The 57671-nt window shown below is 49.9% G+C and carries 41 protein-coding genes and 3 pseudogenes (2 of these 44 cut by a window edge); 14 read left to right on the top strand and 30 right to left on the bottom strand.

What is annotated here, in order from left to right; translation table 11 throughout:
* Positions 1-717 carry the 3' portion of a TRAP transporter large permease gene (locus KKH3_RS03165; protein WP_039355672.1) on the top strand. The gene continues 567 nt to the left of window position 1, outside the view, so the window shows 717 of its 1284 coding nt (coding positions 568-1284); its start codon lies off the left edge, out of view; its stop codon occupies positions 715-717.
* A 359-nt stretch (positions 718-1076) separates the two neighbouring features.
* Positions 1077-1763: a GntR family transcriptional regulator gene (locus tag KKH3_RS03170; protein WP_039362069.1), complete on the top strand. Its 687-nt coding sequence runs from the start codon at positions 1077-1079 to the stop codon at positions 1761-1763.
* Positions 1764-1832: 69 nt separating this feature from the next.
* Here the strand turns inward: KKH3_RS03170 and KKH3_RS03175 are convergent, their stop codons facing one another.
* From KKH3_RS03175 to KKH3_RS03210, 8 genes are all read right to left on the bottom strand, one after another.
* Positions 1833-4064 (bottom strand): LamG-like jellyroll fold domain-containing protein, encoded by a 2232-nt coding sequence (locus KKH3_RS03175; RefSeq protein WP_052201282.1) that lies wholly within the window; start codon positions 4062-4064, stop codon positions 1833-1835.
* 395 nt (positions 4065-4459) lie between these two features.
* Positions 4460-5821, bottom strand: a complete 1362-nt coding sequence (locus tag KKH3_RS03180) for an esterase-like activity of phytase family protein (protein WP_039355676.1) — start codon at positions 5819-5821, stop codon at positions 4460-4462.
* Positions 5822-5854: 33 nt separating this feature from the next.
* Positions 5855-7189, bottom strand: coding sequence for a phospholipase D-like domain-containing protein (locus KKH3_RS03185; RefSeq protein WP_039355678.1), 1335 nt, complete (start codon positions 7187-7189; stop codon positions 5855-5857).
* Positions 7182-7865, bottom strand: coding sequence for a MotA/TolQ/ExbB proton channel family protein (locus KKH3_RS03190; protein WP_039355681.1), 684 nt, complete (start codon positions 7863-7865; stop codon positions 7182-7184). The genes KKH3_RS03185 and KKH3_RS03190 overlap by 8 nt, the downstream gene beginning before the upstream one ends.
* 195 nt (positions 7866-8060) lie before the next feature.
* The gene (locus KKH3_RS03195; RefSeq protein WP_039355683.1) at positions 8061-10301 is read right to left on the bottom strand and encodes a TonB-dependent receptor family protein; all 2241 of its coding nucleotides are present in this window, start codon (positions 10299-10301) and stop codon (positions 8061-8063) included.
* Positions 10302-10378: 77 nt separating this feature from the next.
* A complete protein-coding gene (locus tag KKH3_RS03200; protein WP_039355685.1) occupies positions 10379-11119 on the bottom strand; it encodes an energy transducer TonB family protein in 741 nt (246 codons plus the stop codon).
* Between the two features lies 1 nt (position 11120).
* Positions 11121-11525, bottom strand: a complete 405-nt coding sequence (locus tag KKH3_RS03205) for an ExbD/TolR family protein (protein WP_039355687.1) — start codon at positions 11523-11525, stop codon at positions 11121-11123.
* Between the two features lie 300 nt (positions 11526-11825).
* Positions 11826-13019, bottom strand: a complete 1194-nt coding sequence (locus tag KKH3_RS03210) for a multidrug efflux MFS transporter (protein ID WP_039355690.1) — start codon at positions 13017-13019, stop codon at positions 11826-11828.
* 390 nt (positions 13020-13409) lie between these two features.
* Here KKH3_RS03210 and azuC point away from each other — a divergent pair, with 390 nt between their 5' ends.
* Positions 13410-13487: a stress response protein AzuC gene (gene azuC, locus KKH3_RS22585; RefSeq protein WP_014914323.1), complete on the top strand. Its 78-nt coding sequence runs from the start codon at positions 13410-13412 to the stop codon at positions 13485-13487.
* Between the two features lie 105 nt (positions 13488-13592).
* Here azuC and KKH3_RS03215 read toward each other — a convergent pair whose 3' ends face one another.
* The 5 genes and pseudogenes from KKH3_RS03215 to KKH3_RS03235 form a co-directional block, all read right to left on the bottom strand.
* Positions 13593-15458 carry an Svx/AvrXca family virulence/avirulence protein gene (locus tag KKH3_RS03215; protein WP_039355693.1) on the bottom strand — a complete coding sequence of 622 codons (1866 nt, stop codon included), beginning with the start codon at positions 15456-15458 and terminating at the stop codon, positions 13593-13595.
* Between the two features lie 252 nt (positions 15459-15710).
* Positions 15711-17021, bottom strand: coding sequence for a purine-cytosine permease family protein (locus tag KKH3_RS03220; protein ID WP_052201283.1), 1311 nt, complete (start codon positions 17019-17021; stop codon positions 15711-15713).
* Between the two features lie 14 nt (positions 17022-17035).
* Complete coding sequence (locus KKH3_RS03225) at positions 17036-17725, bottom strand: helix-turn-helix transcriptional regulator (protein WP_039355696.1); 690 nt, start codon at positions 17723-17725, stop codon at positions 17036-17038.
* 29 nt (positions 17726-17754) lie between these two features.
* Positions 17755-18168 (bottom strand): GNAT family N-acetyltransferase, encoded by a 414-nt coding sequence (locus KKH3_RS03230; RefSeq protein WP_039355699.1) that lies wholly within the window; start codon positions 18166-18168, stop codon positions 17755-17757.
* A 583-nt stretch (positions 18169-18751) separates the two neighbouring features.
* Positions 18752-19026: pseudogene (locus KKH3_RS03235) on the bottom strand (bacteriocin immunity protein).
* Between KKH3_RS03235 and KKH3_RS03240 the strand changes: the two are divergent.
* Together KKH3_RS03240 and fhuE are read left to right on the top strand one after the other, a co-directional pair.
* Positions 19027-19230 (top strand): AEC family transporter, encoded by a 204-nt coding sequence (locus KKH3_RS03240; protein WP_039355701.1) that lies wholly within the window; start codon positions 19027-19029, stop codon positions 19228-19230. It begins immediately after the preceding pseudogene.
* Positions 19231-19438: 208 nt separating this feature from the next.
* On the top strand, positions 19439-21646 hold the full coding sequence (gene fhuE, locus KKH3_RS03245; protein ID WP_039355703.1) for a ferric-rhodotorulic acid/ferric-coprogen receptor FhuE: 2208 nt from the start codon (positions 19439-19441) through the stop codon (positions 21644-21646).
* An 86-nt stretch (positions 21647-21732) separates the two neighbouring features.
* On the opposite strand, the gene KKH3_RS03250 is transcribed toward fhuE, so the two are convergent.
* Complete coding sequence (locus KKH3_RS03250; protein ID WP_039355707.1) at positions 21733-23082, bottom strand: enolase C-terminal domain-like protein; 1350 nt, start codon at positions 23080-23082, stop codon at positions 21733-21735.
* Positions 23075-24421, bottom strand: a complete 1347-nt coding sequence (locus tag KKH3_RS03255; RefSeq protein WP_039355710.1) for an MFS transporter — start codon at positions 24419-24421, stop codon at positions 23075-23077. Before KKH3_RS03255 ends, KKH3_RS03250 begins: the two co-directional genes overlap by 8 nt.
* 282 nt (positions 24422-24703) lie before the next feature.
* On the opposite strand from KKH3_RS03255, the gene KKH3_RS03260 reads away from it, so the two are divergent.
* The 3 genes from KKH3_RS03260 (at position 24704) to KKH3_RS03270 (ending at position 26999) form a co-directional block, all read left to right on the top strand.
* Positions 24704-25453, top strand: a complete 750-nt coding sequence (locus KKH3_RS03260) for an AAA family ATPase (protein ID WP_039355712.1) — start codon at positions 24704-24706, stop codon at positions 25451-25453.
* Positions 25454-25547: 94 nt separating this feature from the next.
* Positions 25548-26039, top strand: a complete 492-nt coding sequence (locus tag KKH3_RS03265) for a DUF2569 domain-containing protein (protein WP_039355714.1) — start codon at positions 25548-25550, stop codon at positions 26037-26039.
* 63 nt (positions 26040-26102) lie between these two features.
* On the top strand, positions 26103-26999 hold the full coding sequence (locus KKH3_RS03270) for a LysR family transcriptional regulator (protein WP_039355718.1): 897 nt from the start codon (positions 26103-26105) through the stop codon (positions 26997-26999).
* A gap of 53 nt (positions 27000-27052) precedes the next feature.
* Here KKH3_RS03270 and KKH3_RS03275 read toward each other — a convergent pair whose 3' ends face one another.
* The 7 genes from KKH3_RS03275 to KKH3_RS03305 form a co-directional block, all read right to left on the bottom strand.
* Positions 27053-28402 carry an MFS transporter gene (locus KKH3_RS03275; protein ID WP_039355721.1) on the bottom strand — a complete coding sequence of 450 codons (1350 nt, stop codon included), beginning with the start codon at positions 28400-28402 and terminating at the stop codon, positions 27053-27055.
* A gap of 122 nt (positions 28403-28524) precedes the next feature.
* Positions 28525-29181: an RraA family protein gene (locus tag KKH3_RS03280; RefSeq protein ID WP_052201285.1), complete on the bottom strand. Its 657-nt coding sequence runs from the start codon at positions 29179-29181 to the stop codon at positions 28525-28527.
* Positions 29182-29752: 571 nt separating this feature from the next.
* Positions 29753-30322, bottom strand: coding sequence for a fimbrial protein (locus tag KKH3_RS03285; RefSeq protein ID WP_039355723.1), 570 nt, complete (start codon positions 30320-30322; stop codon positions 29753-29755).
* Positions 30323-30349: 27 nt separating this feature from the next.
* The gene (locus tag KKH3_RS03290; RefSeq protein ID WP_039355725.1) at positions 30350-31384 is read right to left on the bottom strand and encodes a hypothetical protein; all 1035 of its coding nucleotides are present in this window, start codon (positions 31382-31384) and stop codon (positions 30350-30352) included.
* A gap of 17 nt (positions 31385-31401) precedes the next feature.
* The gene (locus tag KKH3_RS03295; protein WP_039355728.1) at positions 31402-32151 is read right to left on the bottom strand and encodes a fimbrial biogenesis chaperone; all 750 of its coding nucleotides are present in this window, start codon (positions 32149-32151) and stop codon (positions 31402-31404) included.
* Positions 32152-32188: 37 nt separating this feature from the next.
* The gene (locus tag KKH3_RS03300) at positions 32189-34672 is read right to left on the bottom strand and encodes a fimbria/pilus outer membrane usher protein (protein WP_234991548.1); all 2484 of its coding nucleotides are present in this window, start codon (positions 34670-34672) and stop codon (positions 32189-32191) included.
* A gap of 164 nt (positions 34673-34836) precedes the next feature.
* Positions 34837-35385, bottom strand: coding sequence for a fimbrial protein (locus KKH3_RS03305; RefSeq protein WP_039355734.1), 549 nt, complete (start codon positions 35383-35385; stop codon positions 34837-34839).
* Between the two features lie 683 nt (positions 35386-36068).
* Between KKH3_RS03305 and KKH3_RS03310 the strand changes: the two genes are divergently transcribed.
* Both KKH3_RS03310 and KKH3_RS03315 read left to right on the top strand, forming a co-directional pair.
* Complete coding sequence (locus tag KKH3_RS03310; protein WP_039355736.1) at positions 36069-36842, top strand: winged helix-turn-helix domain-containing protein; 774 nt, start codon at positions 36069-36071, stop codon at positions 36840-36842.
* Entirely contained in the window at positions 36829-37299 is a 471-nt protein-coding gene (locus KKH3_RS03315) for a hypothetical protein (protein ID WP_039355740.1), read from the top strand. Before KKH3_RS03310 ends, KKH3_RS03315 begins: the two co-directional genes overlap by 14 nt.
* Positions 37300-37434: 135 nt before the next feature.
* On the opposite strand, the gene cueP is transcribed toward KKH3_RS03315, so the two are convergent.
* Positions 37435-37989 carry a copper-binding periplasmic metallochaperone CueP gene (gene cueP, locus KKH3_RS03320; RefSeq protein WP_039355743.1) on the bottom strand — a complete coding sequence of 185 codons (555 nt, stop codon included), beginning with the start codon at positions 37987-37989 and terminating at the stop codon, positions 37435-37437.
* Positions 37990-38261: 272 nt separating this feature from the next.
* A pseudogene (locus KKH3_RS21485) lies at positions 38262-38384 on the bottom strand (TetR family transcriptional regulator); the annotation flags it as partial.
* Between KKH3_RS21485 and KKH3_RS22420 the strand changes: the two are divergent.
* Positions 38383-38475 (top strand): annotated as a pseudogene (locus KKH3_RS22420) (flavodoxin family protein); the annotation flags it as partial. The pseudogenes KKH3_RS21485 and KKH3_RS22420 overlap by 2 nt on opposite strands.
* A gap of 284 nt (positions 38476-38759) precedes the next feature.
* Positions 38760-39797, top strand: a complete 1038-nt coding sequence (locus KKH3_RS03325) for a methyltransferase (protein ID WP_039355747.1) — start codon at positions 38760-38762, stop codon at positions 39795-39797.
* A gap of 793 nt (positions 39798-40590) precedes the next feature.
* Here KKH3_RS03325 and KKH3_RS03330 read toward each other — a convergent pair.
* Positions 40591-41778, bottom strand: a complete 1188-nt coding sequence (locus KKH3_RS03330; RefSeq protein ID WP_039362077.1) for an MFS transporter — start codon at positions 41776-41778, stop codon at positions 40591-40593.
* Between the two features lie 115 nt (positions 41779-41893).
* Here KKH3_RS03330 and KKH3_RS03335 point away from each other — a divergent pair, with 115 nt between their 5' ends.
* Positions 41894-42850 (top strand): AraC family transcriptional regulator, encoded by a 957-nt coding sequence (locus KKH3_RS03335; RefSeq protein ID WP_039355750.1) that lies wholly within the window; start codon positions 41894-41896, stop codon positions 42848-42850.
* A gap of 387 nt (positions 42851-43237) precedes the next feature.
* On the opposite strand, the gene KKH3_RS21320 is transcribed toward KKH3_RS03335, so the two are convergent.
* The gene (locus tag KKH3_RS21320) at positions 43238-43672 is read right to left on the bottom strand and encodes a DUF5071 domain-containing protein (RefSeq protein WP_139338663.1); all 435 of its coding nucleotides are present in this window, start codon (positions 43670-43672) and stop codon (positions 43238-43240) included.
* A gap of 250 nt (positions 43673-43922) precedes the next feature.
* Between KKH3_RS21320 and KKH3_RS03345 the strand changes: the two genes are divergently transcribed.
* On the top strand, positions 43923-44567 hold the full coding sequence (locus KKH3_RS03345) for a hypothetical protein (protein ID WP_234991549.1): 645 nt from the start codon (positions 43923-43925) through the stop codon (positions 44565-44567).
* A 596-nt stretch (positions 44568-45163) separates the two neighbouring features.
* Here KKH3_RS03345 and ccrA read toward each other — a convergent pair.
* From ccrA to KKH3_RS03365, 4 genes are all read right to left on the bottom strand, one after another.
* On the bottom strand, positions 45164-46477 hold the full coding sequence (ccrA, locus tag KKH3_RS03350; RefSeq protein WP_234991550.1) for a crotonyl-CoA carboxylase/reductase: 1314 nt from the start codon (positions 46475-46477) through the stop codon (positions 45164-45166).
* A gap of 82 nt (positions 46478-46559) precedes the next feature.
* Positions 46560-46991 (bottom strand): PaaI family thioesterase, encoded by a 432-nt coding sequence (locus KKH3_RS03355; protein WP_039355753.1) that lies wholly within the window; start codon positions 46989-46991, stop codon positions 46560-46562.
* 64 nt (positions 46992-47055) lie between these two features.
* A complete protein-coding gene (locus KKH3_RS03360) occupies positions 47056-53442 on the bottom strand; it encodes a type I polyketide synthase (RefSeq protein WP_039355757.1) in 6387 nt (2128 codons plus the stop codon).
* Positions 53439-57671, bottom strand: partial view of a type I polyketide synthase gene (locus KKH3_RS03365; RefSeq protein WP_039355760.1) — the 3' portion only. The gene runs 3900 nt beyond the window's last position; 4233 of the gene's 8133 nt are visible here — the last part of the coding sequence; its start codon lies beyond the right edge, outside the window — the gene reads right to left on this strand; its stop codon occupies positions 53439-53441. The genes KKH3_RS03360 and KKH3_RS03365 overlap by 4 nt, the downstream gene beginning before the upstream one ends.

The following is a 57671-nucleotide window of genomic DNA, read 5'->3' on the forward strand; positions in this document are numbered from 1 at the left end:
ATCATGGCGCGTCGTATGAAAATCCAACCAGAAACGTTGTCAAAGCCGACGTTCAAAGAGGTTATGGTGAGCTTTCGCCGCGGCTTTTGGGCGCTGATGTTCCCCGTAATTCTCATTGTAGTGATTCGTTTAGGACTGTTTACTACTTCAGAAGCTGGGGCATTTATTGTTCTCTACGCCATTATTATTGGTGGTCTGGTTTATAAGGAACTTACCTGGCAAGGGATGCTTGATACGCTGACTGAAACGCTAAGCGATCTTGGTATCGTAATGCTCTTGGTTATGGCTGCCTTTATTCTGGGACATATCAGCGTGTTGGATCAATTGCCTCAGGCAATGACTGAGTTCATTACTGAGTTTACGGAAAGCCCGACAGGAATCATGCTGCTTATTTTTGCTTTGGTACTCGTCGTTGGTATGGTTTTAGATGCCAGCCCGCTGGTCCTGCTGCTGACGCCAATATTATTGCCTATTGTGACCGAAATAGGTTACGACCCTATTCATTTCGGAATTATGTTCATTACGTTAACGTTATTAGGAGCGAATACACCGCCAGTGGGGATTTGTATGTATACGGTCTGTGGGATTTTAAAATGTGATACCGTACATTTTATGAAAGCTTCAGTGCCCTACTTATTGGCGTTTATCATTTTCGTTGCGGTATTATTTTTCTTCCCGCAAACGGTCATGTTCTTGCCCAATTTGCTCATGCCGTAGTTGACTCATGTCAGCGTGTGATTGGCGTCTAATGGTGTCTTTTTAAATGGAGGGGATGCGCTTAAGCCCGTCGAGTGCAGGTCGCCGTTGAACGAGACACGCTTAGTGAAAGACTGACTCCTGGCGAGAGATATCCTGTTTCGCATTATCCTCCCACTGACTGGTGTGGGTGGGGGGATAAGAGACGTTGGCGAATGTGCAGTTTGGCGTATATACCCTAAATAATTCGAGTTGCGTAAGGGAGGCCAACGCGCAGGCAGCTTGAAGTATGACGGGTATAGCAGGCAGTAAGTATGGCGAGTATAGTCCCAAATTAACATGTATCATAAACGGTAAATTTCTTGGGTAAACACAGCGGCATGGATACGTCTTTTCAAATTAACAACAACGAACCAGTCAATCAGCAAATTTATCGCGTACTGCGTAAAGACATTGTGGAATGCAATATTCCACCGGGTAAACTGCTGTCTGAAAAAGAAATTTCTGTGCGTTTTGATGTATCACGCCAGCCGGTCAGAGAGGCTTTTATCAAGCTGGCAGAGGCAGGACTGGTCCAGATCCTGCCGCAGCGCGGCACGTTTGTGATGAAGATCTCCGAGCAGCGTGTGGCAGATGCCCGCTTTATTCGTCAGGCGCTGGAGTGCGCGATTGTGCGCCGGGCGGCAGAAATGGTGACGGAAGAACAACTGTTGACGCTGGAGCACAACTTACGCCGTCAGGAACTGGCCGCGCAGAATGAGCAGGTGCGTGAATTTCTCAGCCTTGACGACAGCTTCCATCAGCTTCTGACGCAGATTGCCAACTGTCCGCTGGCGTGGGAAACCATCGAATCGATTAAAGCGACGATGGACCGCGTACGTTTTCTCAGCTTAAGTCAGGTTTCACCACCGCTCAGCCTGATTCAGCAGCACTACGTGATTTTCAGCGCCCTGAAAGCGCGCGATCCCGATGCCGCAGAAAAAGCGATTCGTGAGCATTTGCAGGAAATGATCTATTCGATCACGCCGATTGCGCAACAGAATAGCGACTGGTTCGAGCACGCCTGATCCTGGTTTATTGGCCGCTATCACCACATGAGGTTCGATGTACTCATGCGGTGAAGGTTTACCTGTTCTTTAACGGGATAGTGCCGCAATTTCAGTGCTGCTCAAAGCACCATCGTAAATTTTGAAATAGTCATAGCGTCCCTTCATATAAGGGTCGGTCGGATACTGCGAACGGCCAAGGTAGGCGGCACTCAATTCACCGAGTTGGTAAGGTGCCAGTGTTAGCGCTTCACTCCGCACGACTGCTTTTCCGTCAAGATACATAATCCCGATATTACCAGACAGGGTCAGCGCGACAGTGACCCAACGACCAACAGGGAATGTCTCGGTAGTGGGTTCAAACGCTTCCATCATGTAGCCGTGCAAACTGGATATTCTGAACGAGGGTTTACCCTGATTGCTGTACGGTAATAGGGCGATCCAGCGGCGGGTGCCCGATCCCATGTCGAAAATGCGTGCCCAGGTTCGTTTGTCATCCGCGCAGAAGCGGGTAACGACGGTGAAGTCACCTACATTCTCCATCACTTTTCCGGGTAGGCTGACATGGCCATCGACGCCATCTAAAACCAGTGCAATCCCCGAGCCATCTGGCCCCGTTCCCCAACTGGCGCCACCGTGCAAGGTGCTGGCTTCCCATTTTCCCGCGCTGTCAGCCAGCGTGGTGCCTGAACCTTCATTGAACGCCAGATGGAAAATTTCTTCCGCCTTAATCGCAACGCTCACTACATCAGAAGCCTGTGTTTCCCCACCATTAACCACGGCCTTAACACGATAGTAGTAGCGGGTTGCGCGGGTAGCGATGTCTCGATCGGTATAGGTCAGTAGATCGGCAATATCGTAAGCGAGGGTGCTGAATGCGCCATTCGTCGAGGTTGAGCGCTCAAGCGTATAGCGGGTGGCGCCGACAACGCCCCACCAGGAAAGCTCAATGCTTTCGCCACGGCGATAAGCGGTTAAACCAGTTGGTTTCAGTGTTGAACTCTCGACGGCCAGATCGCGAGTGTACAATAACGTGCCGTAACCCGTACCATCACCCCCGCCGCCATTCTCCGGTGTGATCTTCTGTACATACTTATAAACGTAGGGCGTCGAAATTCCCTTACGTTTAGCGTAATGATTGTAGATGGTTTCCCAGCACGGACGGTTATTTCCCTGACTGACGGTGCCAAGCCCTTCCATCAGGCCATGGCGATTACGATAATTTTTCCACGGTACTGAATAATAGGCACCACTTTCGTCTGTCAGGTTGGATTTAGCCACATATTCGGCACCGGCGAGGAAGCGGTTATTGGCATAGCCGTAGATATCATCACCCTGATTCCAGGCCATTTCGCAGAATGCGACCCCCAGACTCATGCCTAACGTCGTGTGTCCCTGATCGCGACCACTTTCCTGCCATTGCCCCAGATAGCCAGGATGTACATGTGCGACTGCCAACATCCCCGCACCATTTCCCTGACCATATTTATAATAACCAATGGCTTCCTGATAGATTTCAGGACGGTCGCATAGTACGCCGATCGCCAAAATATTGGCAATCGCACATTGATCCCAATTCGCCCAATAGTTCGTAATCTCTGCACCGTTGTGGACGTCCAAAAAGTGCCGCGACATTGGGTAGAAGATCGTCAGCATCATGTTTTGGAAACGCTCAAAATCGGTGCGCGCCCAACCGGGGTAAGTACGCATAATCTCTGCGACGTTAGCGAATTGGTAGCCATAGATACCGGCCGCCAACCATCGGTCTGCGTTACCCGTGATAGTTTTCAGAGTAGAAGACCAGGCGTTGAGATACCGCAGGGCTTCATCCGCATAGGCTTTATCCTGCGTAATCTTCCAGCGTACCGCCAGACGGTAGGAACGCTGTACATCGATATATAAAACCGGGAAGTTTTGTCCCTCACCGCCGCGCACGAGGTTTTCTGTCGCGCGAGGATTTGCCCCTAACTGTGAGTAACCATCCTGTATGAAAGGGGTCCAGGCATTTGTCCAGGGTTGTTCTTTTCTGGCAATTTTATCTCGGATGCGAGAAAAATCCTCTTCGGTATGTAATAGGCCGGGATGTGTGAAGGTACGATCTTCGGCATAAATTGAGGGAGCAATAGTGCCTGTTACGACTGCGGCGATGGCTCGGGTGAGGACATTCCCTTTGAATTGGCCTAACAATCCACTGAAAGCCACACCAACCCCAGCTTGTAGAAAGCGGCGGCGAGGTAACGACGCGGGTCTTGCTGCTTCCGTGTGCGAGCCCGTGGATGTGTTTGCATGATCGTTGTTGGTCTGTGGTGATATTTTTTTCATGGTGTTTTTACTTCCCTGTCTGTGCGTATTCAATCATTTCACCGATGATCAACACCGCGCCGGTTTTTCCATAACCTGTCGATGATCAGGCCACGAAAAAAAGCTGTGCGATTTCATCGTTGCTCTGTGCCCGTGTTTTTGGGCTGTATTGCCAACTTCATGCCGAAAGTAAGGCTTTCTTTATTGATGTGTCGAGGTAAATCGTGCTGGATGAGTTTTGCACTGATTGGTGGGTGGTATGGAAGTAGCTCATTGATTTTTTTTTATTAAAAATCAATGAGCATAAAACGTTATTTCTGCCTGTTTTTTGGGATTGGTGAGTTTTTAGCGCTGAGCTTTGGTGGGGAGCAGGTACTAAAAACTGTCTTTTTGAAAGTAAGGTCTTATTGAAAGAACTACTTCAATGGCTGTGCCAGATGAATCACCCACAGTTCATTATCGACTTCTGGTTTCTCCAACGGTTTGATGGCTAACGTTGTCTCGACCGCTTTGCCATCTCGCGTCAGTTTTCCATCGGCAGTAACCTGATAGTCGTCCGCCTTATCTTTTGCTTTCACGGGAGAGTGCAGTACGGATTGCAGACCAAAGTCGTTGTCGTTAATGACGGCCAGCGTTTGCTTATCGACCAGTGCCAGACCTTCCACTTTCTCCTGCTGCCAGCCAAGTTTACGCAGATCCACCAACTCCTGCTTGTGTGCCAGCGTAATGCCGCGTTTTTCCAACTGGGCGGGATCGTCAAATTCCGGTGATTTGCCGTCGGTATCGAATGGCGTCAGATCGCTCGCCTTGCTGAGATCGACCAGATAGATGCGGTTCTGCATCTGCTTGTCTTTATCCGCACCTTGCTCGACCAGCAGAATACGCTGATTATCCAACGCGACGATATCGCCGATTTTGGCATCCTTCGCTTTCTTATAGCTGTCGATATTGATGGGGTAGCCCACCATGCGGCTGGTTTTGGTTTCCGGATTAAACATCACCAGACGCGTAAACTGCGCTTTGTTTTTACTTTTGCCGTCGATATCCAGCGTGCTTTGCACGGCCATAACGATCGTGCCATTCGGTAAGCGGGTCAACCCTTCAAAACCCCGATTCGGCTGACGCCATTTGATGATATTCGGTAAGCCACTGGCAACCGAATGCTCATTGCCCGCAGGCGTCGGCCCGAATTTTTGCAGGATCTTCCCGCTAGCATCAACGTGGATCAGGAATGGGCCGTATTCGTCACACAGCCAGAAGCCACCTTTGCCATCCGGCGTAACGCCTTCGGTGTCCAGCCCACGCTGGCTGGTACTGAGCGGTTGTAGGGCGTCGTTCAGCGCGACTTCATTGGTGGTGCCAATAACGTCTGCTGGCAGCGGCAGGCCGGTGATATTGCCCTCGGCATCGTGTAGCGGGCGGGCGTTGATCGCCTCGGCGGCTTTCGCGCTGACCCGAATATCCATCATCAGCGGCGCGTAGTCAGGGCTGGCAAAGATCTTGGCCTCTTTCTCGCCGACCAGCGGCGCATCGGCATTCGGGCCGCGATCGGTGACGGTGGTGAACATCAGGTCGTCACCCTGTTTGCCAGTAAAATAGAGGCCGGAGCCAATGCCGACAGGCAAGCCGTTGGGGAAGTTCTTGGCGAATTTTCCCTGATACGCAACATGATCGCTGGCTGGGAAGGTAACGACGTAGCGTGTTACTTTTTCTCCTTCGGCCTGCGCGCTGAACGGCAGAAATCCGGCAACCAGCAGTGCTAACAACGTGTGTTTCATGCTATTCCCCATCAAATGTCATTCGGGTAGTGGCTACGGTGCGGTGACCGTGCCGCCTGTCGTGGATGAAGCGGTGTTTTCCTGTGCTTTCTCTTTCATGCCGCCCGGATTGGGCCGAGGGTAATCATAATCAATGCGCAAAGGATGCGCGTACTCGCTGTTCCAAAGCTGTGTAAAGAGCATGTCTACCCGCTGCGCCATCGCGGGGTTCTGAATCACCATTTCCAGATTACGCGAGTTATCCAGATAGCCGCCGCTCCAGTTGCTGGTACCGATCCAGGCTTTCTTTCCGTCGATGGTCATGATTTTACTGTGGATCACGCGAGCAAAAGGGATGAAGCCGCTGCTGGCTTGCGGTATCGATACCGTTTTTATCTGGATGTTGGGTAGCAATGCCAGGCTTTTCAGATAGGCGATATTCGGCATTTTGGTGCTCCATTCGGACACCATCAGCTCGATCTGTACGCCGCGTGCGGCGGCAGCGCGAATGGCGTTATCGATAACCGCATAGTACGGGCGCGTTTTATCCGAGCCGTAGGAGAGCGGGACGTAATCCATCACCTGAATGCGAACCAACTGCTGGGCTTCGGCCAGCAAGCGAGGCAGTTCTTCTTCGGAATCTATCACGCCAGCGGGATTAAACGCTTTGGGGCTGGCAACCAGATAGTTGCCTGAACGGTCAGCGGGTTGCGTGGCGGTGGGCAGCGGCGGAACGGTTTCGCCGTTGAGCAGCCGCGCCTGAGCCTGCCAGTCTTGTTCAAAAATAGCGCTAAGCTGAGTAACCACATGCGGATCGTCGATCAATAATCCTGTTTCGTGAATGTGTTCCAGCGCTCGCCAGTCAAGATTTTGGCTACCCATGTAAGCCTGTTTGCCATCAACCAGCAGATATTTAGCATGCACAATACCGCCGCTCAGGCGTTCAAAGGGAATCACGCGTAGCTCCAGATTCGGAATTGTTTTGAGCCGTTCCAGCGTGTCCTGGGTGGAAATTTTTAGTCCTTTTTCTTCGAGCAGCAGGCGGATTCTCACACCACGCTCTCCGGCGGCGCGCAGATGCTGCAAGACGCGATCGAAGCGTGTTCCCGCCTGATTGGCGACATAGAATTGGCCCAGTTCAATGGTGTGTTGTGCGTTATCAAACAGCGATATCCACACCGCGTCGCTGGGGCGTAAATCGGAGGCGGTCAGCGTGGTTTCCATCGGGGCGTCATACACTAATTCATAGCCGGGAATGCGATACCCACTTGCGCTGGCGTCGGCTTGGGCTGACGCACTTACAATAAACAATACACCTCCTGTCAGCAGTGTGTTGATGCAATGCTTCCAGCGCTGCCCCAGATTAGTGAAACCACAACGATTACGCATAGCGCTTCTCCGCTATCGCTTTGTCTGTCACGGCACGGTCTGTAATCGAATTGTGCGTCACAGCAGGGCCCGCTTTCTGTTGGCGAGTATGCGGCATTCCTGCGCGGATCAGCAGAACTTTCAGCATTTCGTTGATGTGTTCCATTCGGTTTTGCAGGAAATTATTCCCCAGCAGGCAAACCAGCGCGATAGCAATCCCCAGTCCGGTGGCGTACAGCGCGGTTCCCATTCCAGCAGAAACCTGACTTGGATCGGAAATTCCTGCTGCGGAGAGGGCTTTGAAGGTTTCGATAATCCCCATGATGGTGCCGAGTAAACCCAGTAACGGTGCCGCGGTGACGACGGTTTCCAGAACCCACAGTCCGCGCGACAGCTGTGGTTTACTTTGCAGATATTGTGCGTCGATCAGATCGTTAAGCGCATCGCGGTCTTCTGCCTGATGTGACTGCGCGAGCACGGGCGTGACAACGGCGATGGGCAGGCTGGGGCGCTGGGTCAGCGCATCTGGCAAATCGTGAACGTGGCGGATATCCGCTGTCAGCGCACGTTCCAGCCGTTTGGCCTGCCGACGCGTATAGGAAAAATAGAGACTGCGCTCGATGATGATCATCAGGGCGATCACCAGTGAGGCGTACATGATGTAGAAAATAATCTCGTGCAGCATATCGGCGTTCATGGCCTGATCCTTCTGTTGCCTTGTTGGGCGTTGTTTGTGATTGATGACGACATGCGTCGGGCGGGTGTAATGGGTAGATCGTAAAGACGCTGCAAGTACATCCTTGTAAGCTCGAGCCGCGCCATCCCTGGCGCGGACGCTTTACTCTTCTATCCCATTACCCCCGTTTTGCTCTGTATTTAGACTATTAACAGATTAGAACGTGGCTTCCAGTGAGGCGCTGAAGGTGCGTTCTTCCCCGACGTTGTAAAACGGTGTGCCTGCCGATACGCCGTTATACGATTTTGAGTTGAAGCTCACTGAGCGCGCGGAGTCGAGGTACTCTTTGTCGAACAAGTTGTTGACGCCAACGCGTAAGGTGGCGCTTTTCACGATCTTCTTATCCACTGGCAGATAGACTCCGGCGCTGAGATCGAAAACGGTGCGTCCGCCGATCTTCTCGTCATTAGTCATATCGCCGTAGAACGAACCGACATAGCGGCTATTTACGCCGGCGTAATAGAGTCCGTCGTCATAGCCCAGCCCGAGGTTGAGCATATTTTTCGGCGCGTTGGCGACCTGTTTGCCCGTGGTGGGGAGCTGGCTACCGCCGGTGGCGAGATTGTTTTTCTGCTCGGTGTCGGTGTAGGTGTAAGCCGCGAAGTAGTTGAAGTTGTGAGGCAGTTTGCCGCTCCATTCCAGCTCTAGCCCTTTGTTTTCCACTTTCCCGGCGTTGATCATTTCGTAATCGCCATCAGCATTACGGCTGGAGATCTGGCGATCGGTGAAGCGGATAAAGAACAGCGAGGCGCTCAGCAGCATGTCTTCATCCTGGAAGCGCCAGCCGAGTTCCTGGTTCCAGCTCAGCTCAGGTTTGGTATTGATGGAATCGCCAACGTTGTACAAGACGTAGTTGGGCGGGGTACGCATGTTGCGCGTGATGTTATAGAACACCTGATTTTCGGTATTGATGCGGTAAGCCGCGTTAAAGCTGGGCAGGAATTCATGGTATTTCTTGTTCTTTTTCTCTGCGACGTTATACAGGCTGCCGAGGTTAGTCCCGTCACGCTCTACGTGCTGATAGGCCAGACCACCGGTGAACGTCCATTCCGGTGAAAAGAACCAGGTGTCCTGCACCCAGATTTTATGGGCTGGCGTGACGGTAAACTGGTTACGGCCTTGAACCACTTTCCCGTTTGCGTCAGTAACCTGATTTGCATCGCCGGGTTTGCCGGAAATGCTAACTGGATTACCGTCGCTCTGGATCGGAATAAACGGCTGCGTTTGGCGCTGGCGGGCACGTTCGAACCAGTAGCCGATATCCAGGCTATGCTCGTCGCTAATGTCCCACTTCAGCTTGGTGGTGATACCCGGCCGCCAGGTTTCCGTCCACGACGGGCGATAGTAGGTGTTGGAGGTCAGGTTGCTGAGATCGTAGTTACCCGCGCGGTCCGACGTCGCGGATAACACGCTGGCGTTTCCGCTGCCGAAGCTGCCGCCGTTTGTTGAAAAATAGTAAGGCTGTAGCGTCAGCGCCAGATTATCGCGCAGCTGCAATTTCTGGGTGAACGTGACATTCAGCGTTTCAAAATTATTTCGGTTAAGTTTGTAGTATTGGGAAATCTGTCCACGGCTGTTGTAAACCGGCGTCGTGGCGTAATCCATCTTGCGCCCATTCTGCTCGAACTGCCGTTTGCTCAGCGTCGAGTAGTTGATGGTATCTTGCTGATTGTATTTCACAATCAGGCTGCTACTGTGGCCGTTTTCATGTTCATACAGGCCGTTCCACTCGACTTTATCGGCACGGGAATACCCTGCACCGCGCCATTTGTCGGAATCGGTATACGAGTAGGATAGCCAGCTGCTGAAGCCGTTGTGTTGACCGGTTTCCAGACGTGCGAAGGTCTTGCTGAGGTTGTTGCTGCCGAAGGTTTGCTTAACGAAACCGCCAAAATCTTTCGCCGGACGGTGGGAAACCAGCCCGATATTACCGCCGCTGGCACCGATGTGTGGGCCGTCCATTTCTGATGATCCCTGGGTGACAAAGATCTGTTCCAGGTTTTCAGGGTCGCCCATGCCGTTCGGGTACACGGCGTAGTCGCCGGAGTCATTGACGGGGATGCCGTCTGATGACAGGCCGACCTGATCCGCGCTCATGCCACGCATGGTATAGCTGACACCGCTTAGGCCGCTGGCGTCGTTACTACTGACGTTCAGACCCGCGGTGTATTTCAGTTTATCAATGGCGTTGCCTGCTGCGGGCATCTTATCTAGCGCGTCTTTTGTCACGGTCGAGCGCGATTTAGCGCTGTCTTCCTGAACCATTAATCCTGCGCCGAGCGGCTGCCCTTGTACGTTGATGGTGCCGACATCTGTCGCTTCCTCCGCCAGCGCGGAACCTGCCAGTAATGCGCCGACGACGGACAAACATACCCCAGAAAGTTTGAACGGTTTCATTTAATAATCCTAGTATTATCAGTAATATATTGTTGACGTTATTTTGCTGATTCACTCTCTTACTCAGGCACGAAACGCTACTGCGCCTGATAATCGAACGTGGCTAAAAAGCGTTTTGTGCTTTGTCCTGCAAAGGCGTCGGCAGGGAAAGCCCGAACCTGTTTGATGTTCTGCAAGCTGGCTTGCGCTGCCCGGTTCAGCAGCATGCTGCGTGCTTTGCTGCTGATTCCGGAATCGATGACTCGCCCAGTACGATCAACTTCCAGCCAGACTTCAACACGACCTTCAGGACGTTCGAGCGAGGCCTGCCGCCCGGTCGGGTAGCGTTTGGTTTGTTCAAGCTGCGCACGCAGCGCCTGCGCATAGCCATTTTCCAGCGCAGCGACATTCACCGCCGGCGCGGAGGGCGCTGCTGGTGCAGGGCGTTTGGCCGGGACTTCCGGGCGTGTCGTAGTCGGTTTGGCTGGCGTGGACATCGGTTTAGGTTTGGTTTCCGCTCTGGGCTTAACCTCTGGTTTAGGTTTCGGCTTCACTTCGGGTTTCGGCGGCGTAACCGGTGGCGCTTCTATGATCGGATCCGGCTCATTCACCGGCATCGGCTCAGGCTCGGGTTCCGGTTGGGGCACCGGTTCTGGCTCCGGGATCGGTTCTGGCTGGGGAGTCGCTTCCGGTTCAGCCAGTGTGAGCGCCATCACCGTTTCGTCATAGTGCTGCTGAACTTTTAGCGGCGGCTGTTGGCTGGCGAAGAACAGACAGGTGGCAAAGACCGGCAACGGTAACCAACTGATGGCGTGGCGTGAGCGATAGAGCTGATACATGTCACGATTTCCGGGTAGCGATAGAAATGGACGAGAACCCGCCTTGACGCAGGGTATCCATGACGGCGACCAGACGCTCAACCTCGACGCTTCTATCACTGTTGATAATGATGGTGGTTTGCTGGTCTTGCTGCTGCTGTTGCAGCGTCGTAACAAGATCGCTTAGCGCCATCGGCTGTCCGTCCAGCTCAAGGTGATCCTGTGCGCCAAGCGTGATGATGGCATTTTTCTGCGGCTTGAGTTGTTGCGCGCTGCCAGCGGCGGGGAGCTGTGTTTTCAGGCCTAGCGCTGGAATTACGTTCATGCTGATCAGCACAAAAAAGACCAGCAGGAACATCATCACATCGATCATGGGAACCAAATCGATGTGGGCTTTTTGCTTCTTTGGTTCGTTCCAGTTTCTCATTACTCACTTCCTACAGGCGCGAATGTCTGAACAGGGCAATTCGCGTGGTGCCGAAACAAAGCAGCCAATATAGGTAGGGTTTGTTTAAGTTTTTTTACATTTATGTGATTAATTTTTCATGTTGATGCAATTTGATGGTGATTTTTTGTCAAAAAATAAGTTTTTTGATGCTTTTGCATCATATTAAGCCGCGGTGAGTGGCTCCCCAGAAAAAGGGAAAGCGCAATTGGTGGGGGCAAACAGCAAGAAATGAATGGCCAGCAGAGCTGCTGGCCGGAGAATTGTCTTTTAGCTGGATCGTTATCCTTTTCCGCGCGGTTTCCTGAAGGCGAAAAAGAGTTGTATGGTGTTGCACAGCACCAGAAAAGCGGTGATGACGAACACCCAGCGGAAGCCCATCAGAGCGGAAACGCCGGAACCCACCAACGGCCCGAGGACGTTGCCCAGATACATGAATGACTGGTTATAGCCGAAGATGCGGCCTGTGACCTGCTGACTACTGTATTTGACCAACAGCGCTTGCACGGTTGGCATCAGGGCGCCATCGGCAAAGCCCAGCAGAAAGCGCAGTATGCCGAGCTGTGTCGGGCTTTGTACCATCGCCATGACCAGGAACAGCAGCACGCTGATCGCCAGTGCGGCGATCAGAACGCGATGTGCGCCGATTCGGTCGCCTAAACGGCCAAGGCGTGGTGCGGATAGCAGGGCAGACACGCCGGGAATGGCCGCAATCACGCCGCTGATAAAGGCAATGTTGTCCGTACCGGGAGCCAGATCGCGGATGAACAGCGTCAGGATAGGGCTGATGGAGCCGTTCGCCATCTGGATCATCATCGTCGTAATGAACAGACAGATGATGAGCGCCGGATACGGCAGCGAGGCGAAGACGGCTTTCCCGCTGAGTCGGTTCTCTTTGGTAACTTTCACCACGCTCTCTTTGATCGCGAAAAGCGTAATCAGGAAGCTGGTAAACAGCATACCGCCAGTGATGAAAAAGACGATGCGTAGCCCGATGTAGTCGGCCATAAAGCCGCCGAATAGGGGGCCGAGAATGACGCCAGCGATCTGCCCCGTCGATAACATCCCCAGCGCCCAGCCGCTTTTTTCACGCGGAACCTGTGAGGCAATCAGCGCCATCGCGTTGGGAATGTACCCGGAGGTCAGCCCCATGAGCGTGCGTAGGATGAACAGGTGCCATACGTTGGTTGCCAATCCTTGTAATGACATCACGATTGCCATGCCGAGTGCGGCGCGCAGCAGCATAAGCTTACGGCCTTTACGGTCGGCGAGGCTTCCCCACAGTGGTGCAACGGCGGCTGAGACAAGGAAAGATGAACTGAAGATCAAACCAGACCACAGACTCAGCGACTCGTGCGAGTGAACGCCAAGCTGCTCAATGTACAGCGGCAGGAAGGGTAATATCTGGCTCATGGCCAGCCCGGTGAAAAAGCATCCCAGCCAGGCAGAGAAGAGGTTAAGTTTCCAGGTTTCCATGGGGGTCGGAACGAGCCTTCATCAGCGAATAACCAATGGCGAAACCGTGGTGACTGTGCGTGAAAAAGTGTGCTAACCGACAGTGAATGGCGCTCAGTTAATAACGGACAGTGACTAAAATTTCGTCTTTCATCATGAGCATAGCATAGCCAGCGACGTATTGGTCACTGAGGGTAATGATTCGCAACAAAAGAAAATCAGCGTAGGGAAATGGTGGGCTGAGTGAAAATTGCAGTGAATTTAATTGTGTGATGTGCGTCACAAAAAATTAGCTTTTGAACAACAGAGGTTGTACAATTCACCACCATAAGGCAGTCCACTGCCACGTAAGGCAAGAGCAACTCCATCGCGTTATCAGAATAACGAGCTAAGTAAAACAAGGTGAAAAAAGTGCGTAACTTCTTTAAAAAAATGCTGGCGGCTTACCTGAATACTTATAAAGACGTACCGCCCGGCGCACTGTTCTAAGAATCTGTGCTATGCATGAAGCAGGCCGCCATCATGGCGGCCTGTGTATTTATGGGGATCCGAGAACCGCTATAACGTGGTTCTCGGATCTTTTTTGTGGTGAGATTACTTCGTGCTGTAGACCGGAACGGCCGTCACTTCTGGCACGGCATCGGTCAGGTAAGCACCGGCTTCGCTGCTTCTGACTTCATTTTCATCAATAAAGCCATAGAACACGCCCTGCGACGCGGAAGCACCGCGGATTTCTGCATCTCCACGCATTTGCGCATTGCCGGACAGCACAATACCGCGCTCAAACGCCCCCGGTCCCATGAAGACCGTATGCAGTCGCGCATTATCGCGTACCACGGTATTACCCTGTAGCACCGTCAGGCCGCCGACAACGGCGCGACCTTCCACTGTTCCGCTCAGAATCGTCGCACGATCTTCAATTCTGGCGTTATCTCTTACCGTCCCGCCGATGACGCGAGCATAAGGCCCGACATACGCGGTAGGGGCAACATTTGCTGAGTTGGATACCCAGCCGCCGCCATTTGCGTGACGAGAACCGTTAGCGGTTGGATTCGGGGCACCAGGCTGGCTGCCTTCCGGCCAAACACCGGTGAAATCAGCCATCCACGGGTAGCGGTAAAGGGAGTAGTAAGCCTGATCCCACTTGATCTTTTGCATTTGCGACGGCGTGCCCATCACCACCATGTAAATGCCGAGATCGTCCTGACGGATAGTGAAATTCTTCACCGTGGCTGATGCGCCGCGCTGCAATTCACTGTAGCGAGAAACGCCGTCCGAACCGATGGCAACAATACCCCAGCGCCAGTCGGAATTCGGTTGCGGCATGGTTGCCGGATCGTTTTTCAGCCCAGGTAAGCGGGTAATGGCCGATTTACTTTGCACCATGCCACGGAATTTAACGGTGATTTTCGTCGCACCGCTTTCTGGGATAAGTTTGACAATGTTGTAGCCTAACTGCTGCGGAGCCTGATCGAACGGTACGGAGAAGCGGCGAAGGCTGGCGCTGGCACCGACAACGGGTTCAAGCGCGGTGGTTCTCAGCAAACGGTCGGCGTTATTCTGGTTGGGTTGAACCGCACCATAGCTGCCGTAGGTTGAGCGGTAAAAACGGCCACGGTCGAAACCGTCTGGATCGACGTAATCCCAGTTGACGTTGTGCATCGCCCAGTCGCCGAAGACATCGTTGAATTCAGATTGGCTCCAGCCCATGTTGGTGCGCAGAATAGATAGCGGATCGGCGGTAGACTGACCACTTTCGCCCCATTTCGGCGCTTTTGCCCACATATCGTTGATGGCACTGTAGCCAAAGCGGTTTTTCAGGTATTCCATAAACTGCCAGTTGCAGTAACGGTTACGTGTTGAACCCAGATAAATATGCGAATAGTTGACCTGCATTTCCGAACAGTGTGCCGACGTACCGCGGAATTCATCCATCTGGTGCGTCATCCAGTTCGCGTGGGATTCCCAAATCCAGCCAACGTAGTTATCGCCCGTACTCTGGAAGCCGCCGGTTTGCCCTTGCAGCGCATGGGTAAATTCGTGTGCCAGTCCCCAGTTATCTTTGAGTGACGCAGGGCCGATCCACATACCCATGCTGCCACCACCCGCAATCCCCCCGCTAAGCCCAAAGGTCGGGTCGATGTGAATATTGGCTTTATATTTCACGCTCTGTTTGCAATAAGGCTCGGGGAACTGAATTTGGTTAATAAATTTATCCCAAATTTGTTCCAGTTTCTGCCCTGCGGCAACCGCATCATTACGGTTAACGTCGTTATTATTCCAGCGGAAAGCAAAGTGCTCAGTCTGGTATTTCACGGAAGGCATATCGGTGATGGAATTATCCACCTGCCAGTTGCCCGCGGTACAAGCCTCAGCAGCGTTTGCCGTATTGACCATCAATGCGCCACTTAAAACGAGTAGACAGTTTAGCGGCGTGAGAAGTGTTTTTATTTTTGGCATAAATCCTTTTCCTAGCATGAATATTGCTAATCAGCCTTATTATTTCACGAGAGGAAATTCCTCATGGATATATAAGACCCATCCCAAGGCCATCATGGCCTATATCCGTCATCATTCAATCTGCGTGTGTTGCTGCCTACATGCAAAATGAATTGCTCAGGAGCTATTTTGCTTAAGTGAAAAATATATCGGCCTCTGTAAGAAGAGGCCGATTGGATTATAGATTAATTTTTACTTGTTACCTATTTCATTTTAAATTTTGGTTATGTTCGAGTTTCCTAAAATACCCGTGGTATTGGTGTAATGTTTTATTATCCAATAAAGCAGGCTGGCTGCCAGTAACGAATTAAATGCTGGCACGCCCCACTCAAAGGCTAATCCGATGATGGCACCGACAATGCTGGCAATAATAGCCGACCAGCCAATCAGCGGTGTTTGGGCGCTATCGGGTAATTGGCCTTCGGCACGGCTGCTCTCGAGCAATGTCTTGTGGGTACGTAAAATATAATAATCAACCAGCATCACGCCTATAATCGGTGGGAACAGCACGCCTAATAGCGTCAGGAAATCAATAAAGCGATCCAGAATACCCGCTACCGAAAGCGCTGTGCCGATGAGGCCAATGACCAGCGTGATCGAGACATAGCGTAATTTCTTCCCTGTGACGCCCTCTATCGCATTGGCGATTCCCAAAGAGGAGGAATAAAGATTGATGTCGTTCACTCTCAGTGTCGAAAATATCACGGCAATCAGCCCGATGCCGCCAGCAGCCTGAGACATGATCGTCACCACGTCTGCGGTATTGAGCGCGCGGGCAATGATGATGGCGAGACCATTCACCATAAACTCTCCGACGATAATCGACAGCATGGTCATCCAGAAAACGTGTTTGCCTTTTTGGGAATAGCGCGTCATATCGGGAGTGATCAAACTCGCGACGATACAGCCGCCTACGACCATCGTCGCACCAGCACTAATGGAAATGGCTTCACCGTTAGGTGCAGAAGCGATCAGTTCAGCAATATTGTGGCCGGAGAGCGTCATGATCGAGATATAGCCGACGACGATGACAAACATTGGCACGGCAATTTTGGCTGTGAAGCGTAACGCTCTGAAACCAAAGGCAACCAGTAGCGTTAGCGCAATGCCGGACAGGGCAGCAGACCAGCCAAAACCGAGCTTATCCTCCATCGCAAAGTTAAGCGCTTTGGCGAATACGGCATTCTGAACCCCGAACCAGCCGATGAGGCTAACGGCGATCACCAGCCCAATCAGGACGGAGCCAATACGGCCAAAACCGCACCAGCGTGCGAGCAGGCTACCCGACATGCCTTCTTTCATTCCCGCATAGCCCAGCCCCAGGGTCACCACGCCAAAAATGACGCTGCCAATAAAGATGGCGAGAAATGCCTGGCTCAGCGTCATCGAATGGCCGAGCACCGCGCCTAACATAAACTGGTCTAGCGCAGTTAGCATGCCGATGTGCACTAATGCCACATTTAAAAAAGGCAGCCGGACACTCAGTGGAACGCGGCTAACCGGGTAGTCATCTATTTTTTCCATGTAGATAGGTTCTCTTATATAAATTGAATGCCTTTCTCGATGAGAGAGTTAGGAATATAGCCATCGATCCCAAGATGGCGACAAAATTCTTCAAATTGAGGTAAAGAATGCGCTTCTGCCTTTTGATACATATTATATATTCTGTTCTCTATTGTTTTAGGTGCTACGTTCATTTTTCTGGCTATTTCTTTATTTGATAAGCGCTGTAGTATCAAGAAGATAATATCCAGTTCTGATTGGGTGAAAATACTGGTTGTTAACTCGGTTTGTAATGTGGTCGGCTTCTTTTGGTCTATATAGATGAGTGGAGACCGCGTATCCAGAGGTCTGGCATTCCACATCGTACCAATGCAAAGCTTATTTTCATCAAAGATGGGGATCTTCTCACTGACGAAGGGCGTCAGTGTTTTCTTTCCATACCAATAATGTGTTTCGATAACCGTGACTCTTTGCTCACTATTTTCTGTTAGTCTGTCGTGTTCTTTTAAATCGTCAGAAAGCTCCGCCCAACTGGCAGGGAATTCATCATCTAGTCGTCCTTCAATATCAAAACGCATTGGCGTATTGGTATAAAGGTAAGCGGCTTTATTCATATAAACATGGCGTGATGATAAATCTTTAATACCCCATGGTTCATTTAAACATTCCATCATAATAATCAAATTACGAATATAATCAGTTATGTTTGCTTGTGATGATGGCATCCTGCCCTCCTTAATAGGCCGGAATTAATTCAGCGGATCAATTTAGCTAAGTAATGTCGAGTATGCTTGTGCGCATATCCCGGTAGGTTTCCATATTCTTTGTAGCCCAATTTTTCGTAAAACCCCTTGGCCTGAAATCCGAATGTATCCACGTAAGCCAGATGGCAACCACGCTTTAATGCTTCTTTTTCAGCAACTTGCATAAGTTGACGCCCAAGCCCACTTTTACGATATTTCTCACTCACCCAAAGATATTGAACTTCTAATGCGCCCCACCAGGTTCTGGAGATTAACCCTGCGATAATATTGTTTTCATCGTCTTTGAAATTTAAAAAGAGAGGAGAAATATCAACAGCTTCGTACTGTTCATTGTGTTTCCAAAGGCTTGCTATTACAAACTCTTCCTCATCTGAATCTGGTGTGTTAGTAATATTTAGATTCATTACAATAAAACCTCATTATTAGCACGCTAAATTATACTTCCAATGTGAATGTTTCTTTATCATATAAAACATATTTAGGCAAGAGTGAATTTCACTCGTTCTTGGGTTGCTATATTGTTCTATGATAAGAAACATAATCTGATATGTATTGATTGTGTATCTTTATGATAATCAACAAGTAAGCACGTATTTGCCTCACCAGGGAAAATACCGGATTATTTATAATAAAAATGGATGTTATATCAAAGATTTTTTTATGAGTGAGTTAATTTTTTTATAATTTTCTTGAAACCTAATGCCGACTAAACACCGGGAAAGGTTATGATCAATCTGGCTTGAGCCTGAGTTGGCTGTTTCAGACATTCACCTCACCACTTAATACCTCGCCTTTTTCTATTACGCTAACGGATTTATCCTGCGCTGATTGTCCATAACTCTAAAGATTATGATAACTTCCGCTGTCGTGAGTGCCGGTGCCTTGTGGGCTAATAGCAATTTCGTATTAAATTTCAGGAAGATTTTAAGATCTAATGTATCGATCAGTCTATAACCCTTTTACCATGGGTATGACAAAATAAAAAGATCACTCAGAGTCTTTAAATAATGGAAGACCTTGAGATTTTCGCCAACATTTTATTTCGTTAAGAATACCTTTTAGTGAATTATCTCTTCCATCAGATAGATAAAAAAACCATTACCTTCAGGATGAAGTACGATCCTGTCAAAATGCTCAACCAAATTATCTAAATATATTTCTGGTCCCGTTGCTTTAATCCCCATTGGATTATCAAAAAAACCTGACAAGTAAGAAATAAATGCTTCTTCAGTATAATCCTCAAGCTTTTCTTTTAAATTCATATGTTCACCATTATTGGTCTATCTGGTCCAGCGGCGATTGCGGCGTTGCTGTTTCAGGCGCTGCCGACGGCATCATCTTCTTACATCATGGCTCGTCAGCTTGGCGGTGATGCGCCATTGATGGCGGGCATCATTGCGGTTCAAACTTTAGTGGCGGGAGTTGCGTTGCCGTTTGCCGTTCTTGGACTCACTGGGCTGCTATAAATTTATCGTATGTTCTTTTTGTAACAATGCCTTGTTGATTGCATGGTGATTTATTCTTTTTTATCTATTTGTATTTTAAGTCAATTAATCCATTAATTGAAATGGTAATAATAACGCGTATAGTTATCATTTACTTTTCTGTGCAAATGTTGACAAAAGTTGCCTCAGCATCTCGCCAAAATCACCATCAGTTAACCGAGGATATACCATGTCTTTTAGAGTTACTCGCGCCGAAAAAACGCGCGTTTGTGATTCTTCGCTGGCCGGAGTAAAACCATTCGGCGTCTCTCTTCTCGCCCTGTTGATCTCAGCCTCTTTTTTGCCTGCTCAGGCCGCTGCCGAAGAAAGCCCTGCTTCAGGTGATACGCTTGTCGTTAGCGCTAATACCAACGCAGAAGCCAGCGATCCACAGGATTACAGCGTGAAAGTGACTAACGCCGGAACGAAGATGACGCTGACGCCGCGTGATATCCCGCAGTCGGTGAGTGTCATCAGCCAGCAGCGTATCGAAGATCAGAATCTGCAAACGATTGGCGAGGTGATGGCGAACACGACGGGTGTGTCTTCTAAAATTATCGACTCCGAACGTGTGACGTATTTTGCTCGTGGCTTCCGCATCAATAATTATCTGTTCGACGGGATTCCGACGGTTGTTAACGAAATCTGGGATTTTGGTGATTCAGGCTCAGACACGGCGATTTACGATCGTATCGAGGTGGTGCGCGGGGCGACTGGGCTCATGACCGGAACGGGCAACCCTGCTGCTGCTGTGAATATGGTGCGCAAGCATGCGGACAGTCGTGAATTCAAAGGCTCGGTATCCGGGAGTTACGGCTCGTGGGATAAACAACGGATGGTGGCCGATCTGTCTGCGCCACTGACGGAGTCTGGTAATGTGCGTGGGCGTGTGATTGCAGGCTATCAGGATAATGATACCTGGCTTGACCGTTACCACAGCCGCAAAAAATTCCTCTACGGCGTGATTGATGCCGATGTCACAGATTCTACGACGTTGTCGCTTGGCTATGATTACCAGGAACACAACACAGATAGCCCAACCTGGGGCGGCTTGCCAACATGGTTTACCGATGGCAGCCCGACTAATTTTGGGCATAAATTTAACCCCGCACCGAACTGGAGCTACTCCGATAAAACGTCGAGAAAAGTCTTTGCCGATCTGACTCAGCGTTTTGATAACGGCTGGCAGGTGCGTATGAACGGGACGCATGGCGAAACCAACTTCGATTCCAAACTGATGTATGCCAATGGTTTCCCGGATAAAGATACCGGAATACTGGTTGATCCGTATGGCTACAATATCGGTGCTTACGGTGGATGGAATAAAGGAACCCGTAAGGTTGATGCGGTGGATACCTATGCTTCCGGCCCGTTTGAGCTACTGGGACGCCAACATGAGTTGGTGATAGGTGGCAGCTACAATCGACAACGTAGCCAGTTCTATAACTCGCAATCGACGATCAGCTCGGCAGACATGGGGAATTACTATAACTGGAATGGCAATATTGCCGAACCAGTCTGGGGTGCTTGGGCTGATTATGAACACTCAACCACGCGCCAAAAATCGCTCTATACCTCGGCGCGTTTCTCTCTGGCCGATCCGCTACATCTGATAGCAGGCGCACGTTACACCGACTGGAGCATCATTGGTTCGACGGGTGACACCAGCAATAATCGCGTCACGCCTTATGTGGGTCTGGTGTATGACATCAACGATACCTGGTCAACGTATGCCAGCTATACCGATATCTTCCAGCCGCAAACGTATAAAGATATGAATAAAAAATATCTGTCACCGACTACGGGCAAAAACTACGAAACCGGTGTTAAAGGGGACTGGTATAACAGTCGTCTGACTGCCTCAGTGTCCATTTTCCGTATCGAACAGGATAATGTAGGGCAATCAACGGGAATCGCGATCCCCGGCGGCGGTGGCGAGTTTGCCTATCGTTCAGTTGATGGTGTCGTCAGCAAAGGGATCGAATTTGAAGTCAACGGTGCGGTGACGGACAACCTGCAAATGACGTTTGGTGGTTCGCGCTATGTTGTTGACGATCAGGATGGTCAGTCGGTTAACCCAGAACAGCCGCGCACGTCGTTCAAGCTGTTTACCCGCTACCAGTTGCCAATGGTGCCGGATTTAACCGTTGGCGGTGGTGTGAACTGGCAAAATGGTATCTGGCAGGAAGGCTCTGGCCCGCAAAACACCACGCTGCGTGCCGAGCAGGGCAGCTACGCGCTGGTTAATCTATTTGGCCGCTATCAGGTAACCAAACAGCTGGCGGTACAGGCCAATATCAACAATCTGTTCGATAAAGAGTACTACGACTACCTTGCACCTTATGCCGTGTATGGTACGCCGCGCAGCGTCTCGATGACCGTCAACTATGCTTTCTGACGAGCAACGCTTTCGGACGCTCGATAATGTCGTCTAAGACTTAAGTAAAACACTATCCCCGCCGACAGCATCGGCGGGGAATTCTCTCAACGAACCAGCGATGGCCGTTTGGCGTTAAACGACCAGTTGGGGATTAAAAACTGCATACCGAGCGCGTCGTTACGGTTTTTATCTGGGAGTGACTGATAAAGCCGATGCGCCTCCTCGACTCGTTTCCTGTTCAGCGTAATTCCTAATCCCGGCCCTTCCGGCAAATGCAAATGACCTTTTTCAATCCGCGGGGCTTCATGGGTAAGTTGCTGCCCATCCTGCCATATCCAGTGGGTATCAAATGGCGTGATGCGTTCGCCCGGCGCGGCGGCACCCAGATGAGCAACCATGGCGAGCGAGATATCGAAATGGTTATTGGAATGGCAGCCCGTGGTTAACCCCCATTCGTAGCAGAGCTGCGCTACGGTATTGGCATAGCGCATGGTCCAAAAGTGCGGATCGGCCAGCGGAATATCGATGGCGTTCAACTGGAGTGCGTGATTAAGCTGGCGCCAGTCGTTAGCAATCATATTGGTTGCTACGGGAATGTTGGTGGCGCGTCGGAATTCGGCGAGGGTTTCCCGACCGGAATAGCCGTTCTCTGCGCCGCACGGATCTTCCAGATACGGTATTTTCCCCTGTAGCTCCCGCCCTAAGCGTATTGATTCATCCAGAGACCAGTTGGCGTTGGGATCCACAGTAACCCGCGAACCAGGGAAGTGACGCAGCAACGCTTTTACCGTCTCAACCTCTTTTTCGCCGTGATGTACGCCGCCCTTGAGTTTGAAATCGTTAAAACCGTAAAGATCGCTGGCGGCTTCCGCCAGACGGATCACGCCGTCGTCGTCCATGGCTGCCTGATGGCGCAGATAAAACCAGTCGTGTTTTCCGGTTTCGCCGGGCAGGTAATTCATGTCGGTTTTCGTGCGATCGGCAATGTAAAAGAGGTATCCCAGAATCGGAATCGAATCGCGCTGCTTGCCGCTGGCCAGCAGTTCTGCAACCTGAAGATTTAAGAACTGCCCGGTCAGATCCAGCAGCGCGGCTTCCGTCGCGGCTACCGCATTATAAAATTTCTCCGGGTTCATCTGCGGAATGTGGATCGCGGTGTTGTCGCTTTGTCCGCTACTCAGATTGCGCTTATCGCTTTTAAACAGCGTGCTCAGCGTGGTGTTCAGCTTGAGTAGCGATGTTCCCTCCACCTGCGGGATGAAATCGTTGAGTATCGCGAGCGTGCTGGAATGGCAGGGACATTCCCCTACGCCGGTATTGCCCGCACTGTCCGTCAGCGTCACCAGAATCCGAGTGAAGTAGCAGTTGTGTGCACCGCCAATATTCAAAAGCATGCTGTCATATCCGGCGACCGGAATGACCTCCATTTTTTTAATGATAGGGCTGTCAGACATTTCGATGCTCCATAGGTTTGAATGAACTGGGCGGCGTGGCGTGTGTGCTACGCAGCAATAAGAACAGACCGGTCACGACGGAAACTGCGGTCAGCGAATAGAGCCCGCCCGTTGTGCTGCCGGTTTTTGATTCCAGATAGCCAAAGACGGTAGGTGCGACGAAGCCCCCGAGATTGCCAATGGAATTGATCAGGGCGATCCCCGGTGCGACGATGGATGCAGGCAGGTTGCCCTGCGGCATGGGCCAGAAGAAGGTGGCGCTGACCTTTGAGCCAATGCAGGCAACGATCATGGCGAGGAAGCCGAACCACGGCGATCCGATCGTCGCCATAAACGTGCCGCAGGCGGCGATAAGCATAGCGACGCCCAGCGCTTTAGGTAAATGCTGGCGATGTTTGTCGCTAAATTTGCCGACAAGGTTGATGGCGATAATGGCGCACAGCCAAGGGATGGCGGTAAGCAGTCCGATACCGAAACTGCTGAACCCCTGAATACGTTGGATAATCTGTGGGAGCCAGAACACCAGCGTGTAACCCGTCATGGTCATGGTAAAGAAGATGGCGCAGTAGAACAGCGTTCTGCGATCCGTCAGTAAGCGAAGTTTTCCGGTATTTTCCTGCTGTGCGTCGCGCTCTATTTCTTCCTGCTTTAGCTGTTGCTCTAAAGCCTGCTTTTCTTCTGCACTGAGCCAGCGGGCTTTATCGGGGCTGGAGACCAGTACGAAAGCCGCCAGTATCCCGACGAGAATCGACCCTGCGCCTTCTAAAAACATCACCCATTTCCAGCCTGCGATGCCGAGGAAATCATGCATCATCAGGATGCCTCCCGTAATCGGGCCGGAGAAGAGAAATGCCCCTGCGCTGGCACTGAGGATCAGCGCCGTTGCCCGACCACGCCAGGCATTAGGCACCCAGAGCCGGAAGTAATACAGTACGCCGGGAAAGAAACCCGCTTCGGCTACGCCGAGTAAAAAGCGCAGGACATAAAACTGGATAGGATTGGTGACAAAGCCCGTCGCGACCACGACGGCTCCCCAGGTGATCATGATGCGAGTCAACCACACTCGCGCCCCGTATTTCTTCATCATCAGGTTACTGGGGACTTCAAACAGCGCATAGCCGATAAAGAAAAGCCCTGCGCCAAGACCAAATGCCGCCGCGCTGATGCCGGCATCGGTCTGAAGCTCTGCTTTTATAAATCCGATGTTTGACCTATCTATTTGATTAATAATCAACATAATGGCCAGCATTGGGATAATACGTTTGAAGAATTTGGCAATGGCTGAGGCGAGATGTGCCTCTCTGGTGTGGGCAGATGATACGGTTGTTGTCGTTGTCATTTTTTACACCTTGCGTAGGTAGGTTACGAAAGTGTTATAGGAAATGAGTGAAAGGAATAACCATGTGCAGATGCCCAGCATGCGTTGTGCTACTCCACAGTGGCGGCGAAAATGAAGGCGGCCAGCGCAATTAGGAAAAAGTGAGGAAATATCACGTCTGCGACGGCGATCACAGCCTGACGGGGGATGAATATCAGGCATTGACGCTTTTTATTCGTTTGCTAAGGTAATGGAAAAAACACACAACTCACTCATCATCATTACCCGTCAGGAAGACAGAAAATGATCTCAACGCAATACATCAGCCGAATCGCGCTGACACAGGAAAAGGTTGATTCATTCGAGGTGTATCCGTTTTCTATTCCGTCGATTCGCTCACTGGATAAGCTGGAACTGCACCCGAAAGTCACTTTTTTTATCGGCGAAAATGGTGCGGGAAAATCCACGCTGTTAGAAGCTATTGCCGTTTCGATGGGGTTCAACCCGGAAGGGGGAACCCGTAATTTCAACTTCGGCACCCGTACGTCGCATTCCAGACTGTCGAGTTTCTTGCGGGTGGCGAAAGGTATCAAGAAACCTAAAAACGGTTTTTTCTTACGTGCTGAAAGCTTTTTCAATGTCGCGACGGAAATTGAGCGGCTGGATAGCGAACCGGGTTTTGATCCACCCGTGATCGATTCCTATGGTGGGCATTCGCTGCATGAACAATCCCACGGTGAATCCTTCATGGCGCTGTTGCTCAATCGGTTTGGTAAAGAGGGCATTTATCTGCTCGACGAACCAGAAGCCGCGCTGTCGCCCAGCAGGCAATTGGCTGCGATCGCCCGTATGCACGATCTCATCCGTGAAGGATCGCAGTTTATTATCGCGACCCACTCTCCGATTCTGATGGCGTATCCGGATGCCACGATCTTTCAGTTCGGTGAAGACGGAATACAGCAGGTCGCGTATGAGGACACGGAACATTATCAGATCACGCGTGCTTTCCTGAACAACCCTGAGCGCATGCTGCGCGAGTTGATGGCGGAGTAGGGGTTAACATTGTTTCGGGAATAGGCGACAATTCGTGTGATATCAGACGGGAAACCGTCTTTTTCGTTGGAACAGAGTTACAGGGAGTTAAGAAATGAAGTGCCTACACTGCGATAACAATGCGCGTAAAGAGTCTGGCTTGTGTTCTGAGTGTGAAGCGCAAGAACAGCAGAAGATTAACGGTATTCTCTACCTTCCGGCGTTGGGAATTATCCTCTCTTTGATTATCGCACCGTTCTCACTGTATGAAATTATCAATGCGATGGTGATTCACTTTAAGAATACCGGATTTCTCGGCTATTACGCTTTAGCGCTGGTGTTTTTCCTGATTGCCATGTTCGCACTGGAAATATTCGCCGCAATCAGCTTCTTCCAACGCAAAAAACGCACGCGAAACGTCATGGTTGCCTACTACCTTTTTAGCGCACTGCTGGTGGGGTATATGACATTGCTACCTGCTTACTTGTTTAACGTTAAGCTCGACATTGGTGATATTCGTGCCATTGCTTCTTCGGTTTTCGGCATTGTCGTCTGGATCCCTTATTTCCTGTTATCGAAAAGGGTTCCGCTGGTATTTAGCCGCTAAAAGGAAACCACTATCCACGTTATGCTGATAACATACTAAACAATCGGTAGAGGATAGCGAACCATGAATATCAAACAATTGCGTTATTTCTGTAAAGTGGTTGAAGCGGGAGGGATAAGCCAGGCTGCGAAGGCTTTTTCTCTTGCTCCCGCGGCAATCAGCCTGCAAATCACGTCGCTGGAAAAGGAATTGAACGGTGAGTTATTTTACCGCACTTCTCGGCCGATTACGCTGACAAAGCTGGGGGAGTTTCTTTTTAATAAAGCGCATGAAGTGATATTCAGCTTTGACAAACTCGAAAGGGATGCATTGCAGTATGTTAGTACGGCATCCGTTAACCTCAATTTAGGGTTTGTCCGGTCGGTGATGTTCAATCTTATTCCTGAAACGATCAAACTTTTTTCAGAAAAGCATGGCCATATTAGTATCACCCTAAAGGAGGTGCTTTCTGAATATCAGTCCGATCTGCTATCAACGCAATCTATTGATATTGGCTTCACCCGTGAAATGGGTATCAGCGAGCCGACTGACGGACAGGAACTGTCGCGCGAACTGATCTTGATTGATCCACTCGTGGCGGCGATCCCGATTAACCATTATCTGAGCCGGAAGAATTTCATTACGCTGCGAGACTTTTGTAATTCACCCTTTATTATTTTTCCGAGCGATCCCAAAAGCAGTTATGCCATGCGAATTCAGGATAAATTTATCGAGTATGGCGTTCAGCCAGCGGTTGCTCATCGCACGGTTGAAATACATACGGCATTAGCATTGGTCGGGGCTGGATTAGGCGTCACGCTTGTTGGACGATCCACGATTCCTAATAACCGCCAGGATGTTCTTTTTCTGCCAATCGAAGATTTTAACTGCCTGAGTTATATCTACGCTGTTTATAACGCGAAGAATCCGAACCCCAATATTATGAATTTCATTGAAACGATGAAGACTATCTCGGGGTAAGTGCGGTTGGCTTTGGTTGAAAGACACATCCTTGTGCCTTAAAAGTAGGATGACTAGGCTGCTTTCTGACCTATTTGATCGTCAGAGAGCGGTTCAGAAATGGTGAAGAGAACAAGCAGGCATAAGAAAGAGCCTAACGCCATGAATCCGAAGACATGTCCCCAAGTGTAATGATCGAGCAAATATCCTGCGATTAAAGGACATACTGCACCACCTAGCTGACCCCCGGTATTAATTAACGCACCCGCAACCGGAAAGACATCCTTGGTCGTCAGTGACATGGGATAGACCATGTAGGCTGAGAAACCGAGATTAAAAAGAATCCCAGTCAGTAACAGCAATGGACCAAGGATCATCGCGTTGTCTGGTGCATTGATGAGAATCACCATCATGATCACCGTTGCAATCGCTGATAGCATCATCAACGGTTTACGGCGTTTATTGAGAATACGATCCGAGCACCAGCCGCCAATAATATTGCCAATGACTGCGCCGATCCATGGTGCGGAGGCCAGCATCCCCATTTTGATAATGGAAAAGCCTTTTTCATTCATTAAATAGGTGGGGATCCAGGCAAGAAGCACATTCACTATCCCCATCATGAAGAAATAGCCTAACGTGCTACCAAGAATATTCCAGGATCTGAAAATACCTTTGGAATTATCAATCAGTGTCACCTTTTTGGCACGAATCAACTTGTCCAGTAATGTAAAACGTCGAGCAGGGACGGCTTTCTTCTGTGCGGCTGTATTCACTGATGAAGTGGCTGTGTTATCTCGTTCTTCAATCAGCGCGATCTCATTTTCGGAGCAAAAGCGGCTTTCCTGTGGCGTATTGGGAACGAGTAAGTACCATATAACGCTAAGAAAAATGCCGGGAATCGCGAAGAAGTAGAAAACGTAATGCCAACTATAGTGATAAAGAATAAAGGCACAAACTGGCGGAACAAGCACCGGACCGAACTTTGCTGCGGACAGAAATATTGCGGTGACGATGCCTTTTTCACGAGAAGGAAACCACCGATTGATCGTTGATGTTATACCAATCGGCAATGGGCCTTCCGCAAGCCCCAAAATAAAACGGGAAACTTTGAGCCCGAGAATGGAAGTAGAGAACCCCACCAGGCCAGTAGCGAACGACGTCAGGATCATTGAAAGGGAAAATATTTTCCTCACGCCAAATTTTGAATACAAAAAGCCGCTGGGGATTTGTGCTATTGCGTAAGCGAGCAGAAATAAACTTGCTAGAGCGCCAGCTTCTGTATTCGACATATGAAAATCATTACGGATGAACGGTAAAACAACCCCGATGTTGGCTCTATCCGCTGCGGCAATGGTGTATACAAAGAAAATCAGTGTTGTAACAACCCAGCGAAACTTACTGTTGTTTTTTATAGTATTCATTTTTTACCTGCTGATTAAATAAGTAAGTGTTTATCTTTCATTTGGTTTTAATTTTTTATTTTTATAACGTACTTCTGTTTTTATGTTTTGTTTGAACTAAACATGATGCCATGTCGGGATATTTATTTCAGATTCAGATTCTTAAAAATGCTACTTAGCTCCATTAATTCAGCCGTTGATGAACCATGTGATATTTTTTCTTTGTAGACGTTCTCCTTTTCTTCACGTACTTCAGAGAGATGGATAACCTCTTCCAGACGCGCACTTTCTATGACGACGAGGCCGTCTGAATCGCCTACGATAATATCGCCGGGATGAATCATGCAGTCGCCAATCAGAAGGGGTTCATTCATTTTCCCCGGCTGTTTTTTTTCTGTACCGCGAATAGAGAGTCCTTTTGCAAAAACGGGAAAGTTTGATTCGATAATGGCATCGCTATCTCTCACTGCACCATTCACGACGAGCCCTGCCAGCCCAATACGTTGCGCCTGTGCCGTTAATACATCACCCCAAATACCTGCGCCAGTGAATCCATCACAGTTGATGACCAGCACGTCGCCTTTTTTAGCGTGAAGTAGTGCATAATGAATCATCAAATTATCCCCTGGCCTCATCTGTAATGTCATAGCAGGACCAACGAGTTTCATACCTCGCGCCAGTGGCGTGATAGAAGAATCAAGTGAACCTGTTGCGCCTTGTGCTTCATAAAGCGTTGCGGTGCCCAGACGTTTTAATTTCTCAGCCCACTCGATATTCAGTTTGTTTTTTTCATTTAACATTATTGTGCCTATTCTATTTTATTCGTGCGAGATTTGAAGTATGTAAATAATATTTTTACATATTTAGGTTAATTTGGTTGTTTTTAAATATATGAGTTGTTTTTTTAGCGTTATTTTTCTCGGTTGTGATCATACGATATATAGAAAATAGCGTTTTTATTCGCTATCCCGTTATTGATAGCGATGATAGTACTCGTGTGGAATTACTCAATATCGGGTTATTTAAAACAGTTTAAGAAAAACTTAACATGATGAGATGACTGGCTGGAAATAGAAGGATTTTTTTGAATAAAATCATTTAATACAATTGGTTAAACTATTTTTTAAACGATAAAATATAGTTTTGTGAGCAAACTAGCTGCTGATTCTGTGATTTCTGAATGATTTTTTATGTCCTGAGGCCTCAAGGCTGCATATTTCAAAAAACGCGAGGCATCACGCGTTCAGGCACGGCAGTTAGGATCTTGTATCTCCGGTTCTCGACAGGGGAGTATCGTGTTTAGTTGCGCGCAAATTCCTATGCCGCCGGTTTTTTTGATAACAGAGCGGCGCTGGTTTTTCCCTCAACCCGCTATAAATAGCTCAACGTAAAATTCGCCGTTGCCATGAAATCGCCGGATTGAATCAGATCGTCGCGTATCTTTTCGATGCGGGCGGAAAAGGGAATGGCGTTGTCTCCGCTTTGCAGCACAATGCTGTCCGTGCTGCTGTTGATGCCGACCAGTTTGTTCGCATGATAAATGCCAACCGCGATGCCTTTGGCACCGGAGGGGGTATCCAGCGCCAGCCGCTTAGGCAAGAGCGGTTCTTCTTTACCTGAAAAACGGATAGTGACGTTTTGGTAGGTGTCCAGATTGCAGTCCGTGAGGTTAATCGTGAAGTCATGCCAGTCACCGTAGCGATTGGCTTTTAAATAACGGTCAGAGACTTCACTCATGTCCACCACAATCGCTTTGCTCTCCGTACTCACATTACAGGCGGCGTTGACGACTAAAACGTGAAACGTCACTTCATGGTCATCCATAGATGATACCTGCTGGGCGATGGACACCCCTGACGGCAGCGCCAGGATGCCCAGCGTGAAGGCTAGTAAGGTGCCGCGCGACCTGACTTTTGCTACCGTATTGCTGTGTTTTATCATTGTTGCGATCTCGCGTAGGAAGACGGATTAATGATAATTAAACCGTAGGATAATATTTTTTTCGGTATCGCCTATCACGGCGGGGCCAGCGGCATAAAGCCGTGCCATATAGCGCCGTTCAACCATGCCGCTTGATGCCGTCAGGCCATCAACCAGACCGATGAACTGGTTAAACACCACGTTATTGCCGCTGCGCGTATCTTCTATTTTCAGCGTGGCACCGTTCCCCATGTTCATTCCGTCTATCCCGACGAGTGAATTTCCCCGTGAAGAGGCATCAAAGTTGATGTCCAGATCGAATCCCTTGCCGCAGTCTTCTCCGCCGTCGGTCGATACGTTGATGTGGAATTCTGTTTGCGCCAGTGCGTTGGCCTCTGTACCTGACCACGCTCTGACCGTACCAAAATCGACATAGCTGTCGGGCGAAACGTTGATTTTCGCAGCGCACTGCATAATGTCGATGCCGTGTAGCCCTGACAGGCTCAGGCCGTAATTACTGTCCGGCTTATTGTTGATGCCGAGCTCGCCGTCAATTTGGAAGACGCGCAGCGAGTCTACGCCTGCCGTGGTATCGCTGATATTTCCCGTTTTTTCGAGATAGAGCTGCACCGTGACATTCAGCATGGTTGGGTTGGCGGGCGGCGTTGAACCGCTGGGGCCCGGTGCGATCCACTGTCCTGTGGATACGCGAGATGCGGTGCTGCCGCCATTGGTAATCACACCGAGGTCCTGTCCGTTATAGATGATGCCAATGCCAACCCCCTGGCTGATGACCTTGCCTTCTGGGTTGGGATAGAAGTAGGACATCTCACCCTGTGGACGCACGGATTTATACGCCCAGCAGGCCAGGCTGCGAGTATAGGGTTTTGACGTCCAGAGGCGGCTGCCGATAGGCAAGGTCGCAGGGATCTTTAGCGTACCGATATCCTCATAATCATTTACCGGGCCAGTCACTGTACCCAGTCGGCATTCCAGTGCACTGGCGTTAAACGCCGTTAAGCCGAAAAAGAGCGAAGCGCAGAGAGCAACATGGCGATGTTGACGAGCAGCTAACCAAGACATGGCGGATTCCCTGTAGCTTATTTACGGATGACGGGCTGGCACTGGTTTTGTGCGCAGGTAAAAGGCAGCTCCAGATGGCCGCCGTAGTCGTTGACGTAGTACAGATAGAAGCGATTAACCGTGCCGTCATTCACCTCAATCGACAGGGTTGAACGTGGTGCGACCATAAAGGCGTTGCCCTTCAGCAGGCTGCTGGGGTTGGCGTGCGTCGCTTTAGACTGTTTCAGGATGCCGCTGACCGTGATGTAGTACGGCGTGGGGTTTTCGACCTGAAAGGTGTTTCCTGTTTTTCTGACGATCAATTTTTCCTGCCAGATTTCGTCTTTGGCGGGTTTTACGCCACGGGGGCGGAAGAACACCTTAATTTCAGACTGAATGGCTATCTGTAATACGTTGGGCTTGTCCGTCTTGGGCGGAATTTCGCGGACGTTAAGGTAAAACAACGATTCGCGGTCGGTTGGCAATTGGCTGATTTGCTCGGTTTTGACCAGACGAATCAGGCTATATCCTTTTGCTTCGATGCGCTGTAGCGGCGGCAGCACCATCAGCGGCGTGGTGATTTTATTGTGCCGCTCGTCTGTCAGCCATGACTGCGCCAGAAACGGATTCTCTGCATTTTGGTTCATCAGCATGACGGTCGCGGATTGCTCCTCATCGTTGAAAATAACGCGAGTGCGATCGAGGCTGAGGGCGCTATAGGCCGAGGGTATCAATAACAGGCAGCCAATGAGGAACCCTGCTGCTCGTTGATAAACGGTGTGTTTCATAACCTACTCTCCAGATTTTGCTATTTCTTTGCGCCGCTTATTTACAGGGAAGCAGCAGTGCATCAAGGTGATTTAAGGTCGAGGGCAGGGTGATGACACACTGAGTTCTCCCCTCCCAGATCACGGACAGCGTTTCGTCAGGCGACACGCCCGTGATGTAGGCCTGCCCGCCGTTGGTGATCATGGCGATATCGCGGCCTTTCTTGTTTTTGATCTGAGCGGCGAACGGGGGATTTTTGCCATCGGCTAGCGCAACGTGCGCCATGACTTTTGCCCCGCTCACCACGTCGAATTTGCGGTAGCCAATTGCGCCTTCGGTCAGCGTGCCCTGAACGACCGTCGTCATGGCTTCAATGCCTGACGGTAATTTCTGTAGATCAATGCGGGTCGACACATCGTAATAGCTGCTGGTGCCGGCAATCACAGCCAGACCATAGCGGTTGGTCTCGACCTGGCTACCTGTGAACGGCACGCCCGCTTGCTCCGTGTCGACCATGATACGGGTGCCGCCCTGATTGCCTTTCGGGTGTGCCGCGACGCCGTGGCGAGTTGCGGTAATCCCGCCGCGCAGTGAGCCGTTCAGGTAGGTGTAGCGATCCTGCTGCCAGGCGACGCCCACGGTGGCATCTGTCATCGGAGCCAGATGGGTATAGTTACCGCTCAGGTAAGTATTCTCTTTGCTGTCGTGTCGGGTGCTCAGGTTCCAGGTACGGCGTGGATCGGCGTTATTGGAATAGGTCAGTGCCTGATTACTGCCGTCGTTGTAGCGCCCCACGCTGTAGCTCAGACGATCCTTCTCTCCGAGTGGAATAGAAAAGCTCAGGTACAGGCTGTCATCAGTTCGGCGGTTGAATTCGGTACGATAGACCGATAAATTCGCGGCAATGCCTTTAAATGTACCGATATCGAGGTACTTGTTGAGTGAAATCCCGTAGCGATCCTGCTGCGCTTCATTCCAGTAGGTTTGGCGCGTATAGGTGACGTAGGTCGATAGCCCACTCAGTACGGAGGATGATTCCTGCGTCGCGAAATTTTTTGAGAGCGTAATGGTGTAGCGCTCTTTTTCGTTGCGGTAGCGGTTATCGAGATTCAGCGCATAGAGATACTGCGCCATGCTCATGTAGGTCTTTTCTGAAAAGCGATAGCCTGCAAAGCTGATCTGGCTATCAATCGAGTTGAAGTATTTAGACCAGTTGAGCGAAAAAGCATGCCCCATTTGCGACGAGTACGGTGCCGGGAGCGTGGCGCGTGACTGCGTGACGTCAGCGGACAGCGCGCCCAGCAGGTAGAGATTTTTCCCAATGCCTGCCGACCAGGATTGATAGCCGTCGGACAAAATAGTCCCGCCGTATATCGACCACGCGTTGGATAATCCCCATGAGGCTTCGGCAGCAGAAAAGGCCGGGCCTTGCAGACGATGGTTGGTATTCGAAGGCTTACCGGCGGCGAGTTTGTACTGTACGTGTCCTGGCCGTGTCAGGTAAGGCAGGTTGGCCGACTCGGTTTGGAACGTGGTTACCGTGCCGTCTTCTTCCGTCACGCGGACATCCAGCGTCCCGCTGACGCCGTTTTTCATATCCTGAATCGCAAAAGGGCCGGCAGGCACGGTGGTTTCATAGATCAGTCTGCCATTTTGTGTGACGGTTACCGTCGCGTTTGATTTGGCGACGCCGCGAATTTCAGGCGCGTAGCCACGTAGCGAAGGGGGAAGCATGTTCTCGTTATTGGCTAATGACACGCCGGTAAAGCGATAGCTATCGAACAGATTGCTGCTGAAATACATTTCCCCCAGCTTGAGGTCGGCAGAAAGCGTTGGCAGTGGACGATAGGCGTAAAACTGATCCCACGAGAAACGATCGCGATTCGAGTTGCGCGATTTTTGCAGGAAATAGCGGTAATCGGCACGGTAGCGCCAGGCTCCCTGATTAAATCCTGCTGTGCCGTAACTGCTGAGATAGTGTGATGAGCCTTTGCCGTTGGTATCACGACGTACGTTCCCGACGAGGTTGTAGTCCAGCAGCGCACCGTTGATGCCATGATCCCATTGCTCGGGCGGAATCCAGTTTTGATCGCTATAGGCTAACCACGCCTGAGGGATCGTGATATTCAGCGTTCCCATACCGATCTGGTTAGAGACTTTCACCCCGGCAATCGGGCTCAGATCAACACAGCTTTCGTTATGCCAGAGTTCGATTTTGTCGCGTGCTTCTTTTTTCAGCGCCAGCTTATCGACGAGCGCTGGGGGGAGGCAGGCCGTTGGTCGGGAATGAGTATCGTCTTCCGGCAAATACTGAATAATCTGCTGCTGTATTTCACGCGAATTTACCTTTATGGATAAAAGATAAGCGCCGGGCGTGACGTATTCGGGATCGGAAAAATGGCTAAGATCAATTGCACTACGATCGTCGACATCCAGTACGTTAACGTTAAATTCCGTTGCACTGAGCGATGGTGTATTCAAAGAAAAAATAAAAATACCGCAGAAAAATAACGCAGATTTTATTTTTTCTTTGAACGTCATGTTCTTCATTGCCATAGGAATAGATGCTTTAACAGATGCAGCGTTGTGGTATCCATTCACGTCTGTCGACGTATGGAATAAATAAGGCCGTAGGGGAGGAGACCTCCCCATTTGATTGCCTATCCCCTGTTGTTTGCGCAACAGATTGTTAACTCAACAGAATGTTATTGATAGGACACAACAAAATTAGCCGTACTGGAGAAGGAACCCGTCGTGATTACAGGAGATTCGCCTTCCTGTGGCGTTGGCAGTTTTTCAACATAGGAGGTGAAGGAGAAAATATTATCCCCGTTTGCTAACGGCGTAGCGGGAACGGCTGGCGTGGTTCCGTCGAATTTAATTTTTTCGCCGACACGTTCGACGGCAATACCGGCACCGGCTGCACTACCGTTTAATGCCAGCAGTTCATTATTGGTACCAGATGCCACTCCGCCGGAGAAAACAACTTTGGCGCTGGTTGCGGTATCCAGGCTGCAATCTTTTAAGGTGATATCAAACGGCTTAATTTCTGAAGTGCCGCCATTTTCCAACACCGTTTTACTGATTTCGCCAAACTCGATTGTTTGATGCAAATCGTCCTGAGAGACGGAGCAGGGCGTATCGATGATTTTTCCTTTAAATGTCACCGATCCATTGTGTGAATCTGCGGCGTGTGCGCCGACAGAAAATATTACTGAGATAAGGGATGCCAGGGTGATCGTTGATAACTTCATATTATGCTCTCTCTATTGATTACTTGATTTAAAAGATGAACGCCATACACGAGCGATTTTCACATTCACGTATAACGGATTGTTCCTTCTCTTTCTTAATGACGCTATTGGGTGACTGATGGGGGCTTTCACATAGCAATATATTTATCAGTCGCCAGACCAGATTGCTCTGGAACGTGGTAAATAGTAGGGAGAGGGTATTACTCAGTCAAATATATTGATTTAAATACTTTTATTTAGTTTAAGTGTTTTAAATTTACATTTATTTAGGTTTTTGTTCTGTTGTTTGTTTTTTTGTTTCTGAGGTGAATTGAGGGGTAAAAATATAAATTTAGATATAAATCATTTTAATTCAATATGTTATTCCCCATTTTATTGATTTTTGTGGCGGAGGCGTAAAGCATTCGCTATTTTATAAAAATAATGAAATGTCCTTTTATTTGGATAGGACTTAAACGAATGTTAAATAACCTTTGACAATAAATAGGTAAGTTTTTATCCTTGCCTGATATAGTGAATTTTGAGCTATATAATTGATTTCGCTTTTATAGATAACGTATCGATTTTTTTGGTAGAGTGCTATTTTCAGACTATTCCGTAGATGTTTTCATAAAAAATAACGTATCTATCAGGCTATTTATAAAAAACGATAACGCCTCTTAATCTTGATGGAAAAAGGACGTATGGTTTATTTGATTAATGATTTAATCATTTTTAATGAGGGAGATGGAACGCTAGCATGGATAGAACGTGAAAACGAAGCAACCTCTTTGAGTTTCCCTGTTTCTCGATTGTTCTGCCTGCTAATCGAGAATCAGGGAGTCACGTTAAGCCGCGATTTTTTGTTAAAGGAGGCATTGGAAAAGCACGCACTTTGCCCTTCTCTTAATAATCTCAACAACTACCTTTCTCTCTTAAGGAAAGTATTGCGCGAATTTGATCTCTCAGATTCTATTGTGACTATTCCTAAATTGGGTATTATTTGTAACGTTAAAAGCGTAACTAACTATCCGGCAATAGGTGAGGAGGAAAAAGAGAAAGAAAGGTTAAATCAGGAGGTTGAAGATAAAACTGAAGAAGAGGTCGACGAAGGGGGAAAGTCATTTTCTATAGAGCATCACGCCATTCCTGAACCCGTAAAAAAGCAGCAATACCTCATGTTCCTTCTCATCTGGGCCACGATAGTCGGGGTTTTTCTACTCGCGTTAGAGAACATCAATCGTTTTCCGTATCGGCCTCTTATCGATGTGAAGATGAGCGGGAAATGCGATTTGTTTTATTTATATGACAGTGTTGGTTATCCTCTCCCTCTCGACTATGAGAATCTCTGTTCAGATAACACATTGTTCTTCCTGTCTAAAAAAATCGTTATATCTGAAATGCTGGATAAGAAAAGTGAAATCGTTATTTCCTGCAGGAAAGATGGGAAGGGATGTATAACTTATGTTAATAATTAAGGTCAGAAAGAAAATTTTTTGCACCACGGTGGTGCTTTTTATTTCCTTTTCCCTGGGGATTATTTTTTATTTAAAAAGCAATTTATACCGAAAACCATTGATATGTCAGGGGGAGGTCACTTTTCATTCAGAAGAGCAACGTATCAGAACGGAATATGACGTCTATTTTTATCTAAATCATAAAAATAGAGCGCTGGTTTTAGTCAACGGTTTTTACCTCGGAGAGGACGGCGTGCCGCTGACAATTCGGCGTACATTCAGTTTTGACTCCGTTTGGGAGGGGAATCGTCTTATGGTGCACAATATCCTAATAAACAAGAATATCAATGACAAAGCCCCCAATGATGCGATTCCCATATTAGCTGAAAATGATGTCATCCAGTTCGAAATGCTGACGAAACATGCCTATTTGATTAGCACCGTCCAGTCGAAGATGGCGTGTAATATCCGCGATTAAAGCAATGATGGAAGGGGCGTAGCCACATATTAAAAGACTATCGAAAACAGTGTCAGATACGGCTCTCGATAGCTTTTATTACAAGCACATGACTTCCCCAGCATCCGGCGATATCGTTATTCCTGCTTTTCTTGATTACGTCCGTTCTTTCAATGGCAATGTCGTCATGCAGGTCTGGCTGTCGTCATAGGTCGCAAACGGTGAGCTTGCAACGCGTCCCTGATAGCTGACATTAATGGTTCCTTCAATATTGCGCGGTAACCATACGCCGACAAAACCGTTTTGGTGGCTGTTTAGGGTTTTCTGCACAATAACATTACCGGCTTTATCCGTAATTTTTACGTCAAACGCGGTATTGGCGAGCTCACCCTGACAGCCAGATAAACTGTGGTTAAAGCAGGGATGGGTTTGCTGAAGATAAGGGGCGAATGAGAGGTAAAATTTATTCCCCAGCGGATAGCTATATTGCTGCTGCCCATCGGATAATTTCAGTTCTTTGCTGGTAATCGACGCGCTGTAGGGCAACGGTCTTGCCTGCGGCGATTGATCGATGGTATCGACGATCTGCTCGACGCTTTTTCCCGCCAGACCTTGCTTAGCCAGAAACGCGTTGGCGTCAGTCGCCGCGGCGAAACCTGAGCCGCTCACCGTCAGTGCGAGCAGTGCTACTATCATCTTTATCTTCATCATCATTTCCCCTCAAGAGAGCCATTATTTGGAATCACAGGGTATGACGTTACACCTTCCCCCTACGGGAAGGTCAAAAGGTGGGGTGTATAGAAAGGTAAATTAATGTATTTACTTGTTTTTTATTGATTTTGATCAATTTTAAACCACGCTAAATGGCACTGCCATATCAAGGTACGACAGTTTCGCAGGGAGACGCGCTTACACCATTTCTGTTCTATCTGCCTTTTGTCATTCTCATCTACACCCGTCATTCTTCAAGTTGCATGTGCGTTGGCTAATAGCCCTGAACGGTTAGTAAAGCGATCGTAAACCACCGGTTTTGTTACACCGGCCTGTTCCGCCAAATGCCCGAGCGTCAGCGCTTCCGTACCTTCCCCTCTAATAATCTGCCAGGCGGCTTTTCAGCGCTCTGGTGCAACACCGCCTGACATCGTTGCTGGGCAATCCCGTATTGATAACGCAGATGCACTGGTGCTGGGAACGCCAGAGGCGTATATCGATGCCGCACGCTATATTGGTGACCGCGTTTTCCAGTAATCATTATTTTAAGCCACAGATAAAAATTATATTTTTAAAATAATAGCGTCTTTAAATCATTCCGCTTTAATACCTTGTTTCTTCTGGCCGTATGGTAGATGTCTGATTACCGTTCGGCCAAACGGATGATATGTTTTTAGCCTCATTTCAGCATACTTTACTTATTGTCATAAATGACGAACTAGAGCGTAAATTCCATCCTCACTATGAAATCAGAGAATAAAGGGAGAAATATGAATTCCGCGGAGCATATTAAAAGTATTTCAGAAATCATGATGATGCCTTTGGCCGCAAAAGCATTATGCGTCGCCGCGGAAATAGGAGTGGCAGATAAAATAGGGAGGCAGGGGGCAACCATCGCTGAATTGGCAAAGGAATGCCAGGCGAATGAAAAAAACCTTTTTGATATTATCAAAGTGCTTGAGGTATTTGGTTTTTTTGAAGTTAAAAATGAAAATATTATTAAAAATAATGCACGATCAGCGCTGCTGATGTCGGATAACATCAGCTCAATGAAGCATTTCTGTATGTTGTTTGGCAATGAATACTATCAGGGATTTGATGGGCTATTGCATACCAGTCGTACAGGGGAATCGGGATTTAAGCAGGTCTTTGGGCTGACATTATATGAGCATCTGGCGCACTCTGCATCTCGAGCGGAAATTTACGATCTTGCCATGCGGGATTTATCTCGTCCGGTGGGATATGTACTGGCAAAAGAATATGCGTCTCTTTTTAAAACGATCGGTAGCGTTGTTGATATCGGTGGGGGGAGCGGCGTTATTCTGACCGAGCTTATCAAGCAGTATCATCATCTAACCGGCTGTCTTTTCGACATGACCGGTGTCTGTAACCGAAGCGAAAAGGATATCGTACAGTACTATCCTGAATTGAAAGAAAGAATGGTTTTCACTCCCGGCAGTTTCTTTGAAGCGATTCCTTATGGTTATGATGTCTATCTGCTTAAAAACATATTACATAACTGGAACGACGATTTCTGCCTGAAAATATTAAAAGCAATCGCGCAATCAATGGGGAATTCGACGCTATTAATCATCGAACCTCTGCTAGAGCATGAAGAAACCTCACCAAGACTATTAATGAATGCGCTTTTTCAATCCGTTATCTGCCAGGATGGTACGCGATACCGAACGTTGAAAGATTTGGAAGAGATTCTGACGTTAAGTGGATTAAACATCGTTGGCTCACAGAAAATAGCCACTGGTCATACGGTCGTTGAAATTAAATTAAACGTGGTGCCACAGCGTTGAATATTGAACATGCTCTATTTTTCTGCGTTTTCCTCATGGCCTTCTGATAACTACTGTTATTAAATCCATGTTATTAAAAACAGTATTGACACTGTTTTTAAAATCCGTAGATTGGTTGCTAACGGCAGTGAAATTTAAGTCTGCTGTGATGTTAAAGACATCAAATATGTTTTTAATATCTATTTTGCGATACAGGTCACGAAGTATTTTTGTATGGGACATCGATGTTGAGAGAAATTCATATTCTCACCCGATGATGCTTTAAGGCCACGTAGTCAGTATCGACAATCGCAAAAATGGGGCGAAAGCGCGATGATGTAAGGCCATGATTTTGTTTTATTGTTTGCGATTAGGTATTGATTGAGTTATTCGTAAGATATCGCAACGTGAGTAAGGCCACGCATCAAAGAGTCTATATCGCGATGGGGGATGTACTTGTTAACCAGCCATGATTCTGAATGGCGATAAGGTTGGCAGAGTGTTTAAATCAGTAAGTATAGGGGAGGTTTAGCTAATTTTAGTACCCAATATTATCTGTTATAAACGTGTACATTTGAAGCTGTACCAATGGTAGTAAATGTTATTAAGTCAATGAATGTTAAATCTTAAATCTGTAGTACCTTAAAAGCCCTGGCTAACATAGTCAGGGCTTTTATCATTTTGAAACGTTGTTGCATCAGGCCGTTATTTCAGGTGTTTCTGCAACTCCGTGCCTGCCTGCTTCGATGCATTGGCTCGTCAATACAGGCCGCTGCTGAAGGCGTTTGGCTTCATTTATCCGTAGTTTATCGTGCTATTGTGTGCGAACGCGTACGCCGGCAAAAACAATCACCATTGCCGATACCAGCAATAATCCGCTGCCTGCAAACACACCGCTGGCTCCGTTGAGGTCAAATATTACTCCGCCACCCGCAGCGCCTGCCCCGATGGCAAACTGGATCGATGCCACCAGTAAACCCCCTGCGCTTTCGGCTTCATCCGGTACGGTGGTCGCAAGCCAGGTTGACCAGCCGACAGGAACCAGACCAAACGCAAATCCCCACATCGCGACCAGCAGGCCGTCCAGTATTGCCAGATGTCCAAAGGCCACCATAGTGAGCGCCAGAACGCCCATCACAAAAGGCACCAGTGCTAGCGTCAGGCGTAAGTTTCGCGCCAGTAGGTAACCAGCAATCGAAGTACCGACAAAATTAGCGAGGCCAAAGCCGAGTAAAATCAGGGAAATGGTTTCGACGCTTGCCTGTCCGACGGTTTCCAGAAACGGGCGCAGATAGGTAAAGAAGGCGAAATGTCCGCTAAAGATCAGTACGGTTGCCAACAATCCGCCGATCATGCCCGGACGACGCAGTACGCGAAGCAATGTTCCCAGGCTACCGTTACTTTCTGGCTTCATTGATGGCAACACCCAGAGCTGCCACAACAGCGCCAAAATGCTCGGCAGAATGCAGAGGATAAAGACGTTGCGCCAGCCAATCAAACTCCCCAGATAGCTGCCAAGCGGCGCGGCAACGACAGTGGCAATAGAGACGCTGGAGAAGATCACTGCCAGCGCTTTAGGCACTTTATCTTTAGGCACAAGGCGCATTGCTGTAGCGGTGGACATGGCCCAGAACCCACCAATGGCAACCCCCAGCAGTAAACGCCCGAATAGCAGCACATGCAGATTGGGAGCAAACGCCACCAGCAGGCTGGAGATGATTTGCAGCACCGAGAAAAACATCAACACCCAACGGCGATCGATGCTTTTGGTTGCCGGTGTGATGAGCAATCCGGTCACCAGCGCGATCAGCGCCGTCGCGGTCACCGCCTGGCCTGCCATTCCCTCCGTGACACCCAAACTGGCTGCCATCGGCGTTAATAAACTGGCTGGTAAAAACTCAGCCGTAATCAGGCCAAAAACCCCCAGTCCCAGTGAATAGACGGCTCGCCAGGCGGGTTTTGTGGGCGCGATGGCCTCACTCGCCGCGATACATGAATTCATCTGTTGCTCTCCCGTTAGAAAAATGTGACGACTGTCACGAAGCATAGAGTGTTCCTCATGGACGATCTATGACATATAATCTTCAAATATTGATTATTCGTCCGGAGTTGCCGTCATGACCGTTCAGTCACCCGATTTGATCAGCGAGCTTCTGCGTGGGATGCGTCTTTCCGGGGTGAAATATCGCCGAATTGAAACCCATGCTCCCTTTGGTGTGGCATTCGGTTACGTGCCCGGCAAGGCGCAGTTTCATTTTGTCAGCCAGGGCTCGGCGCTGCTGCGCATGGAGAGTGGCGCAACGTTTGAGCTAAAAAGCGGGGACGCGCTGTTTATCCCCAACGGGAATTCGCATGCTTTGCTCTCTGATGAAAAGGCTGACGTCACACCGGTGTCGGCATTTCCCAGCGAAGCGATTTGCAATTCGGTGTGTGCGATCGGCTGCAAGCCTTGCCCTGATACCGAAAACACCGTGATCTTTAGTGGATGCATGGATTTTGAACTGGGCGGAATGCAGCCGCTGATCAAAGCGATGCCTGAGGTCATGATGGTGAGCCGCCTGATGTCGACTTGGCCGGAAATCCATCCGCTGCTTGCGGCGATGGAGCGTGAGTCGATGACACGTCAGGTGGGCTTTGCCGGTATCCTGGCGCGGCTGGCCGATGTCGTCGCGGCGCTCATCGTGCGTGGATGGGTTGAAGCAGGCTGCGGTAAAGCAACGGGCTGGGTGCAGGTACTGCGCGACCCACGACTGAGCCGGGCGATTTACGCGATGCATCAGCAGCCGGGCATCAACTGGAGCGTCGCGGAGCTGGCAAAAGAAGCAGGCACCTCCCGTTCCGTTTTTGCCGAACGCTTTCTCTCCGCAACCGGTACGACACCCGCGAAATATCTCAGTGAGTTGCGCATGCGTCTGGCTGTCCAGTACATCCGTCATGAGCATCAGGCGATTGAAACGGTGGCGCTGCGTCTGGGTTACGGATCGCTGGCAGCATTCAGCCGGGCATTTAAACGTATTGTGGGTCACGCACCAGGAGCGCTGCGGGAAACCAGCCAGGTTTCTGAGGAGGTTTGATGGGGCGAAGAGTTAGATGTCAGATTTGAAGCAAACGAGACAACTGTATCGGTGAAAATATTTTCCGGTAGAGCCTTTCTTTGAGAAAGGCTTCTTCAGGTTAGCGTGTCTACCTGATTAAAAATATATTGCACAACTGGAATGATGGACGCTTTCTGGGTCAGAAACTTGTTGCAGACCCAGAATAGAGATGACGTAAAAGGTTTCACGTCTTACACCGCCATTTCATCTGTCGAAGGTTAATGTGACACTTAGCCTGATTTATAAATTTAAAATCATAGGGTTAAGTTTTAACGTACACTTCCATCCCGTTGAGTATCAAACCCTGAATACAAAAAGGCGAAGCCAATTTCCTCGTCACGTTGGCACAAGACTGGGCCTGAGGGGTTACGGCTGTCTTAGTTTCGCCAGCAGCGTCTCCACTTCACGGTTCACACTTTGCTGATCCTCATCGAGGCTAGCGGAGAATTGTGAGTTTTGGCTGTAAAGAGCATCTAGCTCGTCCTCAAGTGCCGTCGCTAGCTTCAGATCGGGTGTATTCACTAGTAGGCTGAGCACCCAGTATTTCCAAATGACATCGTCAGTTTTCAGCACTGCCGCCACTGGCTCTTTAAGGTGGGCTCCGATGCTAACCAGAAATGGCACCAGCTCTTGTGCTACAGGCCAGTTGTAGTCCTGCAGCCAACTCAGAAGTACAGGCAAGATGGGCTTTACCGCAGGATAACCTGCACGCACAGCATACTGAACCGCCTGTGTATCTGCTTTATTTTTCGGGATCATCGACAGCAAATTTGGCGATAATGTCTCAACATCAAACTCCATTCATGTCTTCTCCAACAGTTCCATAAAAACCTCTGTTTTGCGTTAATTCGCCTCGTCATATCACACTAAAATGGGGCATTCGATTTTAGAAGTTTTTTGCATGCTATTGTTATCTTCTTACGTAACAGGAGCGCCAGGCGTAACACTAAGAACTACTGTATTGAATCCCCTTGAAATTACCCCAAATATAAGACGAATAGCATTCTGAATCGCAACGAACTGGCTAGCCAACGAGGTTGATGATGGCTATATGCATCTTCCCCGGGTTCACCCGCAAATCAGTGGTCGTACTGACCAACTGCTGCGAGCAGACATCATGCCACTCTACGAACTGGATGAGGCGATGTTTCGTGAAGCCTCCGGACAAGGTGACAGTTTGCCGGATGAATACGTCACGCTGGCGCAATTTCGGCAGAGTGAACGTTATTGGTTCCGCTTCATGGATCATCTGGAACGGTCATTACGGGATGTCTCTCATCAGTGTGCAGAAACGCTGACGCAGTTTGTCGGCGCCTGCGCATTCGAGGAAAAACAGATAAGACGTTGGTCTGGCGATACAGGAGAGATACGTCTGTATATGTCTCCGCAACCGATTGACGAAATTGACATCATGGAGTTTGAGGATGATTTTCTGACGTCATATGTTGATGCGATTGCGGCGGGCGTTCATGTACCGGTGATCTTCCGTGCCGACGTTCATTATCGCAATGGTGCAGTGATGGCCAGCTTTATGGGTGATACGGAAGTGAATGAACCTGACCGTCCTAATGCGTCTGATTATTGCGCTGTTGTTGACGATGCAATTGGGTGGATTAGGGAAGAGTCAGAATTCGTTGTATCGTTGGTGAACATTGCCAGTCTTCCGATATCATCGGTAAATAAACTGGCTGCTTAACAACAGAAGGCTCTCCTCTCTGGGGAGCCTTCTGTTTATATTTTTTAACTGATGCAACTATTTTTTTTGGTTTTTATTTAAGCTTCCCAGAATATACTTTCACTATTCATCGCCCATACTATTTCAAATGGAAATTTGCCTCATTATCTTAAGTGAAAACTCCAGTGTAAGTGCATATTCTGCGCGATTTTTTGCTTAATTTATTTATGTTTCCCCGTGGTTTGTGGGACATCGCTTGGTTTCTTGAGTTTGCCGATAGTTATTTTGTCATACCCCAGTCATCGATAAGCACAACTTGTCGATAACATTTAGCTGCTCAAAGGCCTGCAATCTGTTCTGTTGGGATTGCCAAAAGTGCTACATTACACTGCTATCCTGCTATTTACCAAAAGGAAATGTCGCTCATTGCGGTTCGATTATTAACACGACTACGCTGAGAGTACTCAGCGAACGATGATTTTTTTCCAGAATAAGAACAGTGGTTTTTCCCTGATTTTATGACTGAGCCACTAATTATTGTCTGCAATATTCCTCCATCCTCAGAAATAATCATTATTTATTAATGATTATTTCTTTCGGAATAGGTTATTAGTCATTCAATGACTGTTTGCAGTTGCGAGTGTCTCATCATGAGAAACGCTTGAACCGAGTTTCGGAGCAGTTGCATTGACCAATACAGCTGCATTACCAAATATTCCTCCATTTAATAGCTCTTGGTGTGCATAAGGTATTTCATCAAAATGAAAGACTTTGTTCATTGTTGGAATGATCTTTCTTTGATTAACAAGATTAAGAAACTCATTACATTCACGGATATTGGCATAGTGAGAACCTTGTATTCTTTTCTGATGCATCCATAAATGGCGTACATCAAAGTCGCAATTATAGCCAGAGGTCCCCCCCACTGTGACGACCATGCCTGAGTGATCACAAATTTGTAGTGAGGTAGGGAAAGTATCTTGTCCTGAGTGCTCAATGACCAGTTTGGGCAGCTCTTTTTTTCCTAAGGCCTTAAAGAAGTCGCGCCTGAAATTGGCGAATGCTCTGGACCATGACGTATGTTCAGCGGATGTCACATCGGGAAGTCGGCCAAAGTGTGAGTAATTTTTCCTGACGATATATCCTACGGCTCCTAGTTTGCGAACATATTCTCCTTTTTCTTCACTTGACACAACCGCAACGGGTAGCCCGCCGAGGGCTTTCACAATTTGTACTGATAATGAACCTAAGCCTCCAGCGGCCCCCCATATGAGAACGGCATCGCCTGGTTTGACGTTATTTGGTGCCCAATGAGTAAGTTGCTTGTAGGCTGTAGGGCCATTGAGCATTAGGGTCGCGCTCTCTTCCCAGGTCAGAAAGTCAGGTTTGGGAAAGCACTGATAGTCTTCAACGATTGTAAATTCTGCAAATGATCCGTAATTTCTTTCATAACCATAAATTTCTTGACTGCGGGTAAACATCGGATCGTTTGAAAGGCGTGATTCAAGCGAGGTAGCATCATATACCGAGCAGGAAACCACCACGGCATCACCGATGCTGACGTGACTAACATTACGACCAACAGAATAAACAATACCTGCCGCTTCTGAACCACCAATATGAAACGGCTCAGCATCTTTATTTCTTTTACGGCGTGCCGAGATAACATCGACGGGTTTTCCTAATGCAGCCCAGACATTATTATAATTTAGTCCTGCCGCCATCACTTTAATAAGAACCTGATTAGGTAATAATTTCGGAATGCTAACGATTTCCTGTTGAATAGCAGTAATAGGATCGCCATAACGCTCTGGACGAATCAGATAAGCTTTCATCTCTTGAGGGACGGAATAATTTGTAGTCATGTTGAACTCCTTGTCGAAACGAATATAACCATCAATCTTTTTTATATCAGATCGCGTTGGTGGCATTACTCATCCGTGAAACACCATGATTGGCATTCCACTAACACGTATAAATAAAATCGTGCTGCTACACTTTAATGATTTATTTTCATGGTGTTACCTCAGTCGATTTACTCTTTAGTACAATGCCGCTTCCTGTCGCGCAAATACCACCTCTTGCGCTGGTTAGTGTGGCTGAAATAAAAGCGACATTATTATTTCTATTATCGATACGTGCCTCGATTCGACATGGTTTTTTACGTATTACACGTAAAATTTTGACAGAAAGCTCAATCACGCCGGCGGGTTCACGACCTAAGGCGTTAAATCCACATAGGCCTATTGCTGACTCCAACGCTGCGCTGATCACGGCACCGTTAATACCGAGAGAGGTGAGTACACCAAATCCTCCCTGATGGCAGGGGTTGTCGTCATTTATCTCCATAACAATGGACTCGTCCCTTATTTCAATAATATTAAATCCCAGGGATTTAAATAAAGCGGAGTTATTGAAAAGAGAAACCAGGTCATTTTCAGGCATAACCATTCTCCTGCATAAAAATTACAGCGATAATTGATGTTTTTCCATCACACCAATATATTGACTATTCATTTTTAATATATTCATTTTTTCGATTTTTTCTCGCAGAATCGCTCCTCTTTCGGATCGGTTTATTTTCTGCTTCACCAAGTAAATCAGATAAGTTTTTTGCCGTATGAGCGACATATTTCGTTAGCAGTTCAAAATGGCTCCCCGGTGTGATTATGCTTTTCATCAAATTCGGCCATTCATTCGCCCAACGTTCCGGTTGTGCGGAGGCAGGATAATCTCTGGCCTGAAGCAGCAGCGTTGGTGTTTTCACGTGAGAGGGCGTCCACTGTCGGCCGAATAATTCGAGATACCAGGCCATCGCCATGACTGAGATATCCTCATCCGACCAGAATTCGCCTTTGGCTGCAAACCATGTGCGCAGTACATCGCCCATTGTGGCTTCATTCATGGCTGATGGCGGAAAGCTGTCGATTAATACCACCGCTTTAGGCTGTCGGCCGCGAGCTTCCAACTGGTGAGCAGCGGCATGCGCGACGAGCCCGCCAGTTGAGAAGCCTACCAGTGTAAAATCGCGCCCCGATGTGCCTCTCTCTATTGCTGTTGCCAACGCCGCCGCCGCTGCGTAATCGGTAGAAGGCAGGGGCTCGCCATGATATCCGGGCAAAGGCACGGTCAGTACACTGTACTTATCGCTCAAGGCTGAACTTAATCGCTGATAGGTTAAATTTGCTGCTGCGGGAATGAATGAGTTAAGGCAAACTAGCAGCGGTTTTTCCCGATCGTTACGTAGCCATACTGTCTCTGGCGCGTGTTGTTCGTGCTGTCGGTGTGAGAAATGCTCACGTAGGCGCGCCGCGCCGGACAGCACGTTAAGTCCTTCCTGCGTCATGTTTTGTTGCACGGCTTGCCGTAGCAGGTGGTAGAACCTGTCGGCGTCTTTTTTTATATCGATGCGTGCCTCTGCTGAGGTAGTGTGCTTTTTCCCGACCAGAATATTCAGTAAGAAGTGCGCCAGAGCTTGCGGCGTCGAATGGTCAAAAATTGCAGTGGCGGGAATGCGAACCTCAAATGTTTGTGATAATCGGCTTCCCATTTCCACTGAAGTAAGAGAGTCGAATCCCAGCGTGATGAATTCCACGTCACTTCTTATGGACTTCGGATCGGGATGACTCAGTACCTCACCCGCGTATTGAATGATTACGTTAATCAGGTAAGGCAGTTGCTCTTTTTCCGGCATGTTTGCGATCTGTGGCGATGCCCCGATGCTACCTCTGGATGCTGTGCGAGCAGGGAGTATCTCCGCCAATAGCGGGATATCGCCTTGCTCACGTAGCGCTTCCAGATTTAAACGTGCAGGTATCAGCAGCGGCGGATGGTTCACTGCATGTTTACCGACAACGGTATCCAGGAAGGCCAGGCCTTGCGGGCGAGAAAGAGGGATTTGGCCTGTTGCGATAATATGTTGTATATCGTTGTCACCAAGCTGTTCCCCCATTTCCGAGCGTTCGGCCCACATCCCCCAGGCCATTGCGGTCGCAGGAAGACCCTGATAGCGCCGATGGTGCGCCAGCGCATCTAAAAAGGCGTTGGCGGCGGCGTAGTTTCCCTGTCCTTTTTGCGGAAGCATGCTGACCGCGGAAGAATAGAGAATGAATGCCGCAAGATCGTAATGTTGGGTAAGCTGATGCAAATTCCATGCAGAAACGGTTTTAGATTGTAAAACGTTATCTAGCTGCTCTGAACTCATTGTTTGCAGCGTCGCTGTATCTACGCTTCCTGCTGTGTGAATGACGGCTGTGAGCGGATGTGCCGTCGGTATGGCGTCAAGCAGTGAGGCCACCGCCGCCGACTCGGCGATATTACAGGCGACAATCGTCGCCTGTGCGCCAAGCTCGGTGATGTCTTGTAATAATGCATTGGCACCAGGCGCGTCGTTACCCCGTCGGCTGATAAGAAGCACGTGACGAACGCCGTGATGTTCCACCAGATGTTTCGCGATAACTTTACCCAGTGCGCCCGTACCGCCTGTGATGAGTACGGTGCCGTCAGGGTTAAGATTTCGCCACGGATTTTCCGGTTGGTCGGCGTGTTTATAAGCGATAAGGTCGTTATCGTCGGCTGCTTTCACCAGTCGCGGGACGAGTATTTTACCCTCGCGCAGCGCCAATTGGGGCTCATGAGACAGCGCGTTAAGCGCGGTGTTTATCAAGGGCAATGCTGTGTTTTCTACCTCATTGATATCAAGCAGGCAGAGTCGTTCCGGATATTCAAGCTGTGCGGTGCGCACTAATCCCCATAGTGTGGACTGGGCGAGATTCGGAACATTCTCTCCATCGTTTGTCGCTATTGCGCCTTGCGTCACGATAAGGAGGGGAACGTCACCGGTTCGGGGATCGTTGAGCCACGTTTGCAGCGCATTGAGTACGTAGTGTGCCGGGTTATGATCGATAAACTCAGGGGTATCGTCGCCATCCGGCGCGATGAAGACGGCGATCTCATCCGGCTGCGGTGAGAACGTCGCCAGCGCTTGATGAATATCGTCATATGCGCAGGAAGCATCGTGCTCCTTGATGAGGCCGGAGAAGCGCTCGCGTAATCTGTTTTGCGGAACAATCCAGCGAACTTTCGGCTTCGTGGAGGACAAATTCGGTGTAGCCTCACGCCATGCCAGACGGTAAAACGGCGGACGCGACGGGGCAAGACGCGGTGAGTGTGATGATTTCAACACAATGGCATCGACGATCGCGACCGCCCGGCCGACATCATCCGCGAGTCGTAACGAATATTCGCTGTAGCCTGATGAGGATGGCTCGGTCGTTTTTCGCAGCAGATGACCTCGTAGACGCTGTGCGCCCCTGATGTATTGCCGTATCCCGCTAAGGGAGAAAAGTAAACGGGGCTGACGATTCTCTTCGCCTGGTTTCAATTGCTCCAGTAATGCTGCTTGCATTCCTGCGTCTAGCAGGGTCGGGTGCAGGATGAAATTCTCTCCCAGTTCCACATGACTCTCTGACGACGTTGCTTCAATATACAGGCCATCTTCGTGCTCCCACACGTTAATGAGCCTTTGAAAAGCGCTACCTAGAATCATACCCTGAGCAGCGAGGTGTTCATAAATCGGGGTAAAATCAACTGGTTTGGCGTTTTTGGGCGGCCAGTTGTCATTATGGAAATCCTGCCACTCTGGTGATGACGTTTCGTCTGGTACAAGACGGCAAGTGGCGTAGCGTTTCCAGGGCGCCATCTGATACCCGTACTGTTCTGGAGCGCTAGACTGATGAAAATAGGCTTCCACCGTTCTACCGCCACCCGCTTCAGGTGGGCTGACATGAAGTTGGATGGTCGTGGGAATAAACTCATCCAGAGGCAAAATCGCGTGCAGGAAGAGATCGTCAAGACGCTGGCAGCCAATCCGCTCCCCGATAGACAGTATCATCTCTGCGGTCATTGTCCCCGCCCCTGCGGGGATGTCGGCGACCCGATGCTCCAGTATCCAAGGCTGTCTGGCTGCGTCTAATTGCCCGGTAAAAATCCAGCTCTGCTGAGCAGCGCTATCGATCCCTGTATGTAAGAAAGGATGATTAACCGCAAAAAATCCACCATTTAAGGTTGGTTGTGTCGGTGGCGCTTGCAACCAATAGCGACGGTGCTGGAAGGGATAGGTAGGTAGCGGTACGATCGGTCTCTGAACGAACAGTTTCCTCCAGTCCAGCGGTTGCCCTTGTGCGTACAGTCTGGCCAGAGCGGCAAAGAAGGGACGTAACTCATCCCGCCCTTTACGTAAGGGGGCAATCCACGCTGCGCTGGGAACGCCGTTGGATTCGCCGACTATACTTGCTCGACCCAAAGCCGTCAGTACGCCGTCAGGACCGACTTCCAACGCGACAACGATATTGTGTGCCTCAAGCCATTGAATGGCAGCGTCGAATCGCACCGCACAGCGGGCTTGATTTGCCCAATACTCAACGGAACAGGCCTGTTCATTGGTCAGCCGTTGACCGGTCACTGTTGAAACAATTGGGATGGCGGGAGCCTGAAATGACAGCGTTGACAGGGTACGGCGTAAGGTATCAACGATGCCATCAATATGGGGCGAGTGAAAGGCGTGGCTGGTTCTTAAGCGATGTGTACGGTAGCCGCGCGCGTGCCACTGTTCAGCAAGACTCAGCACCTTGTCGGTATCACCGGATATCACTACAGAAGACGGCGAATTAATCGCGGCGATCGCAATGCATTCTTTATATTTTTGCAACGACGGCAAAATCTCCGCCTCACTGGCTTCAATAGCAACCATCGTACCATCGGCAGTGATGGACTCCATTAGCCGTCCACGTGTTGCAACAAATATCGCAGCATCGGCCAGACTGAATATGCCAGCGATATGCGCGGCGGCGATCTCGCCAATGGAGTGACCGATCAGTACATCTGGCTGTACGCCGAGATGCATGACAGTCCGGCACAGCGCGACTTCGAACGCGAATAACGCCGCCTGAGTAAAATCGGTACGATCTAGCAGCAGGGCGTCGGCACTGTCCTGTTCGGCGAACATGACGGTTTTAAGTGGTTGCGATAGTAGCGGATCGAGATGCTGGCAGACGTCGTCGAACGTGTGAGCGAAAACCGGAGATTGATGGTATAGCCCTTGTCCCATCGTCGGCCACTGTGCACCTTGCCCCGTAAAAAGGAAGGCGACGTTGCCTGACGGAGAGCGTACGCCTTGAATGATGCCGGGAGCGTAGCGATTGGCGGCCAGTGCCTCCAGAGCGATGAGCGCATTGTTACTGTCTTCTGCGGTAATCACGGCACGATAGTCAAAATGGGTGCGGGTGGTGGCTAGCGAATAGGCGATGTCGGACATTGAGTCCGTATTCTGAGTCAACCATGCGTGCAACTGTTTGGCTTGAGCACACAGCCCGGTTGGTGAGGCCGCAGACAACGGCAGTGCGATCCCAGGCACGAGGAAAGCTCTTGCAGGTGCGGCTTCTTGCACTGGAGGCGCAATTGACGGAGCCTCTTCGAGAATAAGGTGAGCGTTGGTGCCAGAAAAGCCAAATGATGACACCGCTGCACGTTTGGGACGCCCGGTATCAGGCCAGTCGCGTGCAATGTTGAGTAATTTAATGTTGCCTCGTGACCAGTCTATTTTTCCGGACGGTGTCTCGGCATGCAGCGTTTTGGGCAAGCGCCTGTGCCTGAGAGCCATTACCATCTTGATGACGCTGGCGACGCCAGCAGCAAGCTGGGTATGGCCGATATTGGATTTTAGTGAGCCAAGCCATAGCGGTTGATCGTCAGACCGATGTTTGCCATAGGTGTTGAGTAGTGCATGTGCTTCAATGGGGTCGCCAAGCGTGGTGCCGGTGCCGTGCGCTTCTACGACATCAATATCGGAAAAGGTCAGCTCCGCATTATTCAGCGCCTGACGGATGACCTGTTCCTGAGCAGGGCCATTTGGCGCAGTCAGCCCGTTGCTGGCCCCATCCTGATTAATTGCGCTCCCTCTAATCACGGCGAGTACGCTATGACCCGCTCGTAATGCGTCGGAGAGTTTCTCCAGCAAAATAAGCCCAACGCCTTCAGAGAACCCCGTTCCGTCGGCATGGTCAGAAAAGGCTTTACATCTTCCGTCTGCGGCAAGACCGCCTTGACGGGTGAACTCGGCAAAGACCTCTGGAGAAGCCATAATCGTTGCTCCGCCTGCGATAGCAAGCGAACACTCGCCGCTCTTGAGTGAGCGAATGGCTTGATGGATCGCGGTGAGAGACGCAGAGCAGGCTGTATCTACCGTGATAGCCGGACCGTTCAACCCCAATGCGTAAGCGATGCGCCCAGAACTGATGCTGCTCAGGCTGCCTTGCAATCGATAACCGTCGGCAGCGGGGTTGCGCCGCTCGATATCGCTGAGATAGCCGTTGTGAGTGGCACCAATAAAGACGCCAGTCTGACTGTTTTTTAGCGTGGCCGGAACGAAACCGGCACGCTCCAGAACTTCCCAACTCACCTCAAGCAGTAAGCGTTGCTGAGGATCCATCGCCAATGCCTCACGATCGGATATCTTAAAGAAGCCTGCGTCGAAGCCAGCGGCATCTTCCAGAAACCCGCCTTTCCAAGCGTTGGCGACGGCGCTGAATTCTGGGTTTTGTTCAAAAAGTGTTTTCACGTTCCATCCCCGATCGGCAGGGAAGGGGCCGATGGCCTCTTCGCCATCGGACAACTGTTGCCAAAGCTGTTCGGGAGAATGAATGCCGCCGGGTAAACGACAGCCCATTGAGATAATGGCGATAGGTTCATGCGCTGCCTGCGCCAAATCCTGATTACGCTGTTTCAACTGTTCGTTCAGCAACAGGCTGTGGCGTAACGCTTCGACCAGGCGCGGATCTGTGGTGCTTCCGCCCGCGGTGGTATTTTTCGCGGCGTGACTATCTTTTGGGTGCGTCATAGCATTTTCTCCTTGTCAGACAGAGCCATAGACACCAGTTCATCCAGACTTGCGGACTCAATATCGGTAACCTGAGTCTTTTTCGACGTGTCTTCCACTGGGTCAATGCCGTTTGCTATCTGAAGTAATTTATCCAGCAAGCCTGCATCGCGTAGGCTGGCAAGCGGAATGCTGGCAATACGATCACGCAAGTGCGGTTCATCCTCTTCCGTCATCACTGTGTTGGCCGTCGCATCCTGCCCAGCGAACAGTTCCGCATCGAGATATTCCGCTAGCGCGGCAGGATTCGGGTAGTCATACGTCAAGGTTGCCGGGAGACGCAGGCCGGAAATTGCCGCCAGACGGTTGCGTAACTCCAGCGCCATGAGGGAATCGATACCGCTTTCTTTAAATGGCTGTTCTGGCGAAAGAAGCGAACCGTTATCAAGGCCAAGTATGCTCGCGATGTTATCGGCGATGGCCGCCTGTAGCTGTTTTAAGCGGGCGCTGTGTTCCAATGCGGACAGTGTCTGACGCAGATCGGGCATTTTTTCTCCGACCGAAGACGCCCGACGTGTACTGACTGACCCTACCAAGCGATCAAATAACGGATGGAGGCGACCGGACTGTGCATTTTTACGCAACATCTGCGGGTTCAGCGGCGCTGCGGTATAAACGGCGTAAGGCAATGCCAGCGATGCGTCAATCATCGCATTCCCGTGTTCTGGCGTGATAGGCGCCAGACCCGTTCGCGCGATCCGCGCGTTGTCGGTATCGCTGAGCCGACTCGATAGCCCAGTGACTGGCTGCCACCAGCCCCATGCAAGGGAGGTAGCGCTCAACCCCTGCTGTCGGCGATTGTGTGCCAGCGTGTCCAGCGCGTGGTTTGCGGCAGAGTAGTTGCCTTGTCCTGGACTGCCCAGCGTTCCCGCGCTGGATGAGTAGAGAACGAAAGCCGCGAGATCGTGAGTACGGGTTTTATGGTGTAAATGCCAGGCCGCGTCGATTTTGGGTGAAAATACTGTATTGAGGCTTTCAGTTGTCAGGTTCGCGATGGTGGCGTCGGCCAGAACGCCAGCGGTATGGAACACGCCAGTTAGCGGATGTGTATCTGGAATCGCTGCGAGTAGTGTATCCAACGCCTGAGGGTCGGTGGTATCGCATGCGACGATTTTGACCGTTGCCCCTGCGCTTTCCAGTTCTGCTTGTAATTGCTCCGCGCCATCGGCGTGTAAGCCGCGACGGCTGGCCAATATCAGGTTTTTGCTCTGATGTGATGCCACCAGGTGCTGTGCGAGCAGCCCTGCAAGCGTTCCCGTCCCCCCGGTAATCAACACTGTACCGTCGGGATTGAGTTTCTGTGGAAACGTCAACACGACTTTGCCTGTATGGCGGCCTTGTTGCATCAACCGGAATGCAGACACCGCTTCTCTGATATCAAAGGCGGTAATCGGCAAGGGGGTGAGTGACCCCGCGCGCATTAACGATAACAGCGTGGTAATCATCTCCGTAGTCAGTTCAGGATCCTTGTCCGGTCGATCAAGGTAGTGATAAATCAGATCAGTAGGGAAATCCTCGCGAATATCGGTTTTACCCAGTTCGACAAAGCGTCCACCTGAAGCCATTAGCGACATAGAGGCATCGATAAATTCTCCGGTAAGTGAGTTGAGCACCACATCAATCCCTTTATCACTCAGTAACGGACGAAATTGCCCGGTGAACTTAAGGTTGCGTGAACTGGCGATGTGATCGTCGGCGATACCGAGCTGGCGCAGGACTGGCCATTTATCTGGATGTGCGGTGGCAAACACTTCCGCCCCCAGGTGGTGCGCCAATTGAACGGCTGCTTGGCCGACGCCGCCTGCCGCCGCGTGAATCAACACCCTTTCGCCCTGGCGCAGCGAGGCGAGCTGCGTCAACGCGTAGTAGGCGGTAAGAAAGGCGATGGGGATGCCGGCGGCTTGCGCGAAAGTCCAGTCGTCAGGAAGACGGAAAGTTGTCGCCCTATCGGCGATTACCGTTGGTCCAAAAGCACCTTCAGTCAGGACTATCACCCGATCGCCAATGTTGAAGTCTTTAACATCTGTCCCAACTTCGGTGATGACGCCGGCTGCTTCTGTCCCGAATTCATGCTGTGGCGCGATTAATCCTAGCGCACACACGACATCATAAAAATTAATGCCTGCAGCTCGCACGCTGAGCCGAATCTGTTTCTTACCGAGCGGTGCGCCAGCTTCAGGAGCGGGTTTCAGTACCAGATTGTCGAGATTTCCGGCGTCCGAAATATCCAGACGCCATAGTGCGCTGTTAGGCGGTGGGGTTAGCAGCCCGCTTTTCACTGTTCTGGTTAGATGCGGAATGAGCAGTTGCCCCTGACGCAGTGCCAATTGTGGACGATCGCTAACCAGTGCCGCGCTGAGCAAAGCGGTATCGATGAGAGGACGATCGGTATCAAGCAGAACGATGCGGCCAGGGTTCTCGTTCTGTGCCGAGTGGAGTAACGCCCATGCGCTGCTCTGTGCGACATCTAACCGTTCATGTGAACCGTGTTCTGTCGCATGGCGCGTGATCACCAGCAGTGTGGCGTTGGCCATACTTTCATCGGCCAGCCAGAGTTGTAGTTGGTTGATCACCTGTTCGCACAGCGCACGAGTGGCAAGCGGCACATCGTCCATCTGTGCAGGATTGTTGCTTGGCAACGGCCAAACGAGTACCGCTGGTGCAGTGGATGACGCCAATGCTGCGTTTAAGGCCAATAGCGAATCATAGCGGGCGGCGATGTCTAGCGGGCTGGCTTCAGTATCAAGTAACGCCCAACTGGCGGTAGAAGGAACGTCTTTTGATTTAGACGCGCTGGGCAGAGAGCTCCAGGTCGTGCGAAGCAGGTCATACTCCGGCTGGATACGTAACTGATTGCGCAGATTATCCCGCGTGGTTTCCCGTAAGCTGAGCGTTTCAATAGCAACGACCGTTTCGCCCGTCTCATCAGTAGCAATCAGGCTGATATTCTCTGGCGTTTTCAAATGCAAACGTGCGCGTAGCTGGCGTGGTTGTTTGTCAGCTATTGTCACACCGCTCAAAGCGAACGGGAGCCGCAGCGTTGTCGCATCATCGTTTTCGCCATCGGGCAGCGCGATGGTATGCAGTACGGTATCAAGCAGCGCAGGGTGCAGAAGATGCCCGTTCGTCGAAAGCTCTTCAGGTAAGCTGGCTTCAGCATACAGGATATCGCCATTGCTCCAGGCTGCGCTAAGCCCTTTGAAGGCTGCTCCATATTCATATCCAGCGGCGGAGAGCCGTTGATGAAGATGGGCGAGATCCAGCGGTTCACTGCCGACCGGCGGCCAGTCCGCGTTGTCGAATGGGCGCTGTTCCTGTCTTGATGTGTCGTGCTGTAATAACGCGTTGGCGTGGAGTGTCCACTCGGGGGGGACGCTCTCCTCGTCGCTATGGCGCCGGGCATGGATCGTAACGGTACGCTGCCCTTGATCGTCAGGCCGTCCGACCCTGAGTTGCAGATCTAACTCCTCTTGTTCAGGCAGCACCAGCGGCGTTTGTATCACTAATTCCTCGATTTTTGGGGAGTCCGTTAGTAACGCGGCGTAGCGCACCATATCCAGATAAGCGGTACCAGGAACTAGAGCAACACCAGTGGCGGCGTGATCGGCGAGCCAGGGCTGGCTGGTGAGCCCGATACGTCCTGTTAGTAGCACGCCTTCGTCGTCTGGAAGGTCGACGATTGCGTTCAGTAATGCATGCTCCGTCGGGCGTTGTCCGACGGTGGCGACATTGCTGGCAGCGGGGGGCGTCAGCCAGTAGTGACGATGCTCGAAAGGATAAGTAGGGATGTCTACTAGACTTGCAGTAGGGTGAAGTGCGCGCCAGTTAAGATTATGCCCATTGACGTACAACTGTGCCATTGCCTGCGTCAGGCACTCAACCGCGGGTTTGTTGCGCTGCATCGAGCCGACGATCGTTGCCGTGTTGTCTGTCGTTTCTTCGAGCGCGGGCAGCAACACGGCATGCGGGCTACACTCCAGAAAGGTTACTTTACCAATTTTGCTCAATGCTGATACTGTGTCGAAAAAACGTACCGGGCAGCATAGGTTGTCACACCAGTATTTAGCGTTGAGAGTTGTACCATCAAGAGGGGTGTCGGGCGCATAGCCATCCACGGTACTGTAAAAAGGAATGCGCGTGGCGTTGGGTTTTAAAGCGGAAAATAGCTCCATCAGAATAGGGCGTAAAGT

It is taken from the genome of Pectobacterium actinidiae (assembly GCF_000803315.1).
GTDB classification, from domain to species: domain Bacteria; phylum Pseudomonadota; class Gammaproteobacteria; order Enterobacterales; family Enterobacteriaceae; genus Pectobacterium; species Pectobacterium actinidiae.

What these genes read in the sequence shown, in the direction of transcription:
- KKH3_RS03170 (WP_039362069.1), top strand. Translation starts at nt 1,077, where the DNA reads ATGGATACGTCTTTTCAAATTAACAACAACGAACCAGTCAATCAGCAA.
- KKH3_RS03175 (WP_052201282.1), bottom strand. Translation starts at nt 4,064, where the DNA reads ATGAAAAAAATATCACCACAGACCAACAACGATCATGCAAACACATCC.
- KKH3_RS03180 (WP_039355676.1), bottom strand. Translation starts at nt 5,821, where the DNA reads ATGAAACACACGTTGTTAGCACTGCTGGTTGCCGGATTTCTGCCGTTC.
- KKH3_RS03185 (WP_039355678.1), bottom strand. Translation starts at nt 7,189, where the DNA reads ATGCGTAATCGTTGTGGTTTCACTAATCTGGGGCAGCGCTGGAAGCAT.
- KKH3_RS03190 (WP_039355681.1), bottom strand. Translation starts at nt 7,865, where the DNA reads ATGAACGCCGATATGCTGCACGAGATTATTTTCTACATCATGTACGCC.
- KKH3_RS03195 (WP_039355683.1), bottom strand. Translation starts at nt 10,301, where the DNA reads ATGAAACCGTTCAAACTTTCTGGGGTATGTTTGTCCGTCGTCGGCGCA.
- KKH3_RS03200 (WP_039355685.1), bottom strand. Translation starts at nt 11,119, where the DNA reads ATGTATCAGCTCTATCGCTCACGCCACGCCATCAGTTGGTTACCGTTG.
- KKH3_RS03205 (WP_039355687.1), bottom strand. Translation starts at nt 11,525, where the DNA reads ATGAGAAACTGGAACGAACCAAAGAAGCAAAAAGCCCACATCGATTTG.
- KKH3_RS03210 (WP_039355690.1), bottom strand. Translation starts at nt 13,019, where the DNA reads ATGGAAACCTGGAAACTTAACCTCTTCTCTGCCTGGCTGGGATGCTTT.
- KKH3_RS03215 (WP_039355693.1), bottom strand. Translation starts at nt 15,458, where the DNA reads ATGCCAAAAATAAAAACACTTCTCACGCCGCTAAACTGTCTACTCGTT.
- KKH3_RS03220 (WP_052201283.1), bottom strand. Translation starts at nt 17,021, where the DNA reads ATGGAAAAAATAGATGACTACCCGGTTAGCCGCGTTCCACTGAGTGTC.
- KKH3_RS03225 (WP_039355696.1), bottom strand. Translation starts at nt 17,725, where the DNA reads ATGCCATCATCACAAGCAAACATAACTGATTATATTCGTAATTTGATT.
- KKH3_RS03230 (WP_039355699.1), bottom strand. Translation starts at nt 18,168, where the DNA reads ATGAATCTAAATATTACTAACACACCAGATTCAGATGAGGAAGAGTTT.
- KKH3_RS03240 (WP_039355701.1), top strand. Translation starts at nt 19,027, where the DNA reads ATGTTCACCATTATTGGTCTATCTGGTCCAGCGGCGATTGCGGCGTTG.
- fhuE (WP_039355703.1), top strand. Translation starts at nt 19,439, where the DNA reads ATGTCTTTTAGAGTTACTCGCGCCGAAAAAACGCGCGTTTGTGATTCT.
- KKH3_RS03250 (WP_039355707.1), bottom strand. Translation starts at nt 23,082, where the DNA reads ATGTCTGACAGCCCTATCATTAAAAAAATGGAGGTCATTCCGGTCGCC.
- KKH3_RS03255 (WP_039355710.1), bottom strand. Translation starts at nt 24,421, where the DNA reads ATGACAACGACAACAACCGTATCATCTGCCCACACCAGAGAGGCACAT.
- KKH3_RS03260 (WP_039355712.1), top strand. Translation starts at nt 24,704, where the DNA reads ATGATCTCAACGCAATACATCAGCCGAATCGCGCTGACACAGGAAAAG.
- KKH3_RS03265 (WP_039355714.1), top strand. Translation starts at nt 25,548, where the DNA reads ATGAAGTGCCTACACTGCGATAACAATGCGCGTAAAGAGTCTGGCTTG.
- KKH3_RS03270 (WP_039355718.1), top strand. Translation starts at nt 26,103, where the DNA reads ATGAATATCAAACAATTGCGTTATTTCTGTAAAGTGGTTGAAGCGGGA.
- KKH3_RS03275 (WP_039355721.1), bottom strand. Translation starts at nt 28,402, where the DNA reads ATGAATACTATAAAAAACAACAGTAAGTTTCGCTGGGTTGTTACAACA.
- KKH3_RS03280 (WP_052201285.1), bottom strand. Translation starts at nt 29,181, where the DNA reads ATGTTAAATGAAAAAAACAAACTGAATATCGAGTGGGCTGAGAAATTA.
- KKH3_RS03285 (WP_039355723.1), bottom strand. Translation starts at nt 30,322, where the DNA reads ATGATAAAACACAGCAATACGGTAGCAAAAGTCAGGTCGCGCGGCACC.
- KKH3_RS03290 (WP_039355725.1), bottom strand. Translation starts at nt 31,384, where the DNA reads ATGTCTTGGTTAGCTGCTCGTCAACATCGCCATGTTGCTCTCTGCGCT.
- KKH3_RS03295 (WP_039355728.1), bottom strand. Translation starts at nt 32,151, where the DNA reads ATGAAACACACCGTTTATCAACGAGCAGCAGGGTTCCTCATTGGCTGC.
- KKH3_RS03300 (WP_234991548.1), bottom strand. Translation starts at nt 34,672, where the DNA reads ATGACGTTCAAAGAAAAAATAAAATCTGCGTTATTTTTCTGCGGTATT.
- KKH3_RS03305 (WP_039355734.1), bottom strand. Translation starts at nt 35,385, where the DNA reads ATGAAGTTATCAACGATCACCCTGGCATCCCTTATCTCAGTAATATTT.
- KKH3_RS03310 (WP_039355736.1), top strand. Translation starts at nt 36,069, where the DNA reads ATGGTTTATTTGATTAATGATTTAATCATTTTTAATGAGGGAGATGGA.
- KKH3_RS03315 (WP_039355740.1), top strand. Translation starts at nt 36,829, where the DNA reads ATGTTAATAATTAAGGTCAGAAAGAAAATTTTTTGCACCACGGTGGTG.
- cueP (WP_039355743.1), bottom strand. Translation starts at nt 37,989, where the DNA reads ATGATGAAGATAAAGATGATAGTAGCACTGCTCGCACTGACGGTGAGC.
- KKH3_RS03325 (WP_039355747.1), top strand. Translation starts at nt 38,760, where the DNA reads ATGAATTCCGCGGAGCATATTAAAAGTATTTCAGAAATCATGATGATG.
- KKH3_RS03330 (WP_039362077.1), bottom strand. Translation starts at nt 41,778, where the DNA reads ATGAATTCATGTATCGCGGCGAGTGAGGCCATCGCGCCCACAAAACCC.
- KKH3_RS03335 (WP_039355750.1), top strand. Translation starts at nt 41,894, where the DNA reads ATGACCGTTCAGTCACCCGATTTGATCAGCGAGCTTCTGCGTGGGATG.
- KKH3_RS21320 (WP_139338663.1), bottom strand. Translation starts at nt 43,672, where the DNA reads ATGGAGTTTGATGTTGAGACATTATCGCCAAATTTGCTGTCGATGATC.
- KKH3_RS03345 (WP_234991549.1), top strand. Translation starts at nt 43,923, where the DNA reads ATGCATCTTCCCCGGGTTCACCCGCAAATCAGTGGTCGTACTGACCAA.
- ccrA (WP_234991550.1), bottom strand. Translation starts at nt 46,477, where the DNA reads ATGCCACCAACGCGATCTGATATAAAAAAGATTGATGGTTATATTCGT.
- KKH3_RS03355 (WP_039355753.1), bottom strand. Translation starts at nt 46,991, where the DNA reads ATGCCTGAAAATGACCTGGTTTCTCTTTTCAATAACTCCGCTTTATTT.
- KKH3_RS03360 (WP_039355757.1), bottom strand. Translation starts at nt 53,442, where the DNA reads ATGACGCACCCAAAAGATAGTCACGCCGCGAAAAATACCACCGCGGGC.